General features: G+C 71.5%; 42 protein-coding genes and 1 riboswitch (2 of these 43 cut by a window edge). Of the genes, 25 read left to right on the top strand and 17 right to left on the bottom strand.

Going from position 1 to position 57,671, the window contains the following annotated elements; all coding sequences use genetic code 11:
* A protein-coding gene (locus ACIBQ1_RS28345) for a DUF4032 domain-containing protein (protein ID WP_397282202.1) crosses the window boundary here: on the bottom strand, window positions 1-896 show its 5' portion. The gene continues 313 nt to the left of window position 1, outside the view; 896 of the gene's 1,209 nt are visible here — the first part of the coding sequence; the start codon lies at window positions 894-896; the stop codon falls past the left edge of the window.
* 22 nt (window positions 897-918) lie between these two features.
* Here ACIBQ1_RS28345 and ACIBQ1_RS28350 point away from each other — a divergent pair, with 22 nt between their 5' ends.
* Entirely contained in the window at window positions 919-2,487 is a 1,569-nt protein-coding gene (locus ACIBQ1_RS28350; protein ID WP_397282203.1) for a DUF885 domain-containing protein, read from the top strand.
* Between the two features lie 9 nt (window positions 2,488-2,496).
* Here ACIBQ1_RS28350 and ACIBQ1_RS28355 read toward each other — a convergent pair whose 3' ends face one another.
* Both ACIBQ1_RS28355 and ACIBQ1_RS28360 read right to left on the bottom strand, forming a co-directional pair.
* A complete protein-coding gene (locus tag ACIBQ1_RS28355) occupies window positions 2,497-3,132 on the bottom strand; it encodes a class II aldolase/adducin family protein (protein ID WP_397282205.1) in 636 nt (211 codons plus the stop codon).
* 45 nt (window positions 3,133-3,177) lie between these two features.
* Entirely contained in the window at window positions 3,178-3,762 is a 585-nt protein-coding gene (locus tag ACIBQ1_RS28360) for a TetR/AcrR family transcriptional regulator (RefSeq protein WP_397282206.1), read from the bottom strand.
* Window positions 3,763-3,808: 46 nt separating this feature from the next.
* On the opposite strand from ACIBQ1_RS28360, the gene ACIBQ1_RS28365 reads away from it, so the two are divergent.
* Entirely contained in the window at window positions 3,809-4,726 is a 918-nt protein-coding gene (locus ACIBQ1_RS28365; RefSeq protein WP_397282208.1) for a carbohydrate kinase family protein, read from the top strand.
* A complete protein-coding gene (locus tag ACIBQ1_RS28370) occupies window positions 4,723-5,937 on the top strand; it encodes an aminotransferase class III-fold pyridoxal phosphate-dependent enzyme (RefSeq protein WP_397282210.1) in 1,215 nt (404 codons plus the stop codon). Before ACIBQ1_RS28365 ends, ACIBQ1_RS28370 begins: the two co-directional genes overlap by 4 nt.
* Here ACIBQ1_RS28370 and ACIBQ1_RS28375 read toward each other — a convergent pair.
* The 3 genes from ACIBQ1_RS28375 to ACIBQ1_RS28385 form a co-directional block, all read right to left on the bottom strand.
* A complete protein-coding gene (locus ACIBQ1_RS28375; protein ID WP_397282211.1) occupies window positions 5,934-6,779 on the bottom strand; it encodes an alpha/beta fold hydrolase in 846 nt (281 codons plus the stop codon). The genes ACIBQ1_RS28370 and ACIBQ1_RS28375 overlap by 4 nt on opposite strands.
* Window positions 6,780-6,818: 39 nt before the next feature.
* Window positions 6,819-7,508, bottom strand: coding sequence for a hypothetical protein (locus ACIBQ1_RS28380; protein ID WP_397282214.1), 690 nt, complete (start codon window positions 7,506-7,508; stop codon window positions 6,819-6,821).
* A gap of 186 nt (window positions 7,509-7,694) precedes the next feature.
* A riboswitch (cyclic di-AMP (ydaO/yuaA leader) is annotated at window positions 7,695-7,829 on the bottom strand.
* A 168-nt stretch (window positions 7,830-7,997) separates the two neighbouring features.
* Complete coding sequence (locus ACIBQ1_RS28385; protein ID WP_397282215.1) at window positions 7,998-8,198, bottom strand: DUF5302 domain-containing protein; 201 nt, start codon at window positions 8,196-8,198, stop codon at window positions 7,998-8,000.
* 263 nt (window positions 8,199-8,461) lie between these two features.
* Between ACIBQ1_RS28385 and ACIBQ1_RS28390 the strand changes: the two genes are divergently transcribed.
* Window positions 8,462-9,448, top strand: a complete 987-nt coding sequence (locus tag ACIBQ1_RS28390; RefSeq protein WP_397282217.1) for a rod shape-determining protein — start codon at window positions 8,462-8,464, stop codon at window positions 9,446-9,448.
* Between the two features lie 52 nt (window positions 9,449-9,500).
* Complete coding sequence (locus ACIBQ1_RS28395) at window positions 9,501-9,950, top strand: hypothetical protein (protein WP_397282219.1); 450 nt, start codon at window positions 9,501-9,503, stop codon at window positions 9,948-9,950.
* Between the two features lie 108 nt (window positions 9,951-10,058).
* On the opposite strand, the gene ACIBQ1_RS28400 is transcribed toward ACIBQ1_RS28395, so the two are convergent.
* From ACIBQ1_RS28400 to ACIBQ1_RS28415, 4 genes are read right to left on the bottom strand one after another with little or no spacing between them, the layout of a single operon-like run.
* Entirely contained in the window at window positions 10,059-11,279 is a 1,221-nt protein-coding gene (locus ACIBQ1_RS28400) for an ABC transporter permease (protein WP_397282221.1), read from the bottom strand.
* A complete protein-coding gene (locus ACIBQ1_RS28405; protein ID WP_397282222.1) occupies window positions 11,279-11,974 on the bottom strand; it encodes an ABC transporter ATP-binding protein in 696 nt (231 codons plus the stop codon). The genes ACIBQ1_RS28400 and ACIBQ1_RS28405 overlap by 1 nt, the downstream gene beginning before the upstream one ends.
* Window positions 11,971-13,104: an efflux RND transporter periplasmic adaptor subunit gene (locus ACIBQ1_RS28410; RefSeq protein WP_397282224.1), complete on the bottom strand. Its 1,134-nt coding sequence runs from the start codon at window positions 13,102-13,104 to the stop codon at window positions 11,971-11,973. Before ACIBQ1_RS28410 ends, ACIBQ1_RS28405 begins: the two co-directional genes overlap by 4 nt.
* Window positions 13,104-13,625, bottom strand: a complete 522-nt coding sequence (locus ACIBQ1_RS28415) for a hypothetical protein (protein WP_397282226.1) — start codon at window positions 13,623-13,625, stop codon at window positions 13,104-13,106. Before ACIBQ1_RS28415 ends, ACIBQ1_RS28410 begins: the two co-directional genes overlap by 1 nt.
* A 143-nt stretch (window positions 13,626-13,768) precedes the next feature.
* Between ACIBQ1_RS28415 and ACIBQ1_RS28420 the strand changes: the two genes are divergently transcribed.
* The 3 genes from ACIBQ1_RS28420 to ACIBQ1_RS28430 are packed head-to-tail and all read left to right on the top strand — an operon-like array spanning window position 13,769 to window position 16,018.
* The gene (locus ACIBQ1_RS28420) at window positions 13,769-14,425 is read left to right on the top strand and encodes a response regulator transcription factor (protein ID WP_397282228.1); all 657 of its coding nucleotides are present in this window, start codon (window positions 13,769-13,771) and stop codon (window positions 14,423-14,425) included.
* Complete coding sequence (locus ACIBQ1_RS28425) at window positions 14,422-15,642, top strand: sensor histidine kinase (RefSeq protein WP_397282230.1); 1,221 nt, start codon at window positions 14,422-14,424, stop codon at window positions 15,640-15,642. The genes ACIBQ1_RS28420 and ACIBQ1_RS28425 overlap by 4 nt, the downstream gene beginning before the upstream one ends.
* Window positions 15,643-15,661: 19 nt before the next feature.
* Window positions 15,662-16,018 carry an arsenate reductase family protein gene (locus ACIBQ1_RS28430; RefSeq protein WP_397282232.1) on the top strand — a complete coding sequence of 119 codons (357 nt, stop codon included), beginning with the start codon at window positions 15,662-15,664 and terminating at the stop codon, window positions 16,016-16,018.
* 12 nt (window positions 16,019-16,030) lie between these two features.
* Here ACIBQ1_RS28430 and ACIBQ1_RS28435 read toward each other — a convergent pair whose 3' ends face one another.
* From ACIBQ1_RS28435 to ACIBQ1_RS28445, 3 genes are all read right to left on the bottom strand, one after another.
* Window positions 16,031-16,522 (bottom strand): hypothetical protein, encoded by a 492-nt coding sequence (locus ACIBQ1_RS28435; RefSeq protein WP_397282234.1) that lies wholly within the window; start codon window positions 16,520-16,522, stop codon window positions 16,031-16,033.
* Window positions 16,523-16,581: 59 nt separating this feature from the next.
* Window positions 16,582-17,865 carry an MFS transporter gene (locus ACIBQ1_RS28440; protein ID WP_397282236.1) on the bottom strand — a complete coding sequence of 428 codons (1,284 nt, stop codon included), beginning with the start codon at window positions 17,863-17,865 and terminating at the stop codon, window positions 16,582-16,584.
* 96 nt (window positions 17,866-17,961) lie between these two features.
* On the bottom strand, window positions 17,962-18,618 hold the full coding sequence (locus ACIBQ1_RS28445; protein ID WP_397282238.1) for a class I SAM-dependent methyltransferase: 657 nt from the start codon (window positions 18,616-18,618) through the stop codon (window positions 17,962-17,964).
* 132 nt (window positions 18,619-18,750) lie between these two features.
* Here ACIBQ1_RS28445 and ACIBQ1_RS28450 point away from each other — a divergent pair, with 132 nt between their 5' ends.
* Together ACIBQ1_RS28450 and ACIBQ1_RS28455 are read left to right on the top strand one after the other, a co-directional pair.
* Window positions 18,751-20,400 carry a serine/threonine-protein kinase gene (locus ACIBQ1_RS28450; protein WP_397282240.1) on the top strand — a complete coding sequence of 550 codons (1,650 nt, stop codon included), beginning with the start codon at window positions 18,751-18,753 and terminating at the stop codon, window positions 20,398-20,400.
* A complete protein-coding gene (locus ACIBQ1_RS28455; protein WP_397282241.1) occupies window positions 20,397-22,166 on the top strand; it encodes a protein kinase in 1,770 nt (589 codons plus the stop codon). Before ACIBQ1_RS28450 ends, ACIBQ1_RS28455 begins: the two co-directional genes overlap by 4 nt.
* On the opposite strand, the gene ACIBQ1_RS28460 is transcribed toward ACIBQ1_RS28455, so the two are convergent.
* Window positions 22,163-23,005: an SDR family oxidoreductase gene (locus ACIBQ1_RS28460; protein WP_397282242.1), complete on the bottom strand. Its 843-nt coding sequence runs from the start codon at window positions 23,003-23,005 to the stop codon at window positions 22,163-22,165. The genes ACIBQ1_RS28455 and ACIBQ1_RS28460 overlap by 4 nt on opposite strands.
* 87 nt (window positions 23,006-23,092) lie before the next feature.
* Here ACIBQ1_RS28460 and ACIBQ1_RS28465 point away from each other — a divergent pair, with 87 nt between their 5' ends.
* The 3 genes from ACIBQ1_RS28465 to ACIBQ1_RS28475 all read left to right on the top strand — a co-directional run bounded on the left by ACIBQ1_RS28465 (window position 23,093) and on the right by ACIBQ1_RS28475 (window position 26,362).
* Complete coding sequence (locus tag ACIBQ1_RS28465) at window positions 23,093-23,797, top strand: hypothetical protein (RefSeq protein ID WP_397282244.1); 705 nt, start codon at window positions 23,093-23,095, stop codon at window positions 23,795-23,797.
* Window positions 23,798-24,023: 226 nt separating this feature from the next.
* A complete protein-coding gene (locus ACIBQ1_RS28470; RefSeq protein ID WP_397282245.1) occupies window positions 24,024-25,406 on the top strand; it encodes a phenylacetate--CoA ligase family protein in 1,383 nt (460 codons plus the stop codon).
* Entirely contained in the window at window positions 25,403-26,362 is a 960-nt protein-coding gene (locus ACIBQ1_RS28475) for a hypothetical protein (RefSeq protein ID WP_397282247.1), read from the top strand. Before ACIBQ1_RS28470 ends, ACIBQ1_RS28475 begins: the two co-directional genes overlap by 4 nt.
* A gap of 75 nt (window positions 26,363-26,437) precedes the next feature.
* Here the strand turns inward: ACIBQ1_RS28475 and ACIBQ1_RS28480 are convergent, their stop codons facing one another.
* Window positions 26,438-29,368, bottom strand: coding sequence for a BTAD domain-containing putative transcriptional regulator (locus tag ACIBQ1_RS28480; RefSeq protein WP_397282249.1), 2,931 nt, complete (start codon window positions 29,366-29,368; stop codon window positions 26,438-26,440).
* Window positions 29,369-29,490: 122 nt separating this feature from the next.
* On the opposite strand from ACIBQ1_RS28480, the gene ACIBQ1_RS28485 reads away from it, so the two are divergent.
* The 8 genes from ACIBQ1_RS28485 (at window position 29,491) to ACIBQ1_RS28520 (ending at window position 44,838) form a co-directional block, all read left to right on the top strand.
* Entirely contained in the window at window positions 29,491-31,290 is a 1,800-nt protein-coding gene (locus ACIBQ1_RS28485; protein ID WP_397282250.1) for a glycoside hydrolase family 15 protein, read from the top strand.
* A 27-nt stretch (window positions 31,291-31,317) separates the two neighbouring features.
* On the top strand, window positions 31,318-32,208 hold the full coding sequence (locus tag ACIBQ1_RS28490) for an SseB family protein (RefSeq protein WP_397282252.1): 891 nt from the start codon (window positions 31,318-31,320) through the stop codon (window positions 32,206-32,208).
* A complete protein-coding gene (locus ACIBQ1_RS28495; protein WP_397282254.1) occupies window positions 32,205-32,609 on the top strand; it encodes a hypothetical protein in 405 nt (134 codons plus the stop codon). Before ACIBQ1_RS28490 ends, ACIBQ1_RS28495 begins: the two co-directional genes overlap by 4 nt.
* Window positions 32,610-32,710: 101 nt before the next feature.
* Window positions 32,711-33,115 carry a YbaB/EbfC family nucleoid-associated protein gene (locus ACIBQ1_RS28500; RefSeq protein ID WP_397282256.1) on the top strand — a complete coding sequence of 135 codons (405 nt, stop codon included), beginning with the start codon at window positions 32,711-32,713 and terminating at the stop codon, window positions 33,113-33,115.
* Window positions 33,112-33,456, top strand: a complete 345-nt coding sequence (locus ACIBQ1_RS28505; RefSeq protein WP_397282258.1) for a hypothetical protein — start codon at window positions 33,112-33,114, stop codon at window positions 33,454-33,456. Before ACIBQ1_RS28500 ends, ACIBQ1_RS28505 begins: the two co-directional genes overlap by 4 nt.
* A gap of 10 nt (window positions 33,457-33,466) precedes the next feature.
* Window positions 33,467-43,735: a hypothetical protein gene (locus tag ACIBQ1_RS28510; RefSeq protein WP_397282260.1), complete on the top strand. Its 10,269-nt coding sequence runs from the start codon at window positions 33,467-33,469 to the stop codon at window positions 43,733-43,735.
* Between the two features lie 49 nt (window positions 43,736-43,784).
* Complete coding sequence (locus ACIBQ1_RS28515) at window positions 43,785-44,309, top strand: hypothetical protein (RefSeq protein WP_397282261.1); 525 nt, start codon at window positions 43,785-43,787, stop codon at window positions 44,307-44,309.
* Window positions 44,302-44,838: a hypothetical protein gene (locus ACIBQ1_RS28520; RefSeq protein WP_397282263.1), complete on the top strand. Its 537-nt coding sequence runs from the start codon at window positions 44,302-44,304 to the stop codon at window positions 44,836-44,838. Before ACIBQ1_RS28515 ends, ACIBQ1_RS28520 begins: the two co-directional genes overlap by 8 nt.
* 441 nt (window positions 44,839-45,279) lie before the next feature.
* Here ACIBQ1_RS28520 and tnpA read toward each other — a convergent pair whose 3' ends face one another.
* Window positions 45,280-45,708 (bottom strand): IS200/IS605 family transposase, encoded by a 429-nt coding sequence (gene tnpA, locus ACIBQ1_RS28525; RefSeq protein ID WP_397282265.1) that lies wholly within the window; start codon window positions 45,706-45,708, stop codon window positions 45,280-45,282.
* 23 nt (window positions 45,709-45,731) lie between these two features.
* Here tnpA and ACIBQ1_RS28530 point away from each other — a divergent pair, with 23 nt between their 5' ends.
* The 3 genes from ACIBQ1_RS28530 (at window position 45,732) to ACIBQ1_RS28540 (ending at window position 48,442) form a co-directional block, all read left to right on the top strand.
* Window positions 45,732-47,045, top strand: coding sequence for an RNA-guided endonuclease InsQ/TnpB family protein (locus ACIBQ1_RS28530; RefSeq protein ID WP_397282267.1), 1,314 nt, complete (start codon window positions 45,732-45,734; stop codon window positions 47,043-47,045).
* Window positions 47,046-47,121: 76 nt separating this feature from the next.
* Window positions 47,122-47,700, top strand: a complete 579-nt coding sequence (locus tag ACIBQ1_RS28535) for a hypothetical protein (protein WP_397282269.1) — start codon at window positions 47,122-47,124, stop codon at window positions 47,698-47,700.
* 175 nt (window positions 47,701-47,875) lie between these two features.
* Window positions 47,876-48,442, top strand: coding sequence for a phospholipase (locus ACIBQ1_RS28540; RefSeq protein ID WP_397282271.1), 567 nt, complete (start codon window positions 47,876-47,878; stop codon window positions 48,440-48,442).
* A gap of 38 nt (window positions 48,443-48,480) precedes the next feature.
* Here the strand turns inward: ACIBQ1_RS28540 and ACIBQ1_RS28545 are convergent, their stop codons facing one another.
* Window positions 48,481-48,612, bottom strand: coding sequence for a hypothetical protein (locus ACIBQ1_RS28545; RefSeq protein ID WP_397282273.1), 132 nt, complete (start codon window positions 48,610-48,612; stop codon window positions 48,481-48,483).
* Window positions 48,613-49,057: 445 nt separating this feature from the next.
* Between ACIBQ1_RS28545 and ACIBQ1_RS28550 the strand changes: the two genes are divergently transcribed.
* A protein-coding gene (locus tag ACIBQ1_RS28550; RefSeq protein ID WP_397282275.1) for a SpvB/TcaC N-terminal domain-containing protein crosses the window boundary here: on the top strand, window positions 49,058-57,671 show its 5' portion. 494 nt of this gene lie beyond the right edge of the window; 8,614 of the gene's 9,108 nt are visible here — the first part of the coding sequence; it begins with the start codon at window positions 49,058-49,060; the stop codon falls past the right edge of the window.

A 57,671-nucleotide genomic window follows, 5' to 3' on the forward strand; every position in this document is an offset into this window, starting at 1 on the left:
TGGTTCTCCTCCACGTCGAGCCCGGTCAGCCGGAGCAGCCGCCGCTGGTGGTGCCCGGAGTCCACGACCTTGGGCCGGACGATGAGCCGCCCGGTGCCGACCTTGCGCCGCACCATCATCTCGGCCACGTCGAAGCCGAGCAGGTTCAGCCGCCGGATCCGCTGCTCCACGCGGTGCCAGTCGACCTCCTCGATGATCTCGCTCTGGGTGATCTCGTCCCACAGGCGGTGGTAGCGGGTGACGATGTCCTCGGCGGTCTCCATGGGGTCGATGGACGGGTGCAGCAGCCCGCCGGCCTCCAGGTCGAGCATCTCGCCGAAGATGTTCATGTGGGCGGTGTCGATGTCGGCCAGCCGCTGGCCCTCGCTGATCATCGGGTGCATCTCGCCGGTCTCGGCGTCCACCAGGTACGCGGCGAAGGCCCCCGCGTCCCTGCGGAACAGCGTGTTGGACAGCGAGCAGTCGCCCCAGTAGAACCCGTTCAGGTGCAGTCGCACCAAGAGCACGGCCAGCGCGTCCAGCAGGCGGGTGAGCGTGTCGGGCCGCAGCGTGCCCGACATGACGGCGCGGTACGGGAGCGAGAACTGCAGGTGCCGGGTGATCAGCGCCGCGTCCAGCCCTTCCTCGCGGCCGGTGACGTACGCGACGGGCTCCACGGCGGGCGCGTCGAGCCGGGCCAGATCCCACAGCAACTGGTACTCGCGCTTGGCGTACCGTTCGCTGATCTCCTTGATCGCGTACACCTTGCCGGACAGCCGGGCGAAGCGCACCACGTGCCGGGATATTCCGCGCGGCAGATCGACGAGATGGTACTGCGGCCAGTCTTGGAGGGGGACCTCCCAGGGGAGGCGGATCAGGTCAGGGTCGCCTAGCGCGCCAGTGATCTGCAGGGGCATTTCCACAGGATATGGTGCATCGGTGGACGAGTTTCTCAAGTGGTACTTTTCTGACCGTCCCGTCGTGGCCAGCTCATTAGGGGCCGACGGTTACGATCACACCCTCGGCGACTTCACCGCCTCCGCCTGGACCGCCCGCGAGCGGGAGGAGGCCCGCTGGCTCGACCGACTCTCCGGCATCGAGGCCGCCACCCTGGACGACGCCATCGACAGAGACCTGGTCCTCTCCCAGCTGAGAGGCTCGATCGCGCTCGCCGCCTGGCCCGAGTGGCGGCGCGACCCGGCCATCTACCTCTCCGCGATCTTCTCCTCCATGTACGCGCCGTTCCAGCGGCGCCTCAAGCCGGAGCCCGAGCTGGTGTCGTCGGCCGTCTCCCGGCTGGCCGAGGTGCCCGGCGTGCTGGCCGCCTGCCGTGCCAACCTCGACCCCGAGCTGGCCGCCCCGCTGCTGGTCAAGCGCGGGCTCGGCCAGGCGCGCACCGGCCGCAACTTCCTCACCCGGACGATCCCGTCCATGGTCCAGGACCCCGACCTGGCCGCCCGGCTGGCCGAGGCCGCCGAACCGGCGGCGCGGGCGTTCGACGAGCTGGTCGCCTTCCTTGAGGGCTTCGAGTGCGGCGGCACCTGGCGGATGGGCGAGAAGCTCTACTCCACACTGCTGCGCGACCGCGAGATGCTCGGCTACGGCGCCGCCGAGCTGCACGAGAAGGGCAAGGCCGCCTGGGCCGAGCTGGACGCGCGGATGCGCCAGGTGGCGCTGCGGGTCAACGGCGGCGAGGACTGGCGGGCGGCGATGGAGTTCCTCATGGACGACCATCCGCCGACGCTGGCCGACATGCGGGCCGAGTACGCGGCCGAGACCCAGCGGGCCAGGGAGTTCGTGCGGGAGCGGGACCTGGTCACGTTCGCCGAGGGCGAGGAGTGCGACGTGCTCCCCTCCGCCGAGTACACCCGTCCCGTCCTGTCCGTCGCCCACTACCTCTCGCCTCCCCCGCTGAGCGCCTCGCGCAAGGGCGTCTTCTTCGTCCCCTACACGCCCGACGGCTTCACCCCCGAGCAGGTACGCCAGCGCCTGCGGACGAACTCGCGGGCCCAGATGCCCTCGATCGCCGTGCACGAGGCCTACCCGGGGCATCACTGGCACCTGTCGTACATGGCGGGCAATCCGCGTACCGTCAGGAAGGTCTTCCGCACCCCGTACTTCACCGAGGGCTGGGCCCTGTACGTCGAGAAGCTCCTGCACGAGCAGGGCTACTTCGACACGCCCGCCACCGAGCTGGCCCACCTGGACTGCCGGATCTTCCGGGCCGCCAGGATCGTCGTGGACACGGCGCTGCACTGCGAGGACATGTCGATCGAGGAGGCGGAGACGTTCATGGCGACCAGGGCGTCGCTGTCGCCGGGCACCGCTCAGGGCGAGGTGAACCGCTACTGCGCGTGGCCCACGCAGGCGCCTTCCTACCTCACCGGCGCGATCGAGATCGACCGCGTCCGGGAGTCGTTCCAGGGGTCGCTGAAGGAGTTCCACGACCGGATCGCCGGGTCGGGCGGGCTGCCGCTGGGCCTGGCCGAGCAGGCGGCGCTCTCATAGGCAGCGCTCTCATAGGCGGCGCGGGAACGCCGGGGGGTTCAGCGCGCGCTCGACCACCGCGTCGAGCTGCTCGTTCGTGAGGATCGTGGGCTTGCCCACGCTGAGCCCCCTGACGTACACCTCGCACAGCCACTCCAGCAGCCGGGTGGCCTCGAACGCCTCCTCCAGCGTCGCCCCGACGGTCACGCCGCCGTGGTTGGCCATGAGGGCGGCCTTCTTGCCCTCCATCGCCGCGCGGACGTTGGCGGCCAGCTCGGGCGTGCCGTACGTGGCGTACTCGGCCACCTTGACCACCCCGCCGAGGATCAGCGCGTTGTAGTGCACGGGCGGGAGCTCGGTCATCGTGGTGGCCACGATCGTGCCGAACACCGAGTGCGTGTGCACGATGGCCCGGGCGTCCGTGGTCGCGTAGACGGCCAGGTGCATGGGGGTCTCGCTGGACGGCTGCAGCTCGCCCTCGACGAGGTAGCCGTCGACGTCCACGACGGGGCACATCTCCGGGGTCAGCCGGTCGAGCGCCGCCCCCGAGGGGGTGACCGCGACGAGATCCCCCTCGCGCACGCTCAGGTTGCCGGACGTGCCGATGACCAGGCCGAGCTCGACCGCGCGCCGGCCGTACTCGCACAACTGCTCGCGCAGGCTCATGTGCTGGCAATGTAGTCGGTCGTCCGAATTCCAGCAATCGCGCCGCTACAGACGATCAAGCGCCTGGAGCATGAGCCGCTCGATGTCGACGCGCCTGAGCCGGCCCGGGTAGAGGAGCAGGTGCAGGCTGAGGCCGTCCACCAGGGCGAGGAGGTGCTCGGTCAGGTCGTCCAGGTTGTCGTCGGTGCGCAGCTCACCGGCCGCGCGGGCCTGGGCCAGCAGGTCGCGTACGACGGCGCGCAGCTCGTCCGCCTCGGTGCGCTGGACCTCGGCCAGGCGCTCCGAGGCCAGGCTGCGGCTCCAGAAGCTGACCTCCAGGCGCGACTCCTGGGTGCGCTCGGCGTCCAGCGGCAGGTTGTCCAGCAGCAGCTCGCGCAGCGCGGCCAGCCCCGTCACGCCCTCGACCTTGCGGGTCAGCCGGTCGCGGATGCGCTGGTGCGACTGGCGCAGCGCCGACAGCAGGATCTCGTCCTTGTCGGCGAAGTAGTGGGCGAGCACGCCGTTGGAGTATCCGGCCTCCTTGGCGATGGCCCGCGTGGTGGCGGCGTCGATGCCGTCCCTGACGATCACCCGGCGGGCGGCTGACAGGACCTCGCGCCTGCGCTCGTCGTGATCGACGATCTTGGGCATCGGCTCCTCCATTGACTTTTTATTCGGACGTCTGTCTATTTAGACTATGACCGTCGCCACCGTCGGCGTCCACATCGTCGACATTCTCGCCAGGCCCATCGATCACATCCCCGAGGGCCAGGACACCGTACTGGTGGACCAGATCCGCCTCACCGCCGCCGGCGCCGCCGCCGGGACCGCCGTCGATCTGGTCAAGCTGGGCAACTCCGTGGTCACCATGGGAGCCGCCGGCGATGACGAGCTGGGCGACTTCCTGGTGGCGGTGCTCACCAAGCGCGGCGTCGACGTCTCGCGACTCGTGCGCCGGGCGGGCGAGCAGACGGCCGCGTCGATCCTGCCCATCAGGCCCGACGGCGGGCGGCCCAGCTTCCACGTGCCGGGGGCGAACCTCGGCGTGACGTACGCGGACCTGGACCCCGGCGTCCTGCGCGGCGTGCGGGCGATCCACCTGGGCGGGATGGACGTCACGTTCGGCCTCGGAGATCCGGCGTTCTTCGCCCTCCTGGACGAGGTACGCGCGTCCGGCACCCTCGTCACCATGGACCTCCTTTCGGAGCTGCCCGACTTATTGGGAATGGCCCGCGCTTTCCTGCCGCACGTGGACTACGTGCTGCCGAACGAGTCGCAGGCCCTTCTCATGGCCGGCGCCTCCGACGTCCACGAGGCCGCCCGGACCCTGCTGGCCGACGGGCCGCGCGGCGTGCTCGTCACGCTGGGCGCCGCGGGCAGCCTCGTGGTCACCCCGGAGGGAGCGGAGACGGTGCCCGCACTCAAGGTGGACGTCGCGGACACGACCGGCTGCGGGGACGCGTACTGCGCAGGGTTCCTGACGGGGCTCCTACACGGGCAGGACGTGCTGACCGCGGCCCGCTGGGGCACGGCCGCCGCCGCCCACGTCGCCACGGGGCTCGGCTCCGACGCCGGCCTCACCGACCTCGACTCGACTCTAAGGATCCTCGGATGACCGACGCAGAACTCCGTCAGCGCGCCCTGAAGGTCGTCCCCGGCGGCATGTACGGGCACCTGAACGCCGCCCTCTTCGCCCCCGGATTCCCGCAGTTCTTCGAGCGCGGCGAGGGCTGCCGCCAGTGGGACGTGGACGGGCGCGAGTACATCGACTTCATGTGCAGCTGGGGCCCGGTCGTGCTCGGCCACCGCCACCCCCGCGTGGAGGAGGCCGCCGCCCGGCAGGCCGCGCTCGGCGACTGCCTCAACGGCCCCGGCCCGATCATGGTGGAGCTGGCCGAGCTGCTCGTGGACACCGTGCCCAGCGCCGACTGGGCGATGTTCTCCAAGAACGGCACCGACGCCACCACGCAGGCGCTCATGGTCGCCCGCGCCGCCACCGGGCGGACCAAGGTCCTGATGGCGCACGGCGCCTACCACGGGGCCGACCCCTGGTGCACGCCCTCCCTGGCGGGCACGACGCCCAACGAGCGGGCGGACCTGGTGGAGTTCACGTACAACTCACTGACGTCGCTGGAGGCCGCGGCGGCGACCGTGGAGGGCGACGTGGCGGCGATCATCGTGACGCCGTTCAAGCACGACTCGTTCGAGGACCAGGAGCTGGTGGAGCCCGCCTTCGCCCGGGGCGCCCGCGCCCTGGCCGACCGGCTCGGGGCCGCGCTGGTGATCGACGACGTGCGGGCCGGGTTCCGGGTCGACCTGCGCGGGTCCTGGGAGCCGTACGGCGTGCGGCCCGACCTGACCGCCTGGTCGAAGGCCATGGCGAACGGCTACCCGATCGCCGCCGTCACCGGCACGGACGCGCTGCGCGGACCGGCGCAGACGCTGTACTCGACGGGGTCGTTCTGGTTCTCGGCGGTCGCCATGGCGGCGGCCAAGGCGACCATCGAGACGCTGCGCGACACCGACGGCATCGGCGCCATGGAACGGGCGGGCACGCAGCTCCGCGAGGGGCTCTACGCGCAGGCCAAGTCCCACGGGTTCGTGGTGAACCAGACCGGCCCCGTCACGATCCCGTGGCTCAGCTTCGACGGGGACGCCGACCTGTCCGTCGCGATGTGGTGGAGCGACGCCTGCCTGCGGCACGGGGTCTACCTGCACCCGTGGCACAACTGGTTCATGTCGGCCGCGCACACGGAGGCGGACGTGGCCAGGGCGCTGGAGGGCACGGACCAGGCGTTCGCGGAGACCCGTGCCCACTTCGGCTAGGCGGCGGTGAGCTTGGCGATCTCCTGTACGACGGAGGGCCAGAGCGGGCGCGGCAGGTCGTGGCCCATGCCCGGGTAGGTCACCAGCCGGGCGCCCGGGATGGCCGTGGCCGTGGCCTGCCCGCCCGCGACCGGGATGAGCTGGTCCGCCTCCCCGTGCAGCACCAGCGCGGGCACCCCCACGCCGGCGAGCCCCGCCGTGCGGTCGCCCGAGGCCATGACGGCGGCCAGCTGCCGGGCCGTCCCGTCGGGGTCGAAGCAGCGGTCGAACGCGAGTCCGGCCAGCGTGGTGATCCGCTCGCGGTCCAGCTCGTATCCGGGCGAGCCGATGACCGACCAGGTCCGCACCGCCTGGGCCAGGACCGCCTCGCGGTCGGCGGGGGGCCTGGTCATGAGGGCGGCGAGCGCGGCGTCCGTGGGCGGGGCCACCGAGGGGCCGGGCGTGGACATGATCGAGGTCAGGGTCAGCACCCGGTCCGGGTGGCGGATGGCCAGTGCCTGGGCGATCATGCCGCCCATCGACGCCCCGACCACGTGGGCGGCGGGCCAGCCCAGCGCGTCCATGAGTCCGGCCGTGTCGTCGGCCAGGTCGTCCAGCAGATATGGCGAAGGCGCCCCCGCAGCGGGGACGCCCTTGTCGTGGAAGTGCGTGGACAGACCGGCGTCGCGGTTGTCGAACCGTACGACGTGATGTCCCTGGTCCGCCAGCAGCTCGCAGAGCCCTTCATCCCAGTGGATGAGCTGGGCACCGAGCCCCATGATGAGGAGCAGAGGGCGCCCGTCGTGCGAGCCGAAGCTCTCGTAGGCGATTTCGATGCCGTTCGCGGCCGCGCGGATGGTCACGAAGACCAGAATGACATTCTGGTCCGGGGTCCGTAAAGCTCAGCCCATGAGGAGGTTGCGGATGCGCTCACTGGCGAGCGCCACTCCGCCTCCCGCCACGGCCACGGCGCTGGCCACGACGGCGCCCGCGCCGGCGCTCCACTCTCCGGCCTCGCGCGCCGGAGGCACGGCCACGCCGCCCGCGGGGGGCTCGGCCGGATTGTCGTCGTGCTCGGACCAGGCGCGGGTCGAGAACGGCACCGGGTAGTTCTTCTTGCCGGGCCCGTCGCCCCACTTGGTGATGACGTAGTCGACCTTGATGTGCCCCTGGCCGCCGATGCCGTCGACGCCGAGCGTGTCGGTGTTGAACGTGCCGCCGGTCAGCTCCGCGAACGTCTTGCCGTCCAGGTCCAGCATGACCCCGTTGTTGGAGGGCACGCCCGGGCCGCGGTCGCCGACGAAGAAGGGTAGTTTCTTGCCGTCGTGGATCACGTAGCCCTCGGTCATGAGCGGCCAGCTCGGGCTGGCGGCCAGGCCTTTCTGCATGGGCTTGCCGCTGGCGGGCAGGCCGGTGTCCCCGGCGCGGCCCGAGGCGTCGTCCCAGAAGTACGAGGCCGTGGTCGAGCCCTTGAGCAGGACCTTCTCATCCGTGTTGGAGTCGGCGCGGGCCGCGGTGCAGGCGATCGTGAGAGCGCTGACGGCGGAGGCGGTGAGCAGAGCGAGGGTACGCAGGCCAAAACGTGCAGACATGAAAAGTAAAGTCCTTCGCGAGGGGGCAGGGAGGTTGCGCTCGCTTGAAAAAGGGCGTAGCAGGACAAAGCACCTGACGGGGGGAAAGCTACGCGGAGCGCGAAACAAGCCTGGAGAAGGGGCCGCTCAGAAGGCGGTCGTCATCACGCGGTTGGGGTGTTCTACGTGATCATTCATGTAATGCATATGTCCTCTCCATCTCGCCTACCGGGTTAGCTGACGGGTTCGGGCGTGGAGCTGCCCTACCGACGCAAAGTCGGATTCACCCCAGGGAGGTGGGTCCCCGGTTCCCGAGTGATCGGGATTCGGCGCCAGCCGGCTGGTCCCTTCTGGGTAAGGTCCACGCCACCGGCTGGTAAGTGGCCAACACTCTAACCACGTATTCCGGACAAACACAAACACTTCGTCATGAATCGGGCTAAAGATCTACCTGCCTTGACAATAGGAAAGGGGGCACGGCATTGCCGTACCCCCTGGAAATTCCCGGCCTCAGCCGCCGCTCTTGCGCCTGAACGATCTTTTACTCGCAGCCGGACCGTGCGCCCCGTGGATCTTCGATGGGTCGCCGCCCTTGCCACCGGCGCCCGAGTCCGCGTGCTGGTTACGCTTGCGCTCCAGCGCCTCGCGGAACTTGCGCTTCATCTCGTCCTCGGGAGTCTCGCCGACTTCCGGCTCCGGTGTATCCGCCATGAGGACCTCCATGGTGTTGGGGACTATCACAGCTTCGCACGGCGCCGCTTATGACGCGAAACTGGCCTCAACCCTCGCCTGCGGCGTGGCGAGCGCCTCCAGCCGCCTGCCCGGCATCACCACCAGCGCCACCAGGCCCTCAGGAGCGGCTGAGCCCGCCCGTTCAGGTAAAGGGGAACCACTCCGTTCCTGGTGTTGGGTTGGAACGGCCCAGGAAATAGACCCGGCATGCCCGCCACGACCGCCAAGCCCTCAGTCCTGTCATGAGTCTCCTCGGCCGCGACCTGGCGGTGGACCTCGGGGGCGCCCGCACGCGGATCTACGTCAGGGGCAAGGGCATCGTGCTCGACGAACCCTCCGCGGTGACGATCGACGCCCGTACCGGCAAGATCATCGGGTACGGCGCGGACGCCACGGGCGACGAGACATGCTGGCCGGTCAGCGGCGGCCTGCCGGCCGACGGCGACCTCGCCCGGCGGATGGTCAGGCACTTCCTGAGCAAGGTTCAGCGGCGTCCGCTCGCCAGGCCGCGCCTGGTCATGGCGCTGCCCGACGGGGCCACGCCGATCGAGCGGGCCGCGCTGCGCGACGTGGCGTACGAGGCGGAGGCCAGGCAGATCGTGCTGATCCCGCACTCGCTCGCCGCGGCGCTCGGCGCGGGCCTGCCGGTCGGTGACTACGTGGGAGGCATGGTCATCGACGTCGGGCGCGACTCCGCCAGGATCGCCGTGCTCTCCGGAGGGGAGGCCGTGGCCACGACGGCGGTCCCCAGCGGCGGCCGGGCCGTGAACCGGGCCATCGCCCGCCTGGTCGAACACGAGCACGGCCACACCCTCGACGAACACGAGGCGGAGACGGCCAAGCGCCACGCCGGCGGGAACTCGTCGCAGGAAGACGTGACCGTACGCACGCGGAACCCGGAAACCGGCCACGAGCACGCCGTACGGCTGCCCACGGAGCGGATCCGGGAGGCGGCGGCTCCGGCGATCGAGTCCATCGTGTGGGCGGCGATGGAGACCGTCGAACGCTGCCCCGCCGAACTGACCGCCGACCTCGGGGAGCGCGGCACGGTGCTGGTGGGGGGCGGCGCGCTGCTCGCGGGCCTCGCGCCGCGGCTGCGGGAGTCCCTGGGCATGCCGGTACGGCAGGCGGAACGGCCCCTGGAGTGCGTGGCCCTCGGCCTCGGCGCCTGCGCGAACGACCTGGGCCTGCTCGCCCGCCTCCGCGGCGGCCGCACCCGGCTCCGGTGATGTTTTCCGCCTTTTGCCGGTGACCCTGGGCGATCTCGGATATGGTCCGATCGTGCGCGCCTGCCGTCACGGCTTATCCGCGGCGCTCCTCTGCGTCGCGGCGATGACGGCCTGCACGGCGGCCTCCGAACTCCCCACCCTCGAAGACGCCGCCCGGCGACTCGACTCCGACGGCAGCGCCCTGCTCAGCGCCGCCGGCCTCCGCCTGTCGCCGGAGGCGCCGGTGGAGGACGATTCGTGCGTGCCCGGTCAGGTGCGGCGCTACTTCCGCGCCGAGAGCGACCTCGCCTCCGCCTCCACCGGGCTGCTCGCCCGGCTCCAGGCGATGGGGTACGACAGGGTGGTCGATGATCTGGATCTGCGGGATGGGGATCAGGATGTTTCGGTGTTGCGCAATCCTGAGACTCGGCTGACGTTCGAGCTGACCGTGCTGTCCGGCGACAGGCCCGGCGTGCGCGTCACCGGCAAGACAACCTGCTACACAACCGACTCACCACCGTAGGCGTGTCGTCGGCCGGAGGTGGGTGCCTGGCGTTGCCGCAACCGCATGGCCGCAGGCGCACCCCCTGGCCAGATGGGCCCGACGAGGGTCGGGCCCGGGTGTGGGAGGTCAAGGGGTGGACAGGGCCTCGGTCGGGGAGAGGCGGGAGGCGCGGATGGCCGGGTAGAGGCCGGCGGCGGCGCCGATGGCGAGGGTGGCGGCCAGGCCGCCACCGGTGGCCCAGGCCGGGACCACGGAGGGCCAGCCGCTGTACAGCGCGTACCCCATCGTGACCCCCGTCCCCAGGAGGATCCCCCCTCCCCCGCCCAGGCCCGACAACAGCAGCGACTCCGCGAGGAACTGGGTGCGGATCTGCCCCCGGGTGGCCCCGAGCGAGCGGCGGAGGCCGATTTCGGCGCGGCGTTCCAGCACCGAGATGACCATCGTGTTGGCCACCCCCACCCCGCCCACCAGCAGCGCCACGGCCCCCACCCCCAACAGGAGGTTGGCGAACGCCTGGCTGGTCGCCTGCTTGGCGGCCAGGGCGTCGGACGGGCGGGAGACGTCCACCTCGTTGGGCGCCTCCGGGTTGGCGGTGCCGGCCAGCACCTGGCGGACGGCCTCCAGCTTGGACTCCTCCGAGCGGGTGTAGAGCGTGGTCGGGTGCCCGTCGAAGCCCAGCCGGGACTCCGCCACCGGCCAGCCGACCAGGACGCCGCTGTCCAGTTCGGTGGCGAGCGCCACCGGGTTCATGACCCCGACGACCGCGAAGCGGACGCCGCCGATCACGACCTGCGTGTCGGGCCCGATCGAGCCGACGCCGAGCCGCTGGGCGGCGGAGGAGCCGAGCACGGCGGCCGGGTAGCGTTCGGTGGCGGCGTTGAGCCAGGTCCCGCCGCGCAGGGTCGCGCCGACGGTGGCGGGCAGGTCGAGGCGGGCCGCGTACGTGGTCATGCCGCCGGTCTGGGCCTCGGGGATCTGCTCCGACCGGTAGATCTTGGCGTCGCCGACGCGCCCGATCGACGAGGCCGCCTCGACGGGGCCGATCCGTTCGATCATCGCCTCCGCGTCCTTCGGCATCTGCGCGGCCTCGCCCATGAGCGTGGTGCCGGACGAGACCGTGAGCAGGTTGGTGCCGAGCGCGGAGAGCGTACGGTCCAGCTCGGCGCCCGACGAGGACGAGAGCCCGACCACGCTGACCATGGCCGCGATGCCGATGGCGATGCCGAGCGCCGACAGGAAGGCCCGCAACGGTCGCGTACGCAGGCCGACCGCCCCGACGCGCATCACGTCGCGGGGCCGCATCCTGGCCGGGGACAACTTCGGCCGGGCCACCTCCAAGACGGCCATCACACCACCTCCAGCGGGACCCGCGCGGTGTCGGAGATGATCCGGCCGTCGCGCATCCGCACCTGCCTGGGCAGGCTGGCGGCGATCTCCCGGTCGTGCGTGATGATCACGATGGTGGTGCCGGCCGCGTTCAGCTCGCGCAGCAGCTCCATCACCCCCGTACCCGACACCGAGTCCAGGGCCCCGGTCGGTTCGTCGGCCAGGAGCAGCGGCGGGTCGCCCGCCACCGCCCTGGCGATGGCCACGCGCTGCCGTTCGCCGCCGGACAGCTCGTGCGGCTCGTGGTCCATCCGGTGCCCGAGCCCGACCCGTTCGAGCGCCTCGGCCGCGCGGCGGCGCCGCTCCGACCGGCTCAGGCCGGTGTAGACGAGGCCGTCGGCCACGTTGTCCAGGGCCGGGACCTTCGCGGCGAGGTGGAACGACTGGAACACGAACCCGATCGTGGTGGCCCGCAGCGCCGACAGCTGGTTGTCGGACAGCTTGGAGACGTCGTACCCGTCGATGTGGATGGTCCCGGACGTGGGCCGGTCGAGGGTGCCGACGACGTTGAGCATCGTCGACTTGCCCGAGCCGGACGGCCCGACGATGGCGATCAGCTCGCCGTGCTCGATGCGCAGCGACACCGACCGCAGCGCCGCCACGTCGCCGGGGTACGTCCTGGACACGTCCGCCAGCTCGATCATGGGGTACGTCATTTCGGCATCCCCACGGCCATGCCCTCGGTGAGCCCGTCACCGCTGACCTCGACCCGTCCCCCGGCGAACAGCCCCGTCTCGACCTTGATGTAGCGGGACCGGCCCCCTTCGACGACCTCCAGGCCGTAGCCGCCCTCGCGCAGCGCCACCAGCGCCGCGATCGGCACGGTCAGCACGTTCTTGCGCTGGGAGGCCGTGAACGTCACGTCCACCGCCGCCTTGTCCAGCCCCTTGGCGGACTTGGAGTCGCCGATCGAGACGAGCGCCTCGACGCGGGTCTCCGGTTCGGCGTTCTGGCCCTCGCCCGGCTTGACGACCGTGGCCACCTCGGTGACCTTGCCCCGTACGTTCTTGCCGTCCGGCAGCGTGACCTCGACCTTGGCGCCCTTCTTGGCCATCCGCTGGTCCTCGGCCTCCAGCTCGACCGTGATCACCTTGGACGTGCCGGTATACGTCAGGACCTTCTGCCCCGGCGCGGCCGGCTGGCCCTCCTCGGACTCCAGGCTCTCCACCCGCACCTTGCCGGGGGCGAAGACGACCCGGCCCAGCTCGACCACGCCCGTCTCGTCCAGGCCGCGGTCCTCCTGCCACTCCTTGACGGCCTCGGCCGTGTCGTAGGTGTACTCGTCGTCGACCGTGAAGCCGTCGTAGCCGAGCTTCTTGAGGTTGCGCTCCAGGTTCTCGACGTCCTTGCCCTCCACACCGGCCTTGAGGTCGCGATAGGCGGGCGTGTCGCCGTACATGAGCATGACCGGCTGGTTGTCCACCCGGTACAGCGACCGGCCGCGGGTGATCTGCGCGCCGCTGTCGGGCAGCCAGGTGATCGTGCCGGGCTTCCTGCTCACCGCCGTGGTCACCGGGCCGTAGCCGAGTTCGCCGTCGGCGTCCCTGGTGTCGTTCAGGGTCTGCCTGGTCACCGTCGTGGTGGCCGGCGGCAGGGCGGCGGCCGTCTGGGTGGGGCCGGCACCGCCCTTCAGCAGGCCGGCGCTGTTGACCGCCACGAACCCGCCGCCCGCGGCGGCCAGCGCGATCAGGAGCCCGGCGACCACCTTGCCCCGGCCGCGACGGCGGCGCGGCCGGGAGGGCGGGGAGCCGGGCTCCGCCTTCCCGTCGATGGTGGCCATCCCCATCACATGCCTCCCATGCCCGCCTCAGAGAACTCCTTCTGGCACTTCTGCTGGGCGGACTTGAAGTCGGGGTCCTCGCCGACCGTGCCGGTGATGCGCATCCCGCCGCCCTCGGGGTCGGGGAAGGACTCGACGCCGTTGTCACGCATGCACTGCGCGACCTTGCGCAGGGCCTCGGCCCTCTTCGGGTCGACCTGGCCGCCCTGCCCGCCCATCGTCGGCGCGTACTGCTTGCACGCCTCCTGGGCCGCCTTGACCTTCTCCTCAGGGACGCTGCCGTCGAACTTCATCATGATGCCCTTGCCGGGCTCGGGGTCGGGGACGTCGACGCCGTTCTCGCGCATGCACTGGGCGAATTTGAGACCGCGATCCTGCGGGTCCTCGCTGGGCTTCGCGCTGGCCGCGGCCTGGGTGCCGGTGCCGGACACCGACGCCACATCAGAGCCGCCGCCGTCGCCCGAACCGCAGGCGGCCAGGGTCAGGGTGAGCGCCAGGGCCAATACGCTGAGAGCTCGTCCTCGCATGGTGTTCTCCTCCATCGAATGAACGTGGTTCGAGGGGAGATGCAATAGGGGCCGCTGTTTCCTCAGCGTTTCCCCCGGCGGCTTATTCGGAGCAAATGCCGGCTACGCCACACTCGGTTCCACAGGCAGAAGAAAGGTGCACGATGCGGGTGCTGGTGGTTGAGGACGAGCTCCTGCTCGCCGACGCGATCGCCGAGTGGCTGCGCGAGGAGACGCACGCGGTCGATCTGGCGCATGACGGCGAGGCGGCGCTGGAACGGATCGCGGTCAACGACTACGACGTGGTCGTGCTGGACCGCGACCTGCCGCGCGTGCACGGCGACGACGTGTGCCGGGAGCTGGTGGCGTCCGAGCGCGACGCGCGGGTGCTGATGCTGACCGCCGCCGCCCAGCTCGACGACCGGGTCACGGGGCTGTCCCTGGGGGCCGACGACTACCTGTCGAAGCCGTTCGCGTTCCCCGAGCTGGCCGCGCGGGTCCTGGCGCTGGGACGGCGCTCGCGACCGGCGGTGCCGCCGGTGCTGCGCAGGGCCGGGATCACGCTGGACCCGGCGCGCAGGGAGGTCTTCAGGAACGGGCGGTTCGTCCCGTTGGCGAAGAAGGAGTTCGCCGTCCTGACGGAGCTGATGCGGGCGAACGGCACCGTGGTCTCGGCCGAGCAGCTGCTGGAGAAGGCGTGGGACGAGCACGCCGACCCGTTCACGGGCGCGGTCAGGCTCACCATTCTCAAGCTGCGCCGCAAGCTCGCCGACCCTCCGGTGGTGGAGACCGTGTCGGGAGTCGGGTACCGCATCGCATGAACGTCCTGAGGCGGCTCGTACGGCCGCGGCCCACGCTGCGGCTGCGGCTCACCCTGCTGTACGGGGCCGTGTTCATGCTCGCCGGGCTGACCCTGCTCGGCGTCACCTACCTGCTGTTCAACCAGCAGCTGACGAATTCGTTCGAGAGCCGGTTCACCGCCCCGCCGGGCCGCGTCAAGCAGCTGTTCTTCGTCGAGAACGGGGTCAGGCTCAGCGGCGACGCGGCGTACGAGTGGCTACGGCAGCAGGAGCTGAAGCTGCGCGGCGCGGCCGTCACGTCGCTGCTGACGCAGGGCCTGATCGCGCTGGTCGTGGTCGGCGCCGCGGCCGTCCTGCTCGGCTGGGTGGTCGCCGGACGGGTGCTGCGCCCGCTGCACCGGGTCACCGAGACGGCGCGCAGGATCGCCGCCGCGCCCATGGCCGAGCGCGGGCTGCACGAGCGGATCGCGCTGGAGGGGCCGGACGACGAGGTCAAGACGCTCGCCGACACGTTCGACACCATGGTGGAGCGGCTGGACCAGTCCTTCGACGGGCAGCGCAGGTTCGTGGCGAACGCCTCGCACGAGCTGCGCACGCCGCTGACGCTGAACCGGGCGCTGGTCGAGCTGGCCATGCACCGCCGCACGGCCTCGGCCGAGATCAAGGATCTGGGCGAGAGCCTGCTGGAGATCAACGCCCGCCACGAGCGGCTGATCTCCGGGCTGTTGCTGCTGGCCAGGTCGGAGCAGGAGGTCTCGGACCGCTCCCCGGTGGACCTGGCCGACGTGGTGACGCACGTGGTCAGGCAGACCGCCGCGGACGCCCACGACTCCAAGGTCACCGTGTACGAGGTCACCGCGCAGGCGCCCACCGCCGGGGACGCCCTGCTGCTCGAACGGCTGGTGCACAACCTGGTCGAGAACGGCATCCGGCACAACGTGGACGACGGGACCGGGTGGGTGCGGGTGGTCAGCCGTACCGTGGCCGGCGAATCGGGTGGGCAAGCCGAGGTGGAGGTCAGCAACACCGGGCCGAGCGTGCCGCCGTACGACATCCCGCAGCTCTTCAAGCCGTTCCACCGGCACGGGGCCGAGCGCGTGATCACGGCCAGGAGCGCGGGGCTGGGGCTGTCGATCGTACGGTCGGTGGCGGTGGCGCATGGCGGGGACGTCAGGGCGCGGCCCCGTGAGGGCGGCGGCCTGGTCGTGACCGCGTCGCTGCCGCTCGCCCCCCATTAGCTCTGTACTGTCGGGTGTCATGGAGATCTGGATCAACCCGGCGTGCTCGAAGTGCCGCTCCGCGCTGTCCATCCTGGACGCCGAGGCGGCCGAGTACACCGTGCGCCGCTACCTGGAGGACCCGCCCAGCGCGGCCGAGATCGGCGCGGTCCTGGCCAGGCTCGGCCTCGAACCCTGGGACATCACCAGGACCGGCGAGGCGCGGGCGGCCGAGCTCGGCATGGACGCCTGGCCGCGTGACGCGGACGCCCGCGACCGGTGGATCAGGGCGCTGGCGGAGAACCCGATCCTGATCCAGCGGCCGATCATCACGGCCGACGACGGGACGACGGTGGTCGGCCGGTCCGAGGAGGCGGTACGGTCCGTCCTCCCCTGACCGGCGGCTCGGTCAGTTGACGCAGTCCTGGGTCTTGAGGCCGAGCGCCATCTCGTAGACCTTGCCCTTCGAGAGCAGGAACGAGTAGTAGGCCTTGGAGTTGCCGGGGACGGTCGTGTACGGGAACCCGCTCGCCGCGGTCTTGACGCCCGGGTACGCCTTCTTGATCTGCTTGATCGTGGAGCCGAGGCCGATGCCCTCGGGCGTCTTGACCCCCTTGGCGGCGAAGATCACGGCCACGCCGCGCTTCTTGGAGATGTACAGGCCCACGCCGTCCTTGCCGCTGGGGAGGGCCTTCAGGTCCCAGCCCGAGCACGAGCCCGCCTCGCCCGCCCTCTTGAGCACGACCGCCCCGGTCGCCTTGGCCTGCTTCGCGCTCATGCCGAGCTTGACCGTGCCGTAGCCGTACGGCCCCAGCGCGGTCTTGGCGGACTGCGCGAGCGCGGGTGTGCCGGCGGTGAGCAGAGCCCCGCCTGCCAGGACCGCCACAAGCACCTTCTTCACGATGATCTCCCCTGGGTCGAACGGTACGCATGCTTCGAGTGGCGGACCCGGCGGAAAGTTCAGCCGGGTTCGTCACGAATGCGCCACACCGCCGGCGCGCACAGCGTCACGACCGTGAGGAGCACGGCCATCACGGCGCCCACGCCCAGGACGGGCCCGCTGCCTGACAACTCCGCCGCCGGGCCCGCCAGTCCCATGCCGACGGGCGCGGCCACGAGGGCGCCGAGCAGGGTGACGGAGGTGGCGCGGGAGACGAACGCCTCGGGGAGGTGGCGCTGGATGGCGGTGGTCTGGAGGACGTTGTAGACGACCAGCTCCATGCCGGCGGCCACCGCGGCGAGCGCCAGTGCCCAGGGCTCGGCGGGGATCGCCAGCAGAGCCGGGAGCGGGGCGATCAGGAGGAAGAAGAGGAGCGCCGCGACCATGGGCCGCTCCGGCCGCCAGCGGGCCCCGACGAAGCCGCCGGCCAGCCCGCCGACGGCGTACGCGATGCCGATGGCCGACCAGGCGGGGGCGCCGCCGAGGTCCCGGTCGGCGACGTACGGGCCGAGGACCAGGATCGGGGAGACCACGAGCACGTTCGTGAGCGCGCTGTGAAGCGTCCACATCCACAGCCACCGGTGCCGGGAGAACTCCGCGATCCCGCCGCCGATGCCGGCCAGCACGCCGCCGCTCGGACGCGGTCGTCCCGCCTCCAGGGGCAGGCGGTACAGGAAGGCCGCGCTCACCAGGAACGTCAGCGCGTCGACCAGGACGGCCCAGCCCGGCCCGACCAGCGCCACCAGGGCTCCGGCGGCGCCCAGCGCCAGGATCGACGCGGCGCTCCTGGAGATCGAGATCAGGGAGTTGGCCGCCTGCACGTGCTCCCTGCCGGCCAGCCCGGTGACGAGGCCCGCCGCGGCCGGGGTGAAGAACGCCGATCCCGCGCCGGCGATCAGCTGCAGGACCACCAGCATCCAGAGGTGCGCGGTGCCGGTGAGCAGCAGGAGCGCGGTCGTGCCGTGGGCGGCGAAGCGGGTCAGGTCGGCGAGCAGCATGACGGTCCTGCGGGAGAACCGGTCGCCGGCCGCGCCGCCCAGCAGGGTCAGGACGATGACCGGCAGCCGGGTGCTCAGGAGCACGATCCCCAGATCCACGGCTGATCCGGTGAGGTGCAGCACGGCGAACGCGATCGCCAGCGGGGTCAGCGAGTCACCGAACGCGGAGGCGGTCTGGCCCAGGTAGTAGCGCCGGAAGTCGGCGGCCGCCAGCGGCGCGAACATCCGCCGCGTGGAGACCCCTCGCCTACCGGCCTCACGCCGCCCACCCGCGCCGGGATCGGGCCGGATGGCGGTGTCGGACACCGTGCCCCCTTACCCGTGCTCGCGTGACGTCGGCACTCACCTCTGGTGGCCGATCCGGGGACACTCTGCCAGGCCGCACCGACAGTTCCGGGATGGTCAGGCCGGGGCGTAGTGCGCGTCGACGGCGGGCTGGCCGGTGTAGTTGGGGCCGGCCTGGTCGTCCGCGCCCAGGTAGCGGTACGGGAGGTCGAGGCGTTTGCGGCCCCGGCAGCTGATCCTCCTGGTACGCCCGTCGTACGTCATCCCTTGCGAGCGCAGCGCGGCGGTCAGGCGGCGGCCGGCGAGGACGCCGTCCGGGAGGCGGATGCTCCGGGTGTCGAAGTTCGCGACGAAGAGGCCGTCTTCGGTGAGCCAGTCGGCGGCCCTCGCCAGGAGGGCGAGCTTGTCGCCGATGTAGTGCAGGCCGTGCACGCAGGTGATGAGGTCGAAGGGGGCATCGGGACGCCAGGTGGCGGCGGAGGCGGCGATCAGTCGCAGCCCCGGGGGTCTCGGCGGGCAGGCGAAGAAGTCGACCAGGTCCACGCCCACGATCTCGGCGTCCGGCCCGAGCAGGCCGGTGGCCTCGTTGAGGGCGTTCGCCGTACCGCAGCACAGGTCCAGCCAGCGCGCCGGCCGGGCTCGCGTGGCGCGGAGCACGTCGACGACGTCGATGCCGAGCTCGCGGTTGTAGGAGGGGAGGCGGCGTTCGCGGTTCATCAGGCTGTTGGCCACGACGGGCGAACCCTCCAGCTCGTCGTCCGTGGTCAGCGACATGATCGCACCCTTCTGGCCGCACCCCGAGTTACCGCAAGGTTTCCGACAGATCCGGAACTTCGCCACAAATCCGTATGCAGTCGCTATCGTACGTAACGATCAGCCGCCCCCGTCTCAGGAGTCACTTCTCTCATGCCGCAAGTCGAACCGCTGCGGGAGGACGACCCGGCGAAGGTAGGGGAATACCGCTTACTCGGGCGGCTGGGCGCGGGCGGTCAGGGGACCGTCTACCTCGGGCAGGCTCCCGGCGGGAGCCCCGTGGCGGTCAAGGTGCTGCGCGAGGGCGCGGGGTTCGACGACAGGCTGGCGAAGGAGATCGCGGCCGCGCGCCGGGTGGAGCCGTTCTGCATCGCCCAGGTGCTGGACGCCTCGCTGGACGGCCCGCGGCCGTACATCGTGACCGAGTACGTGGACGGGCCGTCCCTGCAGCAGGCCGGTCACCACAGCGGGGCCGACCTGCAGCGGCTCGCGGTCGCCACGGCCACCGCGCTGGCCGCCATCCACCAGGCGGGCATCGTGCACCGGGACTTCAAGCCCGCGAACGTGCTGCTCGGCCCCGGAGGGCCGCGCGTCATCGACTTCGGCATCGCCCGCGCCATGGACGACGCCATCACGCATACGAGCAGCATCGTCGGCACGCCCGCGTACATGGCGCCCGAGCAGCTGGCGGGGCAAGCGGTGGGGCCGCCCGCGGACGTGTTCGCCTGGGCGTCGGTCATCGTGTGGGCGGCCAACGGGACGCCGCCGTTCGGGCATGACACGCTGCCCGCCATCATCAACCGCATCCTCCACAACGAACCCCAGCTGGGCGATCTCCCGCATTCGTTGCGGGGCATCGTGTACGACTGCCTGGCCAAGGATCCGCATGCCCGGCCGACGATGCGGGATGTCATCCTGCGGCTGCTGAGCGGGCAGAATCCCACCGCTGGCGGCGGCCAGGGCCCTCAGCCGCCACAGCACCTCTTCCAGCCGCCGGGATCGGGGACGGCGGGGTCGGGGGCGGTGCCCGGGGTTCCCCAGGGGGTGGGGCCAGGCCCGGGACCGGGGCCCGCCTGGGGACCGATGCCCGGCCAGGGGCAAGGGCCGATGGCGGGGGCCCGAGGGCGGGGGTCGGCGGGGCGGCGGATCGTGCTTCCGGTGGCCGTCGGGGTGTCGGGGGTCATGGTGGCGGCGCTGGTCGGCGGTGTCGTCTGGCTCGCCCCCTGGTCGAAGCAGACCGGCGGGGCGTCGCTCGCCGCCGATGGGCCCAGCCCGTCCGCCACCACCCAGACCACGAAACACCGCACGGCCACGAAGACGCCGCCTCAGAAGACCCGCAAGCCCACCCGCGAACCCACCCAGAAGAACACCCCCAAGACCACGCCGACGACGCCCTCGACGACGCCCGCCCCCAAGCGCACCACGGCCCGCCCGACCTCCACTCCCACCCCCGCCAAGACCACCAAGAAGCCGGTCGCGAACGCCAGGGTCAGCATTCTCGAGATCGAGCTGTTCGGCGGCCCGGGCCAGAGCCAGGGAAGCGGCTGCTACATGCCGCCGGTCCACTTCCAGACCAACGTGGAGTCGTCCCGGCAGAAGGTGTGGATCTCCTACACGTGGCTGCTCGACGGCAAGGCTGTCTCGCGGAACAGGTCCTGGGTGTCCGAGGGCGGGTACACCGCGTTCGCGACCTCCGGCCAGTACATGCTCAAGGCCGGACGCCACACGGTCGCCCTCAAGGTCACCTCGCCGTCGGCGACGCAGAAGAGCATCTCGTTCGACGTCTGCGCCATCGAGACATGATGGCGCCGGAGTTCATCGGCCCGTACCGGGTCGTCAAGCAGCTCGGTGAGGGCGGCCAGGGCGTGGTCTACCTGGCCACCGCCCCCGACGGCACGCGGGTCGCCGTCAAGGCGCTGCGTGAGGGGCTGCCGGGTGACGGGCGGTTCGCGAAGGAGATCGCGGCCGCGCGCCGGGTGGAGCCGTTCTGCATCGCGCAGGTGCTCGACGCCTCGCTGGGCGCGCGGCCGTACATCGTGACCGAGTACGTGGACGGACCCTCGCTCCAGCAGGCCGGTCTCCATGCCGGGGCCGACCTGCAGCGGCTCGCGGTCGCCACGGCCACCGCGCTGGCCGCCATCCACCGGGTCGGCGTGGTCCACCGCGACTTCAAGCCCGCGAACGTCCTGCTCGGGCGGGACGGGCCGCGCGTCATCGACTTCGGCATCGCCCGCGCGATGGACGCCGCGCTGACCCGTACCAGCAGCGTCGTGGGGACGCCCGCGTACATGGCGCCCGAGCAGTTCATGGGCGCGCCCGCGGGTCCGGCGGTGGACGTGTTCGCGTGGGGGGCCGTGATGGTGTACGCGGCCACGGGCGCCCCGCCGTTCGGCAACGACTCCGTGCCTGCGGTGCTCCGGCGGATCCAGTACGAGGAGCCGCAGCTCGGCGACCTCCCGCATCCGTTGCGGGGCATCGTGTACGCCTGCCTGGCCAAGGACCCGGCGGCCCGCCCGGCCATGCACGACGTCCTCTTCCAGCTCATCGGCGGCCAGGCGCCCCCGCTTCCGGGCGGTCCGGCTCACGTCGCCTTCCCAGGTCCGGCGGGGCAGGGCCCAGCGCACATGGGCCCAGGGCATGCAGCCCCGGGCTCAGCGCCCATGGGTCCGGGGCCCATGGGTCCGGGGCACGTGGGTCCGGGGCACGTGGGTCCGGGGCACGTGGGTCCGGGGCCGTTTCCGGGAGGGCCCGCGCACGTGGCCGTCCCCGGTCAGGCGCCTTTCCCGGGCGGGCCCGGCCCGAACCGGGGACCCGCGCAGCCCCCCGGCGGCCCCTTCCCCCACCAGCCGCCGATCTCCCACCTCCGGACCGACCCCGGACGGTCGGCCTCCGGCAACCGGCTCATCCTCGCGTTCGTCGCCGGCGGGACCGCGGTCGTCATGACCGGCGCCGTGGCGGCCGCCTGGGCCTGGGCGCCCTGGTGGCCCGGCCGGGCCACCACCGCCAACATCGTCACGGCCTCCACCCCCACCGTCTCCGGCACGGGCGCCGGGGCGAAGGAGCCCGCCAAGACCCCGCACCCCACCAAGACCCCCAAAACCCGGAAAACTCCCAAGACCTCCGAGACCCCCAAGGCCACCACCACGACCCGCCCCACCGCGGAGCCCAGCGTCAGCCCCACGTCCAAGCCCACCACGAGGCCGACGAAGAGCCCCACCACGAAGCCCAGCACGTCCAGACCGACCGCGACCAGCGGTGGCGGGGTGAAGTCCGTGACCTTCACGTACGAGGGCTACAAGCTGAGCGGCTGCTGGCGCAACGACACGAACATCTGGGCCAAGGTCTCGGCCACGGGCACCTACAGCTACCGATGGCTCGTCAACGGCCAGAACCAGGGCAGGCAGGAGGGCACACCGTCGTCGAAACCCCTGCTGCCGTCCATCACGTGGAAGGGGGCCGGGACGTACAACATCGTCTTCGAGGTGGTCACCCCCGCGAGGTTCACGAAGACCGCCTCGGTGAAGATCTGCAGCAACAGCGAAAGCTGGGGCGAGGGGTGGCCTGACTAGCCCTGCCCCTTGGCCAGGAGTTCTTCGAACGTGGTCGCGGGGTGCCCGGTGAGCGTGGGGATCCCGTCGCCGACCCCCTCCAGCTCACCGGCCGCGATGGCCTGGTACGTCGACACCCACGCCGCCACCTGCCAGTCGGGCGCGTGGTAGCCGCGGCGGGACTCGTACGCCTCCTCGACCGTCTCCGGGTGGTACGCGACCGCCCGCCCGGTCGCCCCGGTCAGCGCGGCGGCCACCTCGTCCAGCGTCAGAGCCGCCGGCCCGGTGAGATCGTAGGTCGCCCCCTCGTGCGCGCCCGGATCCAGCAGGACCGCGGTCGCCGCCTCCGCGATGTCGTCCTGGGCCACCGCCGCGACCCGCCCCTGCCCGGCGGGGCCGCGGATCACGCCGTCCTCCCCCACCATGCCCGGCAGGAAGTCGGCGTACAGGTTGTCGCGCAGGAAGGTGAACGGCAGGCCGCTGTCGCGGATGTGCTGCTCGGTGGCCCAATGGTCGCGCGCCAGCGTGAACGTGGCATCCGGGGCGGCGCCGTAGAACGAGATGTACACCAGGTGCGCGACACCGGCGTCGCGGGCGGCGTCCACGAACGTGCGATGCCGGTCGAGGCGGTCGGCGCTCTCCGACGCGGACACGAACAGCACGGTCGAGGCGCCTTCGAGAGCCCGCCGCATCGCGCCGGGGTCGCCGTACTCGGCGCTGACCGCGCTCGCGCCCGCGAGCGGGGCGACGCGGTCTGCCTGCCGTGAGACGAGCCGCTGCTCGACCCCTGCGGCGGCGAGCAGCGTGGCCACCCGCCCGCCGAGGCGGCCGGTGGCACCCGTGGTGACGATGAAGCCCATACCGTCACCCTATTGCGCCCGGAGCTGTCAACCAGGCGTGCCCGTGCCCCGTCTTCTCATGGTCCCCATCCGTCGCAAGGAGTCGCCGTGCGTGTTCTGCTGCTCGTCCCAGCCGTCACCCTGTTGCTCTCGTCCGCCGCCGCCCGGGCCGACGTCGTGGAGTACGAGTGCAAGGTCCGTGCCACCGGCGAGACGCAGGACGTGAAGATCGAGGTCGAGCTGACCGTGCCCACGGACGCGCAGGTGGGCGTGCAGCTGGCCATCGGCTGGCGCGGCTCGTACGTCGAGGGCTCCGAGTTACGCGCCCCCGCCACGGGCCTGGAGGACGACCTCAACCTGTACGCCTACGCGGGCATCAGCGGGATCGAGAAGCTGACGTCGGCCACCGGCGTCGCCGCGATCGGGCCGATCATCCCCGGAGCCCCCGTCCCGCTCCCCGCGACGGCGGTCGACATGAAGACCACACCCGACAACCCGGGCACCGGCACCGTGCACGCGGCCGCCGTCAACTTCGGCACCAGCCCCAGTGATCGCGCGATCGAGTGCGAGGTCAAGGACAAGGACGCCCTGACGCAGTACCCCCTCACCATCCCGGGAACCGACGAGACAACGAGTCCCGGCCCCACCGAGACGGCGACGAAGACCAGGACTCCGGCGGGCGCGGCCGACACCGGAGGCGGCGGTGAGGCGGGGCCCGATGGGCGGGTGCTGGTGGCGCTGGGCTCCCTGCTCGTCCTCACCTCCGCCACCGGCCTGGTCCTGCGGCGGCGCAGGCATGTGGCGGGTTTGTAGCGGCCCTGTAGGACCCGGCCTGATCGTTTACGGCAGAGGGGCGCAAGAGGCTCCTCGTCCCGGACAACGAGGGAGAGTCCCATGGTCAAGACTGTTCGCCGGTACGCCAAGTACGCCATCAGCACGCTGTCGACCGCGGTTTTCGTCCTCAACGGCTGACACACGGGTGTCCCCCGGGCGCTCCCGGCCTGGGGGACACCGCACCATCGCGACAGAAGGGTGAGGCGTGTTCGGCACAGCGGTGCGGCAACTGGGCTACGCGTGGACGATGATGTCCGGCCGCAGGTTCCGGATCAAGGACGTGCGGGCGCTGGTGGAGGACACGCGGGCGACCATGGAGGCGTTCGGATCGCCCGGGGAGGGCTCCGACGACATGCTGGCCGCCGCCGACCCGGAGATCCAGGAGGACCTCACGAAGCGGCGACTGCGCCGCACGATCAAGCACGCCCGCGCGGAGGTCCCGTACTACCGCGGCCTGGAGTCGGACGACCTGGCCGCCGTCCCGCCCACCCCGAAGCAGGCGCTGCGCGGCATGTCCGCCGCGTTCGTCTCCGACCTGGCCCGTCCCGCCGTGCTCGCGCACACGACCGGCACGACCGGCAGCCCCACGCTCGTGTGGTTCTCCGCGTACGAGATCGAGCTGATGTCGTCCATGGCGGCGCTCGCCGCCATGCTGAACGGGGGCCTGCGCTCCGAGCACCTGTGGGCCAACGCCATCAGCTCCCGTTCCATCGCCCAGATCGTGGCCGAGCGGGCGGTGCCGATGACAGGCGCGGGCTTCGTGCACCTCGGCATGATCGACCCGCGCGCCACCCTCGACCGGCTGGCCACTCCGATGCACGTCCCCGGCAAACAGCCCCTGATCACACACCTGAACGTGACCGCCTCCTACCTGGCCGCGCTGGTGCAGGAGGCCGAGCGCGGTGGTTGGAGCCCGCGCGACTTCGGGCTGGTCGAGGTGACGTCCGGCGGTGAGGTGCTCACCGACGCGCTGCGCCTGCGCGCCGAGGAGGCCCTGGGGGCCAGGGTCTATGACGGCTACTCCATGACCGAGATCGCGCCCGTCACCGGCCGGGTCTGTGCCGACGGCCACCTGCATCTCCCCTCCGACCAGGGGCTGGTCGAGGTGCTCGACCCGGTCACCATGGAGCCCGCCGGGCCGGACTCGCCCGGCGTCCTGGTCATCACCCCGTACTCCACCTTCCGCGACACCACGCTGCTGCTCCGGTACGTCACCGGCGACCTGGTCAGAACCTTGCCCGAACCGCCCACGTGCGCGCTGGCGGCGATCCCGGCGACCTCCCGCATCCTGGGACGCGCCGTGGACGGCGAGGTGACCACCCGTGACGTCCTGGACCTGCTGCAGGGCGAGCACGCGCTGCCGCTGCCGAGCAGGTTCGCGATCGAGGACGGGATCCTGCATGTGGTGTCGGGCAAGGACGACCCGGCGCTGCTCGGCCGGCTGGAGGAGCGGGCCGCCGGGACGAAGCTCAAGGGCATCGTGCTGGTCGAGAGCCCCGACGACCTGCCGCACCCCTGCCACGTCCGGGCGGACCTGATCGAGCAGAGCTTCGAGCACGCCGCGCACCTCCCGATCGGAGTCCGATGACCGCGCACGTCCTGGGCCTGCACACGCTCATCGCGCTGACGGTCGCGCTGGCGGCCCTGTTCCTGTCCCGGTACGAGATCCCGCGCCCGCCGGTCGGCAAGTTCGTCGGGTCCGACATCGCCGTCATGATCGTGGCGCTGGTCGCGATGCCGTTCGCGTACCTGCACATCCCCGTCGGCATCGTCGTGACGGTCTTCGGCGTCGTGGTGTTCACGATCACGCAGCTCACGCTGGCGCCGGTGCTCGGCGGGCGGGCGGCGGCGATCGCGGCGGGGCTGCTGTGCGGCGGCGACGCGGCCGCGTACTTCGCCGGTTGGGAGCCCGCCGTCCTCGTGCTGAACGACGTGGCGGTGGTCCTGCTCGTCGTCGGCGTGGTGAACCTCTGGGTCCAGACGGCCGTCACCCCGAACCAGGTAGCCGCCCTGGCCGCCGCCCTGACCTGCTACGACACGTTCGCCACCGGGCTCAGCTCGCTCACGCTCGACTTCGTGGCGCGGCTGGACGGGCTGCCGTTCGCGCCCGTGCTGGCCACCCGCTACGGCGCCGACGCCTCGCTCGTCGGGCTGGGCGACTGCCTCATGCTCACGTTGTGGCCGCTGGTGGCGTACAAGAGGTACGGCAGGCGCGCCGGCTGGCTGGCGGCCGGGATCGACGCCGCGCTGCTGGTCGCCGCGGCCACGGCCTTCCTGGCCGGAAGCGGCGCGATCCCGCTGCTGACCCCGCTCGGCCCGCTCATCGTCGCGCAGTGGCTCTTCTGGCGCACCCGCCCCGTCCCGGCGCCGTCGCGGCCCCTGGTGGAGCGGGCGCTGGGCGAGGCGATCCCCCCGGGCGTGTGGGTGGCGCTGGCCGACGGCGACATCGCGGGCGAGGGCCCCACGCCGGGAAGCGCCCGGCGGGCGGCCCGGCAGTCGGGCGTCGCGACCGTCCCCGTGGTGCGGCACCGCCCGGCGGAATGAAGCCGCCCGCCCGAGTCCATCAGTCCTGGCCCGCCAGCCCGAGTCCGTCAGTCCTGGCCCGCCAGTCCTGGCCCGTCAGTCCTGGTCCGCGCTCAGGAACGCCTCGACCTGGGCCCGTTCCGGGCCGCTCTCGAACAGCTCGGCCGACTCTCGCCACACCGCCGCCGCGCACGTGTGCTCTCCCAGCTCGGCGTACGCGCGGCCGAGCTCCCTGAGCACGCGGGCCCGCCAGGTCGGCGGCCCGCCCGGCCCGAGCCCGTCGCGGGCGGTGACCAGCAGGCCGAGCGACTCCGCGGCGCGCCCCTGCCGCAGCCGCACCTCGCCCAGCGCGTACGTGGCCAGCGCCTCCCCCAGCCCGTCCCCGCACTCGCGGAAGAGCGACCTGGCCCGGTCGAGCGCGTCCACGGACTCGTCGTACCGCCCGAGCGCCCCCAGCGCCTCGCCGAGCCTGCGCAGCCCCTTGCTGGCCGCGACGCGATCCCCGATCAGCTCGCTGATCACCAGGCTCTCCCGGTAGCACCGCACGGCCTCGGCCACCTCGCCGCGCAGGTAGCAGGCGGTGCCCAGGGCCCGCAGCAGGTCGCCGCGCGCCCGCCGGTCGTCCCCTGCCTTGGCCAGCCGCTCCTGGCAGAGCCGCACCGCCTCGCCGTACCGGCCCAGCTCCATGTGGATGTAGACGGGCCACGTCCAGGCGTAGTCGAGGCCGCCCTCGTCGCCCAGCTCCTCCAGCAGGGCGATGGCCCGGTACGCGTCCTCCAGCCCCTCCTCGAACAGCCCCGTCCCGTGGAGGCAGGCCGCCCGGTTGATCAGCGCGTACGCGGCTCCATGCGAATCCCCGATCCGCCGACAATCCCGATATATCCGCTGGAAGTGCTCTCCCGCCGTCAGGTAGGCGCCGCGCGCCAGCGGCACCGCGGCCAGCAGGAGCTCGGCCCGCAACGCGATCCGCTCATTCGGCGCCGCCGCGATCACCATCCGCTGCAGCCGCTCCACGTCGTCGAAGAACCCCTCCAGGTTCAGGTACGCCGACAGATGGTGCGCCAGCTCGGCCGCCTCCTCCGCCATCCCCAGCTCGACGGCCGCCGACACGCTGTGGACGAGCGTCCTGCGCTCCGCGGCCAGCCACGCGATCCCCACTCCGTCGCCCACCTCAGCTGGTGCGGCCTGCGGGTAGGGCGGCGCCGTCGGAATGGGCAGGTCGCTGGTCGCCGCCCTGAGCCGGCGCAGGCACTCCAGCACGTGCCGGGCCAGCGCCGCCCGCTGCTCCACCGGGTCGTCCTCGACCCGGGCCCGCTCTTCGGCGAACACGCGTAACAGGTCGTGCAGCCGGTAACGCGGCTGCCCGGCCCCGTCGACCTCGCCCGAGTCGAGCATCCCCCTGGCGACCAGCGTCTCCAGCGCCGAGTCCGCCTCCAGCCCGGACGAGCCGAGCAGCGCCGCCGCCGACCACTCGGCGATGCTCCCCAGGTCGGCCAGCCCGAGCAGCCTGAACGCGCGCCGCGCCGGCTCCGGCAGGGCCGCGTAGCTCTCCCCGAACGTGCCCCGCACGTCCAGCCCGCCCACGATCAGCTCGTCGAGCCGCCGGTCCTCCAGCCTGCTGGCGAACACGCCGACCGGCCAGGAGGGGCGGATCGCCAGCCGCGCGCCCGCCACCCTGATCGCCAGAGGAAGCAACCCGCAGGCCTTGAGGATCACCCGCGCGGCCTCCGGCGCCGCGCGGAAGCGCGCCCCGCCCGCCACCTGCTCCAGCAGCAGCCGGGCGTCGTGCTCGCCGGGCAGGTCGAGCTGCAGCCGGGTGGCCCCTTCCAGGGCGGGCAGCCGCGACCTGGACGTCACCAGCACGCAGCTCCGCGCGGTGCCCGGCAGCAGGTGGCGCACCTGCGTCTCGTCCTGGGCGTCGTCGAGCACGATGAGCACGCCCATGTCGGCCAGGCGCTGCCGCAGCAGGCTCGCCCGCTCCCCCAGCGGCCCCGGGATCAGCGTGCCGTCCACGCCCAGCGACCGCAGCAGCTCGCCGAGCAGGTCCTCAGGGCGGCGCGGGCCGGCCGCGTCCCGGCCCAGCCGCAGGAAGACCTGGCCGTCGGGGTAGTCGGCGCGTAACAGGTGCGCGGCGTGCACGGTGAGCGTGGTCTTGCCCACCCCGGGCAGCCCCGACACGACCACGATGGGCGGCGACATCCGGTCCGGCCGGGCCCGCGCGGCGGGGAGCAGCGCGTCGAGCTCGGCCTTGCGGCCCACGAAGTCGGAGGTGTCGGCGGGCAGCTGGCACAGCGGCGCGCGGTGGGAGACCGTGGCGCTCGGCACGGGATCGCCGGCCAGCAGCGCGGCGTGCAGGTCGGCCAGCTCGCGGCCCGGCTCGATGCCGAGCTCGTTGCTGAGCACCGCGCGGGCCTGGCGGAAGGCGTCGAGCGCCTCGCTGCGCCGGCCGCCCCTGTGCAGGGCCAGCATGAGCTGCGCCCACAGCCGCTCGCGCAGCGGGTGGGCGGCGACCAGCGTGCGCAGCTCGGCCACCAGGTCCTCCCCGCCGAGCTCCAGCCGGACGTCGATCCACTCGGACCTGGCCAGGAGGAGCTGCTCCTCCAGCTCGGCGATCCTGGGCTCCATCGCGCTGCCGAGCCGGCCGTCCTCCGCGGGCCGGCCCCGCCACAAGGACACCGCCGCCTTGTAGGCGTGCTCCGCGGCCTGGTGCTCGCCCGCGTGCCGCGCGCGCCGCGCCCGGCGTAGGGCCTCCTCGAACGCGAGCAGGTCGAGTCGGTCGGGCGCCAGCTCGCACGCGTACCCGAAGGGCTCCGTGCGCAGGTGCAGCGCGGTGCCGCCCATGACGCGGCGCAGCTGCGAGACGTACGTCTGGAGGTTCGCCACGGCCGAGCGCGGCGGGTCGTCCCACACGGCGGCGACCAAGCGCTCGGTCGAAATGACGACATTGGGATGGAGCAGCAGGACGCTGAGGACCGCGCGCTGCTTGGCGCTCAGCCGAACCGGCCCATCCGCGCCTTGAACGCGCAAGGATCCCAGAATCGAGAAATCCATCGTGGCAGTCTCCCCGAGGCCGTCCGGACCCACGAGGCAGTACATCCCTTGCCAGATGTTTTGGCAACCGCCGACCTTGACGGGTCTAGTTTGATGTCATGGGATATTTGCCGATCGGCGAACACGGGCTGATCGGCGACCTGCGGACGGTCGCCCTGGTCGGCACGGACGGCACGATCGACTGGTACTGCTGCCCGCGCTTCGACGCGCCCAGCGTGTTCGGCTCGATCCTGGACGCCGAGCGGGGCGGCTGTTTCGAGCTGACCGCCGATCTCGACATGCGGACCAAGCAGTTCTACATCCCCGACACGAACGTGCTGGTCACCCGCTTCTTCGCGGACGAGGGCGTGGCCGAGGTCCAGGACTTCATGCCGGTCGTCGAGGAGGAGACGCACGAGGCCGACCGGCACCGGCTGATCAGGCGGCTGGTGTGCGTGCGCGGCTCGCTGCCGTTCCGCGTGCTGGTCGCGCCCCGGTTCGACTACGCCGCGCAGGAGCACACCGTGCGGATGCACGACGGGCTGGCCACGTTCGAGTCGCCCGGGCTCACCCTGACCCTGACCTCCACCGTCCCGCTGGAGAGCGACGGGCGTGACGTGCGGGCGCTGTTCACGCTCTCCGAGGGCGAGCAGGCCGTCTTCGCCCTCGACCGGGCGGGCGCGGGGCTCGGCCCGAAGTCGTGCGCGCTCGCCGAGGCCGAGCAGGAGCTGGCAGACACGGTGCGGTTCTGGCGGTCGTGGCTGTCCGGGTCCCGTTACCGCGGCAGGTGGCGGGAGATGGTGCATCGCTCGGCGCTGACGCTGAAGCTGCTCACGTACGCGCCGACCGGCGGCATCGTCGCGGCGCCCACCACGAGCCTGCCGGAGCAGATCGGCGGCCCGCGCAACTGGGACTACCGCTACGTGTGGGTGCGCGACGCGGCCTTCTGCGTGTACGCGCTGCTCAGGCTGGGCTTCACCGAAGAGGCCGAGGCGTTCATGAACTTCCTGTCGGAGCACGTCACGCTCGGCCGCGGCGAACACTCGGCCCCGCTGCAGATCATGTACGGCATCGACGGCCGCGTCGAGTTCCCGGAGCGCGAGCTCCCCCACCTGGAGGGCTACCGCGGATCGGCCCCGGTGCGCGTGGGCAACGCCGCCGCCGGCCAGCTCCAGATGGACATCTACGGCGCGCTCATCGACTCCGTCTACCTGTACGACAAATGGGGCAAGCCCATCTCCAGCGACCGCTGGGACGAGCTGTGCACGCTGGTCGACTGGGTCTCCGAAAACTGGGACCAGCCGGACGAAGGCATCTGGGAGACCCGCGGCGGGCGCAAGGACTTCGTCTATTCGAGGCTCATGTGCTGGGTGGCCATCGAGCGGGCCATGCGCATGGCCATCCACCGCGGGCTCCCGGCCGACATACCGCGCTGGCGCGAGGCCCGCGACGGCATCTACCGCCAGATCATGCGGCACGGCTACTCGTCCACGCTGAACGCCTTCGTCCAGCACTTCGGCGAGGACGTGCTGGACGCGTCGGTGCTGATGATGCCCCTGGCCAAGTTCGTCTCGCCCATGGACCCGAAATGGCTGTCCACGCTGGACGCCCTCGCCGAGGAGCTGGTCTCCGACTCGCTGGTGTACCGCTACGACCCCGAGGTCAGCCCCGACGGGCTGCAGGGCTCGGAGGGCACGTTCTCGATCTGCACGTTCTGGTACGTCGAGGCGCTGGCCAGGGCGGGCCGGGTGGAGGAGGCCCGCCGGGTCTTCGACAACATCCTGAGCTACGCCAACCACCTGGGCCTGTACGCCGAGGAGATCGGCCGCTCCGGGGAGCAGCTCGGCAACTTCCCCCAGGCGTTCACCCACCTGGCGCTGATCAGCGCCGCCTTCAATCTCGATCACGCCCTGGGTTGACGCGTTCCATTCCGGCAAACTGTGCGGATGACGTCGAGCGATCACGAGCCGGCCACGCCGTTCGAGGAGCGGTTGTGGGCGGCGCACCGGGACGGGGAGGGCGCGCTGTGCCTGAGCCTGCTCCGCGACGCGGACCTGGCGCTGCCGATCACCGTCGGCGCGGCGGCCGGGAGCGAGGCTCCCTCGTGGGCGACCGCCGCCGACTCCGAGCGGACGTGGCTGCTCGCCTACACCTCCGTGGAGGCGATGCGGCTGGCCACCGGGGGCGTGGCCACGCACTGCCGGGTCCTGTCGCTGGTCGAGCTGGCGGCCGGCTGGCCGGACCTGCGGTGGGGGCTGGCGATCAATCCGGGGCTGACGGCCGCCTTCATGCTGGAGTCCGGGACGGTGGCCAGGCTGGCGGTGCCCACGCTGGCCCAGGACCTCATGCTCGATCCCGGCTCAGGGGTGCCGGCGGTCCAGAAGCTGCTGTCGCCCTCGGACGTCCATGACCTGCTGACCGGGGGCGAGCCGCGCGTCTCCGGCTACTGCCATCACGCCCTGGACGTCTCGCACATCGCGACGCCCGTCGTGCTCGCCCAGGCGCTGGGACAGCCGGACCTGCTGACCGAGAACGGCTCGCTGAACATCCTGCGCTGGCGCCCCGTGGGCCTGGCCGGCTACCGCACCCCCTACGGCGGGACCGACGAGGAGGGCAGGGCCGCGGTGGCGGGCTGGGTGGTCGAGGAGCCACCGTTCGTGGGGATGGGCCTGGTGCCGAACGTCGATCAGGTCATCCGCGAGTACAAGGTGTACGGCGTGGGCCTGCCGCACGGCTCGGAGATCTGGGAGCTCACCGCCAAGGGGACGGAGCACCGGCGGGCGATCTATCACGGCGACCTGAGGCGGTGGCTGCTGGTCGGGAGGCGAACGGGATGAGCCGGCACTTCTACCGGGCCCGCTGGCAGGGGGCGGACTACGTGGCCAGCCCCGAGCCGCACTCCCTGGAGCTGTGGATACGGCTGCGCAGCGCCGAGCCTGCGGACGGGTTCGAGGAGGTCGAGCCCGGCTGCCACGTACGCCCGGTGCCCGTGTCCGAGTGCGCGGCCCTGCACTTCGTGACGACGGTCTGCACCTGGCGGGGCGAGCGGTTCCACGTGCACGACGAGCGTGACGGACGGTTGCTGCTCGAATACCTGGGCGGATCCGCGCCCGCGGCGGTGGAGCTCGGGCTGGAGCGCGTCGAGCGAGGTGTGTACCGCCTTTGGGTGCCCCGGGGCGAGGTCACGGATCTCCATGAGCATTCCGAACCACTAAATGTCGGGAAACAACACTTTTGAACACACACTTGTCTCATGGTGTTCATGTGACGGAAACTAACTAGAAACGTGGAAGGTTCGTAAGAGGATTTCCCGTGGGTGGCTTGGCGTCAGGGGGTGTCATGGAGTCGTCCGACCAGCCCGATTCGGCGGCGATGAGGGCATATGCCGACGAGCTGCGCGACATGTTCCGGCAGATCCAGGACGCGGGCGTGGAGCTCCATGCCCAGGCCAGAGCGGTCCAGGTCACCGAGAAGTCCCGCGACGGCCTGGTGTCGGTGACGGTCGGCCCGCGCGGCGAGCTCGTCGGGCTCGACCTGGATCCGCGCATCTACCGGCGGCCCGAGGCACGGCGGCTGGCCGACACGATCGTCGAGACGGCCCAGCGGGCGGCGGCGAGCGCCAGGGAGCGCGTCACGGAGATCCTCGAACAGGTGATCCCCCGAGGGGAGCTTGAGGCGCACCTCGACGGCGACGTCGAAAGCGCTCTGACCCAGCTGGCCGAGCGGATGAAGGGCGAACGATGAGGCTCTGGGACGGCACTCAGATCGTCAAGTCGACCGTGGACCGGGGGCTCTCCCAGTGGTCGGCAATGGCCGAAGACCTCGAACGCGAGTCGGCGAAGCTGATCGCCCAGGTCCAGGAGGCACTCGACGCCGCCCCGTGGGGGTCCGGCGCCGAGGGGGAGGCGTTCCGGACAGCCCACTTCCGCAACGACGGCCCCAACCAGATGCTCAGCCAGTGCACCCAGCTGGCCGGGGAGATCAACGGCGCGGGGTGCGGAGTGCGCACGGCCGTCGATCACACGCTGAAGATGGATCTCGACATCAAGCACGACCTCGCGGCCGGGCTGGTGCGGGAGATCTGAGGCCCGAAACGTGACGGTCAACGCCGCTCCCGGCGTCCACGGCTCGGGCAGCCAGAACGGCGGCGGCCTGGCCGCCCCGCAACCCACGGTCCGCATCCACAGCGACGTCCTCCCCGCGTGGGAGACCGAAAGGCTCCCCGACTGGGTCGTCCACTGGCTGATCCCCCTGCTGTCGGCCGGGCAGAAGTGGCCGGGCGCCAGCGAGAGCGGGCTGTCGAAGCTGTCGGAGGCGTACGACAACCTGGCCGAGGGCTCCGTCCGCTCCGCGCCGACCGCCGGCTCGGCCGCGCGCGTCCTGCTGACCGGGTGGGTCTCGCCCGCGACCGCGAACTTCATCACCAGGACCAAATTCCTGTACGGCCACGAGGGCGGGCTGGCCGGGGTGTCCGGGAACGCGCGGGCCTACTCGCAGCAGGCCAGCAACTTCGCCGTCGAGACGCAGTACTCCAAGCTCTCCGTCAACGTGGCCTTCTGGGTGACGGTCGTCGCCATCGCGATCGCCCTGTTCGTGGCCTTCTTCACCGCCGGCTCCTCCACCGCGATCATCGGCCCGTACGCGGCGGGGGCCCGCGCGGCCATCACGCGGATCCTCGTCAGGCTCATGACCCTGGGCGGCAGGGAGCTCAGCGTGGCGCAGCTGGCCAGGGTGACCGCGCTCAGCGGCGCCACCGGGCGCGGCCTCATCCTCAGGCTGCTGGCCTCACCGATCGGCCGGGAGCTGATCGAGGAGATCGGCGAGGAGTTCTTCATCGACGCGGCGGCCCAGTACCAGCAGCTCAAGATGGGCACCGTGCAGGACTGGAACACGGACAAGTCCGCCGCCTCGATCTTCGGCGCGGGCGGCGGCGCGCTCTTCGGCACGGCGCTGGCCGGGCCCGTGTCCCGCGTCACCAGCCACGTGCCGGGATTCGCGGGCCGCGCCCTGACCACGGGCCTGACCAACACGATCGCCTCCCCGGCCGGCAGCTTCATCGCCAACGGCGTGGTCTACGACCAGTGGCAGAACCCGTTCACGGCCGATTCCCTCCTGGGCGGCTTCATGGGCGGCGTCGGGCGTACCGGGACGATCAGCCCGTTCAATCCCGAGGTCTACACCGCGCTGGCCCACCCGGTCACCTCTCTCGCCTCCGCCTACGACCTCGCGGCGCGCACCGACGCCGCCCGCGCGGCGGGAGGCAATCCGCCCGGGGGCACCGCGGACGGGAACACCTCGGGCGGCGGCCCCGCGAACGGCGGCCCCCAGCCCGGCATGCCCGGAACCGTGCGCCAGCCCGATCCCGCGGTGCCGGCCACAGTGCGGTCGGGCGGGTCGGCGACCGCTCCCGCGAGCCCGAGGCCCGACGCGCCGGCGACCCCGAGGGCCGACTCCGGCCAGAACGGCGACGGCCGGCGCGCCCCCGCCGCGCCGGACCCGGACGCGGCCTCGAACAGGCGGGGCTCCAGGGACGACAGCCAGGCGGACCCGCGTGCGGCGGCGCCCGACGAGGACGACTCCGCGCCGCAGCCCGACGGCGACGCCGCCCCGGGACCTGACACCGTCTCCGGAAGGGCCGAGCACCCCTCGCCCACGGGACAGGCCCCGGACGGCACCACCACGCCCGACGCCTCCGCCACGCCCGACGCCGACCCGGCCCAGCCGGACAGCGGCCCCGCCCAACCCGACGCCGACCCCGCCCAACCGGGCGCCGACCCGGCACAGCCCGACAGCGGCCCCGCCCAGCCGGACGGCCAGGCGGTGCCCGACGCCCAGGCCGCGACCGGCCCGGCGGGGCCCACCGCCGACGGCTCCGGGCACCCGGTGTCCACCCTCGACGGGTCGGCCCCGGCCGCCCAGCCCATGCCCGCCGCCGTCCGAGCCCGTACGGCGCTCATCACCGCGCTCACCACGAACTTCCCCGACGCGGTGGTCGGCCCGGCGGGCGAGCTCCTCATCGCCTCCGCCGCGGGCGTGCACGTGATCTCCGCGGCCACCATGGGCCGCATCCGTTCCGCGCTGGACCAGCGGGCCGAGGAGGTCTCGAACGACGCGGACCTCCAGGCCGAGGCCGCCGCCATGCTGACCGTCGCCCAGGCCGGGGAGCCGGCCGCCCCCGCGGCGGCCCCGGCCTCCGGCGGCCGCCCGGCCGCGCCGGCGCACGCGAGCAAGCCGGGGACGGTCACGTCGAGGCCGGTCCCCGGCACCAGGTTCGTCCCCGACGGACGCCAGGGCCCCGACCTGAACCTGGACGAGGTGCACGACGCGGTCGCCGAGTTACTCGCAAAGCACTTCCTCAACCAGGGCGTGACAGGCTTCAGCTGGTCGCAGGACGGCCGGACGCTGGCGGTCCACACGGAGACGGACGGCACCCACTACTTCCGCCCCGTCATCGGCGGCCTGTCCCCGGGCCTGATGGGCGAGACCGAGGTCAGGACGGGCAGGAGCGAGGACGACGCCCATCTGGTCCACTTCGGCCCGCGCGTCGCCACCGACCAGCTGCCCAGGGTCTGGCTGCACGAGATCACCGACACCCTGCAGAAGCTGCGGTCGGCCGGCGAGGGCCGCCGGCGGGGCATCCTGCCGCGCAAGAGCGCCGAGGCCAAGCAGGACGCGTGCGTGCCCGCCCGGCTCAACGAGCTGGCGTACCTGGCCGACAAATGGCACCAGGCCCAGACGCTCCAGGAGCAGCGGCTCCTCGCCGTCGACATCGACGGTGTCGCCCGCGAGCTGCGCGAACACGGCCATACGCCGCCCGCGCCGCCGTGGGCGCCCACCCAGGGCACCCGGCAGTCCCTCGCACCCCCGTTACCCGGCGCCAACCCGACCGCGGAGGACGTGCAGGCCGTCATCGACGCGCTGGTCCAGGCCGAGCAGGCACTCAAGATCCAGATCCGGTCGAAGACGGAGAGCGCCGAAGAGGCCCGCAAGAAGGCACGCCAGGCCACGCGGGAGGCGCGCAAGGCGCTGAAGCAGCACGACCAGGGCCGTTTCGAGCGGGCGCGCAAGGCGCGGCAGGAGAACCGCGTGCACCGCGCCACGCAGGCCCGGCACACCAGGATCGCGCAGGCGTACGCCCCCGCCCTGGCGCAGGCGGAGCAGACGAGGAAGGCCTACGAGCGGCTGCTGTCGGCGATGCGCCTGGCAGGCAGGCCCGCCCAGTTCGGCGAGGTCGGCATGGCCTCCATCGCCCGATCACTGGCGACCGAGGCCGCGCGCCGCCACCAGGGTTATCTGGACGCGCTGTCAGCGGCGCTGCCGCAGCAGGACAGCCTGTCCATGGCCATGCCGACGGGCTCGCTCGCCCATCACACCGCGCTGACCACCGCCGTCAACAAGCTCCTGCAGCGCCACGAGGTCGGCCACCGGTTCAGCCCGGACGAGCTGGAGCGCGCCCTGCGCGCCGACTTCCACAAGCTCGTCTCCCCCGACGGCGTCGTGCTGCGGGTGGGCCGCGGCAGCACGGCGGCGGAGGTGCGGGTCAGGCTCTCCCTCTCCGACCTCGTCGAGGTGCTCAACCCGGGCGTCAAGGCGTCGGAGACGATGGTCGGCCTGTTCTTCCAGGCGGGCCGTACGGTCACCGCCACCGAGTCCGGCAGCGGCGGGCTGCCCCTCGGCTTCAATACGGCCGTCCTGGCGCAGATGCTGCCGGAGGGCGAGTGGGCCAGGACGCTGACCGAGATGCTCGGGGTCGGCGTCGGGGTCGTGGCCGGGCGCAACTGGTCGGCGACGGGCGGCGCGGGGATGTACGCGCAGGGCGGCTCCGTCGCCGACAACAGGAGCGAGTCGCTGCTGTTCGACGCCGCCGCGACGTGGACCGTCGAGATCCGCACGCGCAAGACGGACGGCTGGCGGGACGCCACCGTCGTGAACTCCGGCGCGCCCGGCGACGCCGCCGGTCAGCGGCTGTGGGTCTCGCACTCCTTCACCGACCAGGCGCCGCGGAAGCTGGCCTGGGTCGACGACGCCAAGCGCGACGGCAAGCTCCCCAACCACGTCCTCACCAGCATGACCGGCCTGGAGGAGGCGCTGGACACCATCGCGGCGACGCTGGGCGGGCAGTACGACCAGGTCGGCGCCGTCCCCCACGACCAGCTGCGGACCTTCGTGACCGAGGAGCTGCCCCACCGGCTCCGCGACGCGGTCAACGGGGACCTGGAGCGCGTCTTCACCAGGAACGGCAGGCCGCACGCGAGGGTAAGCGCCGAGACCCGGGTCGTGCTGGTGGCGAGCGAGCCGCTCGGCGGGGCGAGCGCCGAGGAGTGGGAGGAGGAGGTGCTCGTCGACTTCGCCGCGACGCCGGGCGGGGCGTCGTCCGGCGGGTCGCTGGAAGCGAACGCCTCTGCCGGGTTCAACCATCCCGCGCTGCAGGAGGTCAACGGGCCCGGCAGCTACGAGCCCAGCATCGGGCCACGGGTCAGAGGCTCCAGGTCGGCGTCGCGCTCCTACTCGGCCACCGCCAACCAGCAGGCGATCCACCCGAGCGTGCACCGGAAGACCAGCCCCAAGCAGAGCTACCGGCTCGCGCTGGAGACCACGTTCATCGTGGAGGAGTACGGCAAACCGCCCGTCACGCTCCGGCCGATGCGCAGCACGGCCGTGGTCAGCATGCGGGAGTCGGCCGCCTACCGCTTCGGCCTGCCCGTCGATCACGCGGCGCTGGTGTACCAGAACGGCGTGCCGCTGCTCGACGCGGACGGCAACCAGGTGCTGCGGGGCGACCCGCGTCCCGGCCCGCCTCCCGGCCGCAAGGCCGAGCTGCCCGCGTGGCTCGGCGACGGCCCTGGCCAGATGCGGGGCGCCGGCCCCGGCCTCGTCCAGGACATCGACGGGCTGGCCGAGGTCAGGCAGAAGGTGATGGACCAGCTCGCCGAGCGCGGCATCATCCCGAAGACCGTGGACGGGGTCCGGCAGTACGCGTCCAACCGGCTCGCCCGCGCGGCCCAGATCCTCAACCTGCAGGAGGTCACCGAGCAGCTGTCCGAGCACCGGATCAGGTCCGGCTACGACACCCTGGCCCAGGAGGGCATCGTCATCGACCTGGTGACGCACGGCCTGAACGGCGCCGCCGACCACCACATGCTGCACATTTCGCTGAAGCAGGACTTCAAGAACTACCGCTACATCGGGTACACGGACTCGGAGACGGTGGTCAACCTCGACATCGGCTCCGACACCTCGGCCCGGGCGATCAGCCAGTCCAGGACGTACGGCGGCGGCGCCTCCGTCGGCGAGAGCGACGGGCCCGACCAGGGGCACGACGGGCTGTCGCACGAGGTGGGCGTCAACGCCGGCGGCAGCCGCACCCGTTCGGTGGGTTCGAGCGCCGGCGGCACGGTCAACGTGGTGAGCCTGCACGAGAGCAACGGCCCGGTCGCGATCTTCTCCCTGAGCCACGACCTGAAGGTCGATCTCGTGCACGACGGGGAGACGACCCCCCTGGCGTCCGGCAGGGGGTCGGCCAGGCTGCTGTTCGCGGCGGACCTCCTCCCCCCGGAGAACGGCTCGGCGCCCGCGCCCATCGGCAAGGTGTCCGACAAGGTGCTGTCCAGGGCGAAGCTCGTCCACTGGGACGCGCACGGCAGCCTGCAGACCGCCGCGCAGCAGGTGCAGCCGGGGAGCATGCGCAAGGACTCGGTGGCGTACCAGATGTTCCAGGCGGTCCTGGGCGTGCGCAACATCGTCTCGCACCCCAGGGCGCTGATGAGGCTGCTCACCACCGGTCTCGCCGTCCGCCCACGGGGGACGCCCACCCGATCGTCCATGACGGTGGCGGGCGAGGTCGGCGACGTGGAGGTGCTGGGCGTCATCGACCACGTGAAGGGGGAGATCCTCTTCGGGCTCGGCAGCGCCGGCGTGTCCTGGGGCGGATCGTCGGGTCACTCCGTCGGGGCCTCGACGAACGTCGCCGACCTCGACGACGGCGGCACGTCGAGCGACAGCGGCTCCCTCTCGCTGCCCTCCCGGTCGGGAGGCACCTCCGTCTCCACCTCGGTCCTCGACATCTGGGGCGACGAGGGGCTTTCGATCGACTTCGGCCGCCAGATCCTCCTGCGGGCCCCCGTGGACCTCACGGTCACCGGCTCGGCGAGCGCGGCGCACGCGGTGCCGCTGGCGGGCCGGGTCCCGGTCGGCGAGAACGGCACGGCCACGGCACAGGGCACCGCGCTGTTCATGCTCTCCGAGGACGACGCGCTGGTGATGTACGCCGAGGGCGAGCTCCCGCTGCCGGGCCCGGTGGTGGGCGACGCCGTCGAGCGGTTCCTCAACGGCAGCATGAAGCTCGACCCGAGCGTCGCCGTGCCCCTGGTCCAGCGGTACATCATGGACCTCTCCGACGCGCGGGCCAACGGCGAGGACGTGGGGTACGCCGCGCGGCACACCCCGCAGGCCCTGCTGGAGAAGATCCAGGAGCTGACGGGCCTCGACCCGGCGGCCACCACGGCCCATCAGGGAAACGAGGAGCAGCAGCTCGACCAGACCCTGAGCGAGGCGGCGGACCTGATCGACCGCTCCAGGGACGTCGTGCTGGCGCCGTCGTACGACGGGACGGTCGGCCTGGGCACGGTGGAATCGCTCGACCTGACCGACGATCAGGGCAACCCCGTCGACACGATGCAGGCGGCGCTGGACGCCGTGCGCGCCGCCTACCGCGAGGCCGTGGACGGGAGCCCGACCCTGGTCGACGAGCTGAGCGTCGACTTCTCCAGTGACGCCGTGCTGATCCATGTCAACGACATGTGGTCGAGGCAGGGTTACGAGAAGAGCTACCACGTCCAGGTCGGCGCGCAGACCTCGCAGGCCGAGGAGGTGACGGTCACGGCCCGGCTGGTGTACGACGACCCGGGGGACTCCCGCCGGGCCCGGTTCCTCACGCACACCTCGCAGGCCGGCGTCATCAGGCAGCGCTACCGCTACACCGACCTGTCGCACTCCGAGGCGTACAACGGCTCCTACTCGGCGGGGCTGGATCACGGCAGTGCGAACAACGGCGACGGCCACGGCATCGGCGTGTCGACGGACCGGGGTCGCTCGTACTCGGGCTCCACCAACCGGCAGGGGACACGGCTGCAGCGGATGGCCATGTTCAACGGCATGAACCGGGTCCAGCAGGAGATGACGCTGGTCATCGAGGTCACGCGCAGGCCGGTGCGCGGGGGCCGGGTCCGGTCGGCGGCCCGCCGGGCAGCGGACGCGCTCCGGCGCATTCTCCGCGCCGGGCCCCCGGCCAAATACCGCGCCACACTCGTGCGGCGCATCCCGACCGGCATGATCCGGCCCGCCTCCGAGGATCCGGGGCCGATCACCCCCGTGCTCGACCCCCGGCTGGTCGAGCTGCGTCCCGGTTACTTCCCGGACAGGGTGCGGGAGCACGCCGGCAAACCCCTCCTCATCGACGTCATCACCGCGCAGTTCGCGAAGATGCTGGGTGCCGCCGCGGTCGCGGAACGCCGGGCCGAGCTGGTCAGGCGGCTGTCCCACGACGGCCTGCTGACCGGGTTCGAGCGGATGGCGGGGCCCGGCGGCCTCGTCATACCGCTGGCCAGGCAGAAGTTCAAGGACCAGGGCGCGCAGGTCACGATCCACGCCCGCCTGTCGGACTTCACCATCATCGCCGGGCCGTTCGACGCCGAGAAGGGCGAGGTCGACAGGGCGGCCGACGCCCAGAACGCGACGGTGTCCCGCAGTCGCGTGCTGCCCGTCGGCGAGAGCGGCAGCATGTCGGACGCCGAGACCGGCCTCAACGGCGGTGTGCGGGCCGGCGAGCAGGCGTCCGAGAGCGTGTCGGACCACCACGGGGCGCGCCGCGAGCGCAGCGAGTTCGGGCAGGGCAATGCGTACGTCGTGCGGCTCAGGTTCGACAGCGACCTCACCTTCCAGCACGTGGCCCGGCTGCGGGACGGCAACGAGCACCCCGTCGGCGATCCCGTCCACCTGACGAGCGCCACCAGCGGCGAGATCGACGTGACGCTCTTCGAGGAGGAGATCGCGGAGCTGCGCCACCGGGTGGAGTCGAATGTCCGGCTCACGCCCCCGGCCGATCGCGGATGGGCCACGTTCTCGTTCGCCCCGGACACGGGCCGCACCGGGTTGATCCAGATCCTCCAGGACGCGCGCCTGGCCGCCCGCGAGCTCGGCATGGTGGCCCGGGTCGCGGTCCGGGAGGCGGACGGGCTCCACCGGTACCGGGCCGCCCCCGACGGCTCGGTCTACAGCGAGACCCCCGACGGCGGATTCGCCGACGCGTTCGGCGCCCTTCCGCCCGCGATCCTGGACGCCGCCGCCCAGGCGGGCATCGACCTGCGCGACGTCTTCATGAACTCCGAGGAGCCCGGCACCTTCATCCACCAGGTCAGGGTCGAGCTGTTCTCAAGGGGCATCCTTCTCGCCGACGTCGGCAAGTCGGCATGGCCCGCCGACCGGGAAGAGGTGAACCCCACGACGGGCGGAAGCGTCGCCCAGGGGTTGATGCCCGGCGCCATGTCCTCCCCCGCGATCGAGGGCACGCCCTTCAGCCGGTCGGGCCGGCCCGACGGGGTCCCCGACCTGACCATGGGCGAGCTGCGCGGCCAGGACGTCACGCTCGGCGACCTGGGCGGCGCCGCCACGCGCGTCACCTGGCGCGGCGACACGGTGACCGTCCAGGTTCCCACCGCGCCCGACCAGCACGTCCGCGTGCTGATCGAGGATCCGGGCGCGGGCAACACCGCCTCGACCGAGCTGCACGCGGGCACGGCGGACGACCCGCACATCATGCGCGTCTGGCCGCGCGTGCACCCGGACGTCGTATCGTCGGTCCTGGTGCACGAGCTCTCGCACGTCGCGCAGGAGACGCTCGCCGCGGCGTCGGGCGCGCCGCAGGGCGTGATCAGGACGTCCTTGTCGGAGCACCAGGCCGAGGGCACCGACCACTGCCTGCTCCCCCGCCTGAACGAGCACGCCCACCTGTCGCGCAAGTGGCACGCGGCCTCCGACCCGGCCACGCGCTCGAACCTGGCCGACGCGATAGACGCCATCGCGGCCGATCTCGAACGCCGCGGCCACGCCCCGCCCGCGCCACCGTGGGGAACGGGCCCGCGCGCGCCGGCCGCCCCTCAACCGCAGGGCAGGCTCGCGAGGCTGCTCAACGGGGGAACCCCCGTGGGGCTGGACACCACGGCGGCCGGGCTCGGCCGCTTGGCGCAGATCGCCGGCGTCGCCGGGGTGACTCCGGCGGGACGCGCGGGCGAGTTCACCGTGGCCACGAGGAGCGGGACCTTCACGCTGGCGCTGGCCGACGCCACACCGGGCGCCACGGAGGTGAGCGTCGACTCGCGCGCGCCGGAGCAGCTGGCGCTCCGGGTGCCCGCCGACGGAGGCGGGCGCGGCGTGGTCGACGTGGCCGAGCAGGTCGCCGCGCACGCGGCCGCGCTGGACGGCCGCCCGGCGGGCCGGACGCTCGGGCCGGGGCCGGTGGCACCGGGACAGGTGCTCGGGGCGGCCGACGCCGCGACGCTCGCGCGGCTGCGCGGGCTGGCCCGAGCGGTCCCCGAAGGCGGGTTGAGCGGCACGGCCGAGGCGGCGCTGCGGGCCGAGGCGGCGCGGGCGGGCCTGGCGCCCGGCCAGGCCGGGGCGGCGCCCCGGTTGCTGGCGCTGGCGCGGGCGGGCGAGCTCTCCCCCGCCGACGTCACGGCGATCCGCGGGCATGCGACTCTACCGGAAATGGCCGCGACCAGGGCCGTCGAGCGCGGCGCGGCGCTCATGGGCGCCCGGGTCCACGACCACGGCGCGGGCCTGCTGGACATCGTGCTCCCCGGCCGCCCGCCCATCCCGGTCGAGGTACGGCCGGCCGGCGCCCCGGAGCCGGGCCTGCTGACCGTCCAGGTGGACGGCCGCCTCACGATCGGCGCGAACGAGCGGGCCGCCGCCGCGACGGCCGCCGCCGCGGTCGCCCGTACGCTGGGCGCGACGACCGCCGACGACCACGCGGCCCTGGCCGAGCTGTACGAGGCCGTGCGCCAGGCGCGGGCGGCCACCGCCCGCCAGCGGCCGGCCCGGCTCGGCGTGCTCCACGACCTGCTCGCCGACGTCCGCCCCCAGGTGTGGCAGCTCGTCCCGCCGGCGCTGGCCGCCGAGCTCACCACGCTGAAGAACGGCGCGCGGCCCCGGGACTGGCCCGCGTACCTGGACCGCCTGCGCGCGCTGGCCAACACGACCGGCCTGTTCCCGCCGGAGGAGGACTGCCGGTGTCCCGCGGACGGACCGTGCGGGTGCGGCCTGCGCGCGCCGGCGGTCCCGGGCGAGGCGCGCACGATGGCGGTGTGAGCGGGATCGCGCCTTCCGGCATGATGGGACTTCCGACGAGAGGACGGTTATGGCATTCGCGGTGGCGCGGACGAGGGATGAGGCGCATCTCTACCTCGACCTGCACCCGTGCGCCTGTGGGTCGGTGGACACGACCTGGCACAGCGGGCTGGTCAGCGTCGAGGAAGGGCTGGTCAACCGCTATTCCGGCGTGTGCGGGGAGTGCGGGACACCCCGCGAATACCTGTTCGGCCTGCCGGAGCGTCCCGTGCTGCCCACCGGCTATCCGACGTTCGGCGGGGCGGAGCCGTCCGAGTTGCTCGACGCGGGCGAGTGGATGTGGGTGGCCGACCTGAGCGCGGGCAACGTGCCGGTGGACGACCAGGCCGAGGCCCGGCGCACGCTGCGGGTCGCGACCGCGGCGGTCGAGGAGGTCGTCAAGTTCGTGCCGCCCGGCGCGGACGCGGTGCCCGACGACGGGTTCTGGTCCGAGCGCGGGCAGCGGATGCGGGCGACCGACCCCGGCAGGTTCCAGCTCGACCGGCTGCTCATCGTCAGGGACACCTACCAGGACCTGGCCGGCCGGCATGCCTGAGCGCGCTCTCGCCCGTTCCCTCGTGGAGGCGTACGTCTACTTCGACCTGGTGGCCGGCGGCGGGTCGCGCCGGGCGGCGGTCGAGCAGGACGAGGACGGTTGGGTGGTGCGGCTCGGCGCCATGGAGGTTCTGGTCCCCCAGGAGGCCGAGGCCGTGGCCAGGCAGGCGGAGCTGACCTTCGGCTCCGGCCTGTCCGAGCTGATCGACCCCGGCCAGTGGGTGCTCATCGCCGCCACCTACGCGAGCAGGGCGCTGCAGGGCGCGCTGTTCTTCGCCGCGGACCCCTCGGACCCCGAGGCGTACGACAAGGTCCAGGCCGACTGGCTCTTCGCCGCCGACGCCGTGGCCGAGGCGCTGAAGTTCTTCCCCGGCGGCGCCGCCGAGCTGCCCCCTGACGCCTTCTGGACCGAGATGGGCAGGGCGTTGCGGGAGTCGGAGCCCCATCGGGTCACCAGGCAGAAGCTGGAGAGCGATCTCGCCTTCTACCGCCGGAGCCTGAACGACTTCCACCGCCTGCACGACCGCTGACCCCGGCCCGCCGGGCGGTGGGTTGGTCAAACGATTGATTTCGCGTCGCGATGGAGTTACGGTCTCGAAAACTGTCATATTTTATCGATTGAGGCATCTGTTGATCAGAAGTGCACTGACTGTCCTGATCGTGGCCTTACCGACGATCGCCGCGACGGAAGCCCCGGCGGCGGCCGCCCCACTCACCGTGTACGTGTCACCGGACGGCAGGTCCGGGGCCCACGGCACCCGGCAGGACCCGTTCGCGACCGTCGAGCAGGCCCGCGACGCGCTGGCGGGCCGGACGAGCGCCCGCGCCCCGGGGTCGTCCGCATCAGGGGCGGCGTCTACCAGAATGTGGGCCAGTGCTCCGGCGTTCACGCCGGGGGGTGAAGGCCCACGCGGGAGTGCCCGCTAGGGCGCGAGCGTGCCCTGACCTTTCAGGTTTGTCGGCAGCTTCACTCACACAGGTCGTTTCTGCTGCTCGATGTACTGCTTGAGCACGTTGAGCGGTGCCCCGCCGACCGACCCGGCGAAGTAGGAACCAGACCAGAAATGTCCGCCCCAGAGGTATGTGCGGACGTGTGCGCTGTATTCCTTACGCAGCATCCGAGCCGAGACCCCCTTCAGCGAGTTGACGAGTTTGGACAGGGCGACCTTGGGCGGGTAGTGGACCAGCAGGTGGACGTGGTCGTGCTCGCCGTTGAACTCGCGCAGTTCTACCTCGAAGCCGGCGCATACCTCGCGCATGAGTTCCTCGCAGCGGATCAGCATCTCATCGGTGAACACCCCACGCCGGTACTTTGTCACGAACACCAAATGGGCATGAAGGTTGTAGACGACATGTCGTCCCGTTCTCACATCGGGGTTCGGGTTCCATCGCGGTGACATAAACCAAACGATATGATCAGCGTGTGGAGAAGGTGAAACGGACTCGTGCGCACGTGGCGCGACTCGACCTCAGCCCGGCTCAGGTGGCCGTTGTGGACGGTCAAGCCCACGCCGCGCGTGCCTTGTGGAACGTGCTCCATGAGTTCATGACCTTCCGCCAGGGCCGGTTCGCCTCACCGAAGGAGTGCGACGCGGCGATCCGGCAAGCCCGCCACGAGATCGAGTGGATGGGGCAACTGCCGGCTCAGGCCGCGCAAGCCGTACTGAAGACCTACCGGCAGGCGTGGGCGAACTTCTTCAACCCCGGCCACCCGGCCAAGCGCCCGACGTTCAAGAGCCGGTTGCGGTCCCGGATGGCCGTGGACGTCCCCCAGGCCCGCGACTTGCAGATCACCCGGATCAACCGCAGATGGGGCGCGGTGAACCTGCCCAAGGTCGGGCGGGTGAAGTTCCGGTGGACAAAAGACCTGCCCGGCCTCACCAAGGGCGGGCCATCCGGACGGGTCACCGGGGCTCGCCTGGTCAAACAAGCCCACGGGTGGACCATCGTCTTCCGTACCGAGCTGCTCGTATCCGCCCCCGTCCAGCACACCGGGCCGAAGGCCGGCATCGACCGGGGCATCGCGGTCCCCCTCGCCCTCTCCAACGGGCAACACCTTGGGCACGGCCCGTGGCTCACCAGCGGGGAGAGTGAGCGGCTGTTGCGTCTGGAGCGCAAAAGCGCCCGTCAGCGGGCCACCCGTGAGAAAGGCGACCCGGTCTCCAATCGGGAACGCCGCACCTACGACCAGATCGCCCGGCTCCGCGCGACAGCCAAGCGCCGAGCCGTCGACTGGCAGCATCAGAGCACGACCGACCTGGCGCGGCGATTCAGCGCGATCGTGGTCGAAGACCTGAACATCACCAACATGATGGCCTCGGCGTCTGGGACCGTGCAGGAGCCGGGGGCCAACGTCGCCCAGAAGCGGGGCCTTAATCGCTCGATCGCGGGCCAGGCGTGGGGCCGGACGGTGGAGTTGCTGACCTACAAGAGCGCCGACCGCGGCGGTCTGGTCGCCAAGGTCCGCCCGCACGGCACCAGCCAAGAGTGTCACCGCTGCCACACCACCACCGCGGGATCACGCGAAACGCAGTCGCGGTTCGCGTGCAAGAACCTGGCGTGCGGATGGATCGGCAACGCCGATACCAACGCCGCCCGAAACCAGCTTCATCGGTACAACTCTGCCGCCGGACGGGCGGTCACAGGACGTGGAGACTCCGGGATACCGGGGCCTGTGAAGCGTCAAGCATCCTGTCCCACAGTCTCGCCCGCACCCGCGCTGCGAGCTGCTGCGTAAGCAGCACAGGAATCCTCCACATTCATGTGGAGGAGCACGTCAACAGTCGGGGCACAGCAACGTCGCGACCGACAACGTGTTCAAGGACGTGACGTACGTCGGGCACGACAAGCTCTACCACGAGAGCGGCGGGCGGCTCCCGGTGCCCAACTCCAAGGTCGTGGTCGAGCGCTTCAACGACATGCTGAAGGTGGGCGACGGCACCGGCTTCACCAACACGCGCGAGAACGTCGAGAAGTGGTACCGGCGCTACGGCCGGCAGTACCCGAACATCCGGTCCTGGTACGTCCCGGCGGACTCGACCGGCCGGATCTGCGCCGCCGTCGGCACCACCGAGTGCACGGAGGAGTACGTCTGGCGCGACCCGGACTCCGTGTACGTGCCGTCCCACAACGTGCTGACCCGGTCGGTGAGCATCGCGTCGGGCGGCTTCGCCTACACGGACGACGCAGGCGGCCTGAGCAACAAGACCTTCAACCCGGACTTCGACTCGTACCACGTCAAGAAGGACACCGCCGCCGAGCTCGCCTTCGACCCCGTCACGGGGAAGTTCGACGCGGCCGTCACGCCGCTGAACTCGGCCGAGGGGTTCGGCCGGAGGTGGGTGCGGGAGTGGAACGCGCGTTTCACCCTGGAGGGCATCGGGCCTGCGTGACGGCCCGCGGGCCTCTCACTGACTCCACGACTGACAGAAAGGCGACACGATGTAAAGATCGAGACTCGGCGAACCCTTCTTTCGGAATTGGCAAGATCTGCTTCTGCCCATCACCGTGCTTTCGGGTCATCGTGAGGACGTGCATCCGACCCCCCGCCAATAGGAGCAGGCCCTCATGGTCAGACGATCCCGCGCGGTACTCGCCGCTTTCGCCCTTTCTGTGATCACCGTGCTCGGCTTCGCGTTGCCCGCCCACGCGGTGACCTTGGAGCAGAAACTCGCCGCTCTTTCCGGTTTCTCCCAGCCCACGGCCGCCAGCGCCTCGTCCTGGCGGGCCGCCTGGGAGAACCAGGCCGCCTGGGCCGACTACGCCTTCGACTGGTCGACCGACCTGTGCTCAAGCAGCCCGGACCAGCCGCTCGGCTTCGATTTCCGGATGCCGTGCCGCCGGCACGACTTCGGCTACCGCAACTACAAGGACGTGAACCAGTTCCCGGCGAACAAGCCGCGCATCGATGACTCGTTCTACTACGACATGAAGCAGGTGTGCGCCAAGTACTCGGGCGTCTCCAAGTCCACCTGCAACGGCCTCGCCTGGACGTACTACCAGGCGGTCAAGGAGTTCGGGAACCTCAACGTCACCAAGGAGCAGATCCGGGAGGTGCAGAAGCAGGCGCAGCTGAGCGCCCAGAACGCGGAGGGCACCGAGGACGTCGAGAGCTCGGAGAGCGTCGACTCCTGAGACGGAGCGGGGCGGGGACGCCGCGTCCCCGCCCCGCGTCATCCTGCCCGGTCAGGGCGGCCGGCCGCGGCCCACGCGGCGAGGATGTCGCCGGCGTCCATGACCAGGGCCATGTGCAGCGACATCATGCTGAGCGCGGCGCGTTCGAGTGCCTGGTCCGTGCCGCGCACGAGGTCGCGCGCGACGATGACCCGATAGCCGCGGCGAGTCCCGGCTGACAGTGCGCTGCTGCGCCCGCCGGCGCATGCGCGGCCCGGTCGCAGCCAAGTGGTCCGCCACCCACGCAATGTCACGGTCCCGCTACGTGGCTCGGTGGGCCGTCTCGTTCTGATGTGGCCGATTGTGGCCACATTGGCGGGAGGTGACGGCAGTCGCCTCGGTGACGTGGCTGATGAGGGCGTCCCGGTCGCACTGAGTGTCGGAGTATGACGAAACTTGCGACTGGACAGCAAGTTAACTCGGGTGTTATCGATGGGGCGCGGTGCCGATCACTTATGCCGACCTTATGCCAAGACCCTGCATTCCCCCTCAGTGCACTGTCCCGAGCTTGGAGTGGTGATTGTGATCAGTATGCGTTCGCGTTTCTTATGCGCGATCACATCCTTAGTCGTGTTAGTGACCGGACTGGCAACGGTGCCCCAGCCCGCGGCCGCGGAGACCGTCGCCCCTGAATGCATCCCCGGCGCGCCGGCCCCGGCGCAGAGCCTCCAGAAGCAGGCCCTGGCTCCTTCCGCCGGTCCCCAGGCGGCCGTACAACCGCCCTTCAAGGCCACCGCCAAAGCCAAGAGCCCCAATACGATGACGTACGACGATGTCCGGCTGGACATCGGCAGTAGAGCGTTGGACGAGCCGACCGAGATCGGCATCACCCCGCTGACCGCGGCGGAGTTGCCGGTGCTGGGTGCCGGCATGGACAACATGACCGAGGCGCCGCGCGCCGGTTACCGGTTCACGCCGACGCCGTTCGAGTTCGAGACGGACATCACGATCAGCCTGCCGTACGACGCGGCGAAGCTGGAGGCGGCCGGGCTGACGCCGCAGGACGTGCGGACGTTCTTCTTCGACGAGCAGAGCAGTTGCTGGCGGCCGCTGGTGCGGGTGACGGTGGACACCGAGCAGCAGCTGATCCTGTCCAAGACCGACCACTTCACCGACATGGTCAACGCCACGGTGAACGCCCCCGAGGGCCCTGAGCAGGTCTCCTTCGACCCGACGAAGATCAAGGGCATCGAGGCCGGCGACCCGTCGGCGGGGGTGAACCAGATCGAACCCCCGGCGCCCAACAATCAGGGCGAGGCCCGGCTGTCGTACCCCATCGAGCTGCCGAAGGGCCGGGAGGAGATGCAGCCGCAGTTGTCCGTGGGCTACTCGTCCGCGGCCGGTAACGGCTGGATGGGCGTGGGCTGGGACCTGGCGGTGCAGTCGATCTCGATCGACACGCGGTGGGGCGTGCCCCGGTACGACGCCGGGACCGAGACCGAGACGTACATGTTCGGCGGGGACCAGCTGACCCCGGTGGCGCATCGGGGAGCGGCGCGGCCCCGTACCGCCGACAAGGTGTTCCACCAGCGGGTGGAAGGTGAGTTCACCCGCATCCTGCGTAAGGGCGAGTCGCCCAAGAACTACAGCTGGGAAATCACCGACAAATCCGGCACGCGCTGGCTGTACGGCGGCGACGGCGCCACGTTGGCCGACGATGCCGGCAACGTCTTCTCCTGGTCGCTGCGCGAGGTGCGTGACGCCAAGGGCAACACGATGCGCTACCAGTACGCGACCGTCGAGGACGCCGGGGTGGCCGGCGGATCGGTGCCCGGCCGGGCGTTGTACCTGAAGAAGATCAGCTACACGGGGCTCGGCGACGCCGACGGCCCGTACTCGGTGACGTTCCTGCGCGACCGCGAGCTCGGCGAGCAGCGCCGGCCCGACGTGTCGATCAACGCGCTGGGCGGGTTCAAGCACGTGGTGGCCGACCTGCTGCGCCGAGTCGAGGTCCGGCTGGGCGAGGAACTGGTCCGCCGCTACGACTTCGTCTACGCCCTGGGCGCGTTCAACAAGACGCTGCTGTCGAAGATCCAGCAGTACGACGCCGCCGGCAAGCTGTTCAACAGCCACGAGCTGGGCTACTTCGACGACATCCGCGACGCCTCCGGCCAGTACACGGCGTTCCAGCGGGTGGACTGGACCTCGCCCGATGACGGCCTGTCCAACGGGCTGGTCAACGGGATCCGCCCCGGCGCGGGTGAGGCCGGCGCGCTGAACGGCAACACCTCCACCAGCGCGGGCGGCCACCTGTACACCGGCTGGGGCCCTCTTCCCAGCAAGTCGAGATCGGTCGGTGTGAAAGCCGGTTTCAGCCGTAGCTCCGACAAGGGGTTGCTGGCCCTGATCGACGTGGACGGCGACAGCCTGCCGGACAAGGTGTTCAAGGGCGGCGGCGGGTACGTCTTCCGTAAGAACCTGTCCCGCCCAGGCGGCGAGCCTCGCTTCGCCGAACAGACCACGCCGCTGCGCAACCTGCCGGGCCTGTTCGACCAGAGCTCCAGTTCCCGCACGGTCGGCGTCGAGGCCTACCCGGGCGCCGGCGCGGTGCAGCTTGACTACGTCGACACCATCAGCACGACCGATCGCTACTTCAGCGACGTCAACGCCGACGGCATCACCGACCTGGTCAACGGGGAGAGCGTGCTGTTCGGCCGGATCGGCGCGGACGGGGTGCCGGTGTTCGGCGCGGCAGGCGACACGCCCGTGCCGATCGGCGGCAGCGAGGCGGACGCCGAGGGCCTGCTGCCGGACTACTCGGCCGACCGCGAGCGGCGGGAGCAGTCGTTCCCGCTGGTGGACACCGTGCGCCGGTGGACCGCACCGTTCGACGGCACGGTCGCGGTGACCGGCGCGGTCACGCTGACCGAGGCCGAGGGCGAGCTCCCGGCCTTCGCCGACCCCGATGGGGTCCGGGTGGCCGTGCAGCACCAGGACAACGAGCTGTGGTCGGCCCGGATCCAGGCCGACGACCGTGGCGGGCACAGCCCGCAGGGCGTGGACGCCATCCAGGTCAGCAAGGGCCAGCACCTGTACTTCCGGGTCGGGTCGGTGCACGACGGCGCCGCCGACCGGGTCACCTGGAACCCGACCGTCGCCTACACCAGCCTGCCGGAGACCACCGACGCCAACGGCGTGTCGCTGACCTCCTACACCGCGGCCGACGACTTCACGCTCGCCGGACGCGCGGCCACCGTGACGGTCCCCCGGGACGGCACCCTGAACCTGGGCGGCGCGCTGACCAAGAGCGCGGCCACCACCGACGACCTGACCATCGTGATCACCCGCGCCGGTGCGCCGGTGTTCGAGCGGCAGGTGCCCGCGGGTTTCACCGGCGAGGTGCCGGTGGCCGCCACGGTGCCGGTCACCAAGGGCCAGGCGCTGTCGTGGCGGATCAAGACCGACTCGCCGATCGACGTGACCGCCCTGGCCTGGAAGCCGACGGCCGCCTACACCGAGACCTCCCCGGTGCCGGACGAGTTCGGCCAGGAGTTCTCCGCGCCGTATGACATCGACACCTACCCCGTCTCCAACGCCTCGGCCCCGCCGCAGCCGCACACGGTGGCCGCCGCCGGCACACTGACCGTCACCCCGCAGCCGGTCGCCGCCGAGGGCGCCACCGGCCAGGTGACGTTCACGGTCAAGAAGCAGGGCGCGCTGCTGGCCAAGCAGGCCGTCACGCTCGGCGCCGAGCCGGTGCCGCTGCAGGTCGAGGCAGCCGCCGAGGACAAGCTGTTCTTCGAGTTCACCGCGGCGACCGGGCTCCTGGCCGGAGGGTCGGTGCTGGTCGACGGCGTCGAGGCCGCGGCGACGGTGCACAGCCCGGCGCCCGAGGGTGTCTACGGCCGGCCCTACCGGGGCTGGGCCCATATCGGGTACAACGGCAACGGCGACCGGGCCACCCGGCCGATCAGGCAGACCGACCTGGACAGCATGGAGGACCTGCAGTCCCAGCTGCCCCAGGACGTCGACGTGGACCGGGACCGGGAGGAGTTCGAGCAGGACCCGCGGGTGACCCCGCCGAACGCGATCTTGTTCGTGCCCGAGCCCGACCGCAACCGCTGGGCCTCGGGTGAGGACCTGTCGGTCTCCGGCGCGACCGTGACCAGTTCCCGGCTGGGCGGGCAGTCGATCGGGCTGCCCACCACCGCCGACGTGTCCGGGGTGCGGGCGGTGCCGCGTATGTCGCGCTCGCAGCAGATCTCGGTGACCGGCAGTGTCGGCGGCGGGGTCGGCAGCGCCGGTGGCAGCGTGTCCACCGGTACCTCCAGCGGTGAGCTGGACTACTTCGACATGAACGCCGACGGCTTCCCCGATGTGGTGGGCGCGGGCGGCATCCAGTACACCGACCCGTCCGGCGTGCTCGGCCAGACTCGCGGTGACACGCCGGGCGGCGCGGTGCGGTCCTCGGACAACGTGTCGGGCAACGCCAGTGCGGGTAGCGCGGCCAGGACGATCACCACCGGCCGCGGTGACGCGGCGCCGAGCGGGACGAGGACGGCCAACAGCTCGTCGTCCGGCAACGACCTGCCCCCGCTGGGCATCGGCGGCAACCTGGGGACGGGCACCTCGGACGCCGAGACCGACCTGCTGGACATCAACGGTGACGGGCTGCCGGACCGGGTGTTCGAGAACGGGCGCGCGGCGCTGAACCTGGGCTATCGGTTCGCCGAGCCGGAGCCGTGGCCGGGCGGGCCGTTGAACGACGGCAGCAGTGACAACGCCGGGGTGAACATCGGCTTCAACACCGACTTCTACGGCTTCGCCGGCGGCGCGTCGCTGAACCAGGGCGACAGCACCACCTCGGCCACCCTGGCCGACGTCAACGGCGACAACCTGGCCGACCGGGTGTTCGCCGGCTCGCCGATCAGGGTGGCGATCAACACCGGCAGCGGGTTCGCCGCCCCGGTGCCGTTCGGCGGCAGCCTGTCCGGGCTGAGCGGCGACGTCAACGCCCGGCTGGGCGCGGGCGCGTACTTCACCATCTCGATCCCGATCGCGTTCGGCATCGGCGGGTTCGTCATCATCAACCCGGGCGCGGACACCTCGACCGGCGCTTCGCGCGCCTCGCAGATGATCCGGGACATCAACGGTGACGGTTTCGCCGACCACCTGGCCTCCAACGCCGACAACCAGTTGACGGTGGCGGCCAACCAGACCGGCCGTACCAACCTGCTCAAGGCCGTCACGCGGCCCCTGGGCTCGGCGATCGAGCTGGACTACACCCGGGACGGCAACACCTACGACCAGCCGGGTTCGCGGTTCGTGCTGAGCTCGGTCAAGATCGATGACGGTCTGGCCGGGGACGGCCAGGATGTCCAGCACAACACCTTCACCTACGCGGGCGGCGTGTTCGACCGGCTGGAGCGGGAGTTCCGTGGCTACGCCACGGTGGCCACCCAGTCTCGCGGCCAGGATGGCGGCGTCTACCGGACCCGCACCACCACATACGACACCAGCAGCCACTACACCCGCGGCCTGGCCACCCGGACGCTCACCACCGACGCCGAGGGCAAGCCGTTCGTCGAGACGGTCCACACCTACGAGTTACGCGATGTGGGCACCGGCGCGGCCGGTGACGGCGGCAGCACCATCGCATCGATCTTCCCGATGCTGGTCCGGACGGATCAGCGCTGGTACGAGGGCCAATCCCAGCCGGGCAAGCAGACCCGCACGGAGATGGTCTACGACAAGTACGGCAATGTCACCAAGACGACCGACTACGGCGAGAGCGGCAGCGCCGACGACGTGGTCACCACCACCGGCTACACCGCCTGCGCCGACACCTACATCGTGGGCGTGGCCAACAAGTCGGAGACTCGCGGCGGCGGCAAGGTGATGCGGCGCAGCGAGGCCGACATCGACTGCGCCACCGGCAACATGACCCGGCATCGGGCCAAGCTGGACGACGACAAGACCGCGGTCACCGACGTGACCTACAACCCCGGTGGCACGGTGGCCACGCTGACCGGGCCGGCCAACCACAAGGGGCAGCGCTTCAAGCTGACCTACGGCTATGACGAGGTGACCGGCACCTACGTCACCTCCACCCTGGACAGCCACGGGTACCGGTCCACGGCCACGTACAACCTGAAGTTCGGTCAGACCGCGACCTCGGTCGACATCAACAACCAGCGGCTGGCATACACCCATGACGACGTCGGCCGGGTCACCACCGTGACCGGCCCGCACGACCACGGGGCAGGCAAGCCGACCATCGCCTTCGAGTACCACCCCGAGGCGACGGTCCCGTACGCCGTCACCCGCCATCTCGACCGGGCCGCGGACGGTTCGGTCAAGGCCGACACCATCGACACGGTCACCTTCATCGACGGCCTGGCCCGGGTGGTGCAGACCAAGAAGGACGCCCGGATCTCCGGCGGCGACGGCATGACGGTCTCCGGCCGGACGATCTATGACGAATTCGGCCGCGCGGCCGAGCGTTACTACCCGGTCAGCGAGCCCAAGGGCGCGGCCAACACCAGGTTCAACACGACCTTGGACCGGGTGTACCCGACCACCAACAGCTACGACGTGCAGGACAGGCTGCTGGAGACCATCCTGCCGGACGGCACCGGCAGGACCACCGTCTACGGCTTCGGCAACGACCGCTCCGGCACCCGGCAGTTCTCCACCGCAGTGACCGACGCCGAGGGCAACACCAAGGTCACCTTCACCGACGTACGGGATCAGATGACCTCCGTACGCGAGCCGAACCCGGTCAACGGCGGCCCGCCGCTGTGGACCAGCTACGTCTACGACCCGCTGAAGCAGCTCATCAAGGTCACCGACGACCAGAACAACCAGACCACCAGCGCCTACGACGACTTCGGCCGCCGTACCACGGTGACCAGCCCCGACTCCGGCCGCACCACCACCGGCTACGACCTGGCCGGCAACGCGATCAGCAAGGTCACCGCGAAGCTGGACGACCGGGACAAGAAGATCTCCTACGAGTACGACTTCAACCGCCTGGTCGAGATCGACTACCCGATCTTCAACGACAACGACGTCCGTTACACCTACGGCGACCCCGGCGCGCCCTACAACGGCGCGGGCCGGCTCACCAAGATCGAGGACGCGGGCGGCGTGACCACCCGCCAGTACGGGCCGCTCGGCGAGGTCGTCTCGGAGACCAGGACGCTGCCCGGTCCCGGCTACCACCAGAAGAAGACCTTCACCACGGGCTACCGGTACGACAGCTTCGGCCGGGTGCTGCAGCTCACCTACCCCGACGGGGAGGTGCTGTCCTACGGGTACGACTCCGGCGGCCAGGTGATCACGGCCACCGGCGTCAAGGGCGGCTACACCTACCCGTACCTGCGCGACCTGCTCTACGACAAGTTCGAGCAGCGCACCAAGATCACGCTCGGCAACGGCACCGCCACCTCGTTCACCTACGACGCCGCCGACCGCAGCCTGGCGCTGCTCAGCTCCACCCTGCCCACCGGGTACGAGTTCCAGCGCTACCGCTACAGCTACGACGACGTCGGCAACATCACCCGGCTGCAGAACGACACCAACATCCCCGACGGCTCCACCACCCCCGAGCTGGGCGGGCCGTCCACCCAGACCTACGTCTACGACAACCTGTACCGGCTGACCCAGGCCAGCGGCCAGTACACGCCGGACATCCACAGGACCGACACCTACGCCTTCAGGCTGACCTACGACAGCGTCCACAACATCGTCGGCAAGCAGCAGCGGCACGCCATCGTCGCCAGCAACGGCAGCGAGCAGGTGCAGCAGGACACCACCTACTCCCACGTCTACAGCTTCGGCTCCCGGCCGCACGCGCCGACCAAGGTCGGCCCGGACGAGATGCGGTACGACGACAACGGCAACCTCATCAACCAGGAGTCCGACCAGTACGGCAAGCCCCGCCGCCAGTTGATCTGGGACGAGGACAACCGGCTGGCCTGCGTGCACGACACCACCAGGAACGACACCCAGCCGCAGGACCCGTCGGCCTGCAACGACTACGGCAAGCCGCCGACCGTCCGCTTCACCTACGACGACCAGGGCCGGCGGGTGGTCAAGGACAGCTCGCAGACCACGCTGTACCCGAACCAGAACTACACGGCCCGCAACCAGACCGAGTACAAGCACGTCTTCGTCGGCACCACCCGGATCGCCACCAAGACCACCAAGCCGGTCAGCGCGTTCGAGAAGGACCAGTTCTTCTACCACGGCGACCAGGTCGGCTCGACCACGTTCGGCACCGACGGCAACGGCCGGCTGGCCGAACATCTCAACTACTTCCCCGGTGGTGAGACCTGGATCGAGGAGAGTCCGGGCCAGTTCAACCCGTACCAGTTCACCGGCAAGGAACTCGATCCGGAAACCGGCTACTACTACCACGGCGCCCGTTACTACGACCCGCGCATGCAGCTGTGGAAGTCCCCCGATCCGATCATCGAGGACTACATCAACGGTCAGGGCAACGACGGCGTCTACAACCCCGGCAACCTGAACCTGTACGCGTACGGCTACAACAACCCGGCTCAGAACACCGACCCCAGCGGCAGCCTCGTCTTCCTGGTCCCGGCGGCCATCCTGGTCGGCAAGGGCGTCATGTGGGGCATGACGGCCTACAGCGCCTACCAGGGCGCGAGAGCGGTGGCCAGCACGGTCAGCGACGTCGCCGAGGGCCGCAAGACCTGGCAGGAAGGCGCCACCGAAGCCGGCCTGGCGGTGGCCCAAGCAGGCGCGGAGGCCACGCTCGGCAGGCTCAGGGTGGTCGAACGGGCCGCCGAGTTCGTCGGAAACACCGGGGTCGGCCGGCGCGCCACCGACTGGGTGGCCGAGAGGGCAGGCGACGTCGCCCAGAGATTCCGCAGGGCCGAAACCCCTGGCGGCTGCGCCCTCAACAGCTTCATCCCGGGCACCGAGGTGCTGATGGCGGACGGCACCACCAGGCCGATCGAAGAAGTCGAGATCGGCGACAAGGTCCTCGCCACCGACCCCGAGACCGGCCGCACCGAGCCCAAGTCGGTCACCGACGTCATCACCGGCGACGGCGCCAAGAACCTGGTGAAGGTCACCGTCGACGTCGACGGCGAGCAGGGCGGCAGGACCGCCGACATCACCGCGACCGACGGGCACCCCTTCTGGGTCGAGAAGCTGAACCGCTGGGTCGACGCCGGAGAACTCAAGGCCGGCATGTGGCTGCGCACTTCCGCCGGCACGT

The organism is Nonomuraea sp. NPDC050153, from assembly GCF_044460125.1.
Taxonomy (GTDB): Bacteria; Actinomycetota; Actinomycetes; order Streptosporangiales; family Streptosporangiaceae; genus Nonomuraea.

Coding starts and splice junctions, on each gene's coding strand:
- ACIBQ1_RS28485 (WP_397282250.1), top strand. CDS start 29,491: ATGGGATATTTGCCGATCGGCGAACACGGGCTGATCGGCGACCTGCGG.
- ACIBQ1_RS28420 (WP_397282228.1), top strand. CDS start 13,769: ATGCGGGTGCTGGTGGTTGAGGACGAGCTCCTGCTCGCCGACGCGATC.
- ACIBQ1_RS28365 (WP_397282208.1), top strand. CDS start 3,809: ATGACCGTCGCCACCGTCGGCGTCCACATCGTCGACATTCTCGCCAGG.
- ACIBQ1_RS28500 (WP_397282256.1), top strand. CDS start 32,711: ATGGAGTCGTCCGACCAGCCCGATTCGGCGGCGATGAGGGCATATGCC.
- ACIBQ1_RS28445 (WP_397282238.1), bottom strand. CDS start 18,618: ATGTCGCTGACCACGGACGACGAGCTGGAGGGTTCGCCCGTCGTGGCC.
- ACIBQ1_RS28400 (WP_397282221.1), bottom strand. CDS start 11,279: ATGGCCGTCTTGGAGGTGGCCCGGCCGAAGTTGTCCCCGGCCAGGATG.
- ACIBQ1_RS28495 (WP_397282254.1), top strand. CDS start 32,205: ATGAGCCGGCACTTCTACCGGGCCCGCTGGCAGGGGGCGGACTACGTG.
- ACIBQ1_RS28450 (WP_397282240.1), top strand. CDS start 18,751: ATGCCGCAAGTCGAACCGCTGCGGGAGGACGACCCGGCGAAGGTAGGG.
- ACIBQ1_RS28460 (WP_397282242.1), bottom strand. CDS start 23,005: ATGGGCTTCATCGTCACCACGGGTGCCACCGGCCGCCTCGGCGGGCGG.
- ACIBQ1_RS28475 (WP_397282247.1), top strand. CDS start 25,403: ATGACCGCGCACGTCCTGGGCCTGCACACGCTCATCGCGCTGACGGTC.
- tnpA (WP_397282265.1), bottom strand. CDS start 45,708: ATGTCACCGCGATGGAACCCGAACCCCGATGTGAGAACGGGACGACAT.
- ACIBQ1_RS28390 (WP_397282217.1), top strand. CDS start 8,462: ATGAGTCTCCTCGGCCGCGACCTGGCGGTGGACCTCGGGGGCGCCCGC.
- ACIBQ1_RS28520 (WP_397282263.1), top strand. CDS start 44,302: ATGCCTGAGCGCGCTCTCGCCCGTTCCCTCGTGGAGGCGTACGTCTAC.
- ACIBQ1_RS28405 (WP_397282222.1), bottom strand. CDS start 11,974: ATGACGTACCCCATGATCGAGCTGGCGGACGTGTCCAGGACGTACCCC.
- ACIBQ1_RS28370 (WP_397282210.1), top strand. CDS start 4,723: ATGACCGACGCAGAACTCCGTCAGCGCGCCCTGAAGGTCGTCCCCGGC.
- ACIBQ1_RS28355 (WP_397282205.1), bottom strand. CDS start 3,132: ATGAGCCTGCGCGAGCAGTTGTGCGAGTACGGCCGGCGCGCGGTCGAG.
- ACIBQ1_RS28515 (WP_397282261.1), top strand. CDS start 43,785: ATGGCATTCGCGGTGGCGCGGACGAGGGATGAGGCGCATCTCTACCTC.
- ACIBQ1_RS28490 (WP_397282252.1), top strand. CDS start 31,318: ATGACGTCGAGCGATCACGAGCCGGCCACGCCGTTCGAGGAGCGGTTG.
- ACIBQ1_RS28430 (WP_397282232.1), top strand. CDS start 15,662: ATGGAGATCTGGATCAACCCGGCGTGCTCGAAGTGCCGCTCCGCGCTG.
- ACIBQ1_RS28455 (WP_397282241.1), top strand. CDS start 20,397: ATGATGGCGCCGGAGTTCATCGGCCCGTACCGGGTCGTCAAGCAGCTC.
- ACIBQ1_RS28425 (WP_397282230.1), top strand. CDS start 14,422: ATGAACGTCCTGAGGCGGCTCGTACGGCCGCGGCCCACGCTGCGGCTG.
- ACIBQ1_RS28415 (WP_397282226.1), bottom strand. CDS start 13,625: ATGCGAGGACGAGCTCTCAGCGTATTGGCCCTGGCGCTCACCCTGACC.
- ACIBQ1_RS28360 (WP_397282206.1), bottom strand. CDS start 3,762: ATGCCCAAGATCGTCGATCACGACGAGCGCAGGCGCGAGGTCCTGTCA.
- ACIBQ1_RS28385 (WP_397282215.1), bottom strand. CDS start 8,198: ATGGCGGATACACCGGAGCCGGAAGTCGGCGAGACTCCCGAGGACGAG.
- ACIBQ1_RS28380 (WP_397282214.1), bottom strand. CDS start 7,508: ATGTCTGCACGTTTTGGCCTGCGTACCCTCGCTCTGCTCACCGCCTCC.
- ACIBQ1_RS28410 (WP_397282224.1), bottom strand. CDS start 13,104: ATGGGGATGGCCACCATCGACGGGAAGGCGGAGCCCGGCTCCCCGCCC.
- ACIBQ1_RS28540 (WP_397282271.1), top strand. CDS start 47,876: ATGGTCAGACGATCCCGCGCGGTACTCGCCGCTTTCGCCCTTTCTGTG.
- ACIBQ1_RS28505 (WP_397282258.1), top strand. CDS start 33,112: ATGAGGCTCTGGGACGGCACTCAGATCGTCAAGTCGACCGTGGACCGG.